The organism is Erwinia sp. JUb26 (genome assembly GCF_003751505.1).
Lineage (GTDB): Bacteria > Pseudomonadota > Gammaproteobacteria > Enterobacterales > Enterobacteriaceae > Erwinia.
The window spans coordinates 230,414-272,942 of record NZ_RJVB01000009.1; the positions used below are offsets into that span (position 1 = coordinate 230,414).

Consider the following 42,529-nt stretch of genomic DNA (forward strand, 5'->3'; position numbering starts at 1 on the left):
CCAGATCGTCCCATCCGCAGGAAAGAGCAATGTTCGGGTATTTGATGGCCAGCAGATGCAGGTTGTTCAGATCGCCGGAACTTTCTTTAATCGCCACCACGTTTTTCGATTTGCTGACTTCGGTGAAATAGGTTTCACCCATGCTGATACCCATACGACCCGGGTAGTTGTAGAGCATGATCGGCAGCTGGGCGGCTTTATCAACGGTCAGCGCGTGGTGCGCGTTTTCCAGTTCGGTCGGCAGCGCGTAAGGCGGCGAGGTCACCAGAATGGCATCGGCTTTGTGTTCGCGGGCGTGCTGCGCAAAGGCTACGGCGTCTTCCGTGCGGATAGCTCCGGTCCCCACCACCAGCGGCAGGCGGTTGCCGATCACTTTGCGGGCATGTTCCACCAGCGCCAGGCGCTCTTCGGTGGTTTGCGCGTAGTATTCGCCGGTGGAACCGCCGATGATAATGCCGTGTACGCGGGCTTCAATCAGTGACTCCAGCACGTCGGCAAAGCGAGCGAAATCAATGCTGCCGTCGGCGGCGTAAGGGGTGATTGCCGGGGTGAAGATACCATCAAATGTCAACACGTTAACCTCCAGGGGAAAATAAGAACCAAAATCACCCGCTGTGCGGCAGAAAATGGCGACGTTTGTTAACAATTTGCACAGCCCGGTTTGACAGGTCAATGAAGGAGGATTATTTGTATACCCATAAAATACAAAAAAAATTCGCATGAATGGGATATTTATACAGATTTTTATTTTTAAAGTGTTAAATATCAGTTAATTAAAACTATTTTTAACCGGGAAAAATTTTCTACATGATTTCCGATAACGATCACATTATGAGATTATTACGCTATCTGGCATATTTACAGCACCGGTCAGGAAGCATAGTTTTGATGCTGCATTTAACCAGGTATTAACAGTTGTCCCGTCCGGTTCGCTGGCGATCACAGTAAACAGAGGTAGAAGGCTATGCCCCAGAATAAAGCGACGCTCACAGGATTGATTGCCATCCTGCTTTGGAGCGCGATTGTGGGATTGATTAAGAGCGTCAGTGAAGGATTTGGGGCGATTGGCGGTGCGGCGCTGATTTATACCTGCAGCGCCGTACTGCTGCTGTTCACCATCGGCTTCCCCAACATCCGCAAGTTCCCCCGCAGCTATCTGATTATCGGCAGCGTGCTGTTCGTCTGCTACGAGCTGTGCCTGTCGCTGTCGCTGGGATTCACCCATTCCGGCCGCCAGGCGATTGAAGTCGGTATGGTGAATTATCTGTGGCCCAGTATGACCATTGTTCTATCGGTTATTGTTAACCGGCAGAAAACCAGCCTGTTAATTATTCCTGGGGTTATTATTTCGGTGATGGGAATTTGCCGGGTACTGGGTGGCGATAGTGGTTTCTCGCTCAGCGAAATGGCCAGTAATATAATGGATAACCCGCTGAGCTACGGTCTGGCCTTTAGCGGCGCGATTATCTGGGCCATCTATTGTGTGGTCACCAAAAGAATTGCTCAGGGCAGCAATGGCATTACGCTGTTCTTTATTTTGACCGCGCTAACGCTGTGGGTAAAATTCCTGCTGTCACCGCAGCCCGAGTTTGTTTTATCGACTAAAGTCTGGATTAATCTTGCGCTGGCGGCGATGGCGATGGGCTTCGGTTACGCGGCCTGGAACGTCGGTATCCTGCACGGAAACGTGACCATTCTGGCGGCGGCATCCTACTTTATTCCGATTATCTCCGCGATCCTTGCCGCCTTTATGCTCGATTCGCAGCTGTCGGTTTCCTTCTGGCAGGGCACCGCAATGGTCAGCCTCGGTTCTCTTGCCTGCTGGTGGGCAACGCGCACGGTGGCTGAAAAAAAGCTCTCCTGTAAGGCCTCGTAGCTTTTTCATGGGAGGAGTACGCTCCTCCCGAAATCCCAATCCCATAGTCACTGAATTTTAAAACAATATCGCCCTGTTCTATCGTCTTTAACCGGAGAGGATTTCACTATTTAATAAAACCGTCACTAAATTTTCACCTGCTGAATAAATTAATGAAAACAACCTGCTCCGGATAACATTCTGGCGAATTTATCTGGTTTAAAATAATCCCGTTAATGCTGTGATTAAAAGTAATAAACCCCGTGACCGTAATAAGCATCCCTCGCATTCATGTTTATTACAGTCATTATGTTGTGCTTTTTATTCAACGGTATCGGAGAAAAAACAGGAGTTACCATGTCTGCTCATATTTCTGTTGAAGACGTGCCGCTGAGCCGCTTCCACCGATTACTTACCGTCCGCTCCGGCGGCGGATCCTTTGTCGATGGCTACGTGCTGAGTATCATCGGCATCGCCATGACCAAAGTTTCACCGGCGCTGGGGCTCAACGCCTTCTGGGAAGGGCTGATTGCCGCATCGGCGCTGATCGGCATCTTCTTTGGCGGCTTTTTAGGCGGTGTACTGACCGATCGCCTCGGCAGACGCCTGATCTATTTCGTTGGCCCGACGCTGTTTATTCTCTGCTCGCTGGCTCAGTTCTGGGTGCAGAGCGGCGAAATGCTGTTTATCCTGCGCCTGCTCAGCGGCGTGGCGGTGGGGATTGAATACCCGGTAGCCACCGCGTTTCTGGTCGAGTTTCTACCGAAAAAATACCGTGGCCCGTGCCTCGCCACGCTGACCATCCTGTGGTTTGCCGGTGCCGCCACCGCCTATATGACCGGCGAAGCGATTCTCTACTTCGGCGGCGCAGAAGCCTGGCGCATAACGCTGGCCAGCACCGCAGTGATTGGCGTACTGCTGTTCCTGATCCGCTTAGGCACGCCGGAATCCCCGCGCTGGCTCATCAGTAAAGGACGCCATGCCGAAGCCGAAGTCATTATTCGTCGGGTGTACGGCGACGACTTCAGCCTGAAAAACCTGCCCGCGCAGTCGGAGAATAAACACCTGTCGTTCAGAAGCCTGCTGCACTCCGGCTACGGTAAGCGCATGGCATTTATCACCATTTTCTGGACCTGCTCGGTGATCCCGGTGTTTGCCGTTTACGCCTTTGCACCAAAGGTGCTGGATGCCCTGCACCTGAGCGGCGGCTGGGCCTCTTACGGTTCGGTGGCGATTACGCTGCTGTTTGTTATCGGCTGCATTATCGCTACCCGGCTGGTCAATACCCTGGGCCGCCGCAAACTGCTGCTGCAAAGCTTCCTGTGGTCCGGCCTGGCGCTGGCGCTGCTTGGCCTGCTGCGTGACGGGCCATCGCCGGTGATCCTGCTGCTGTTCGGCACCTACGCCTTGTTTATTGGCGGCGCTCAGGTGCTGCAGCTGGTGTATCCGAATGAGATTTTCCCGACGGAGATCCGTGCCGCTGCGGTGGGTATCGGAACGTCAATGTCGCGGATTGGTGCGGCAGTCGGCACCTGGCTGATCCCGGTTTCGTTACAGTCCATCGGTATTGGGCCAACGATGTACATCGCCGCCGGGATCACCGCCGTGGGGCTAACCGTTTCCTGGTTCCTGGCTCCGGAAACCGCCTCACGCAGCCTGGAGGATGCCGCATCGCTGGACGATGAGCAGCCTGAAGCAGCCTCTGCCAGAGGCAAACTGTCAAAGAATAACGCCTGGTAAATCCAACTCGGGGCTGCATCGCGGCCCCTGCTTTCACGGTTTAATCAGCTTTTCCACTTCCCGACGGCGCTTCCTGTAAGAGCTGGGCGTTTCACCATACTGCTTGCGGAACCAGGCGATAAGATGCGAAGCATCGGCGAAGCCGGTGGCGGCAGCAATGGCATTAATGCTGTTGCTGGAGTCGGCCATCAGCTTGCGCGCCTGTTCCAGCCGCATCCGCCGCCAGTACACCGCCGCCGAATAGCTGGTGCACTTGGTAAAGATCAGATTCAGCTGGCGGAACGTGACTCCGGCAAAGGCGGCCACTTCCGCCAGCGGAACCGGCGAGTCAAGATGGTGCTTCATCAGCTCGATCACCTTGTTGACTACGTCGTTTTCATACACATCCGGCGGGTTCTGATTCTCTTTCTGCTTCGCCCGGCTGGCGGGCACCGCGGTGTCGTCCACCAGCAGGTACTTCAGCACCTTCTGCGATCGCACCAGCCCGCAGTGCTGGCGGATCAGATCCGCCGCCAGATCGATGGCCGTTCCGCCCGGGCAGGAGATAATCCCACCGTCTTTGATATAGGTTTTGTCGATCACCGGAATGGCTTTCGGGAAGCGCAGACGGAATTCATCGCGGGTGGTGAAGTGGATCGCACACTGGCGCCCGTCCAGCAGGCCGGCATTGCCCGCCACAAAGGCTCCGCTGCACAGGGTGATGATCGGAATATTGCGCGCATGGATCTCTCGCAGAGCCTGCAGCAGCCACTGCGGCGGCTGGCGAGTTTCCTCCAGCAGCCCACCCGCCACCACGAAGTAATCCCAGTTGCGGGAGAAATCCAGCGCCGCAGTGGGTGAAACGGGCAGGCCACAGCTGGCCGTGATCGGGTGGTCATCGCAGGTCATCCATTCCCAGCGGCAAAAAATCTGGCGGCTGGAGAACGACTCATCCGCCGCGAAACGCAGCGATTCCACCAGCCCCGCCACCGAAGCCAGGGTGAACTGTTTCATCAGCAGAAAGCCGATGGTCAGATCGGGCTTCGATTCACCGTTTTGTTCAGGCGCTAACTGTTGCTGCATGAGTTTCAGGGCTCCTGTAATCCGCCCAGCTTGCTTAGCAGGCGTTTCAGATCGCGAATATCCTGCTCATTCAGGCCGGAAGCGATGGTTTTTTCAGCGCTTTTCGCCTGTTCCACCATCCTCTCCAGCATATCTTCACCGTCTTCGGTCATCGAAACCAGCTTACGGCGACGGTTATCAGGATCGACCACCACGTTCACCAGCCCGCTTTTCGTCATCCGGTCAATGACATAAGTGCCTGTCGCTTTATCAAATCCGGCGCGATTTCCCAGCGTTTGCTGATCGCAGCAGGTTTCCTCCGCCAGCACCACCAGAATGGCGTACTGCACGGCGGATAAACCGGTATCAATACACTGTGCCCAGCAGGTGGTGGAATGCTGCCCGGCGCGGCGCATCAGGTGCATCAGCGAGCTGTCGCCGTGTGGCCACAGGGGAGCGGCAACAATTAAGTCAGGATTTTGTGACATGGACTGTCTTGACTCCTTAAAACGATAAACATATAGTTCGAACTCAAACTGTTTATACTCAAACTATATCCCAAAAATTGATCAAAAGGGAACCGCATGAAGCTAGTTGTCGGCATGACCGGTGCGACGGGCGCGGCGATTGGTATTCGCCTGCTTGCCGCACTCAAAGATCTGGGCGTAGAAACGCACCTGGTGATCTCGAAGTGGGCCCGCGCCACGATCCAACTGGAAACGCCCTACAGTGTACAGGACGTTATCGCTCTCGCCTCCAGGACTTACAGTGAACACGACCAGGCCGCCGCGATTTCCAGCGGATCCTTCCGTGCTGACGGCATGGTGGTGGTGCCCTGCAGCATGAAAACTCTGGCCGCCATTCGCGGTGGCTACGGCGATGGCCTGATTGCCCGCGCCGCCGATGTTACGCTGAAAGAGCAGCGAAAACTGGTACTGGTGCCACGCGAATCACCGCTGAATGTCATTCATCTGGAAAATATGCTGGCGCTGTCGCGTGCCGGCGCCATGATGCTGCCGCCCATGCCCGCCTTCTATAACAATCCGGCCAGCATTGATGACATTATCAACCATTTTGTCTCCCGCATTCTCGATCAGTTCGGTATTGATAACGATCTGACTAAACGCTGGGGCTAACGCCCGCCACCTTCCGCTACCAATCAGGAGAGCCGGTTGAAGTATTACAACGATTTAAGAAGTTTTATCGATGCGCTGGATGCCATGGGCGACATCATGCACGTAACCCGTGAGGTTGACTGCGATTTTGAGCCAAGCGCGATAACCCGTCGCAGCTACGAGATCCAGTCTCCTGCTCCGCTGTTCCATCATGTCTCGGGCGTAGAATCCGGCTTCCGCCTGTTCGGCGCACCGGCATCGCTCTCTTCACGTCGCGATATGCCTTACGCTCGCGTGGCGATGTCGCTGGGCCTCGCGCCAGAATCTACCGGTCTGGAAATCGTTGAGGCGCTGTCCGCCGCTCGCCATAAACCGGGCATTCCGCCGGTGCGCGTGGAATCGGCCGCCGCGCCCTGCCAGCAGAATATCCTGCGCGGTGAAGACGCCACTCTCGACCGCTTCCCCATTCCGTTTGCCCACGATAAAGACGGCGGCCGCTACGCCAATACCTGGGGCACGCTGATTGTGAAAACCCCGGACGGCAAATGGGTGAACTGGGCCATCGCCCGCGTGATGAAGGTTGATGGTAAAAGAATGGTTGGGCTGATCGTACCAAGCCAGCATATCGGCCAAATTTGGGCGGAGTGGGTGAAGATCGGTGAGCCGATGCCTTACGCGCTGGTCCAGGGCCCTGCCCCGGCGATCTCCTGCGTGTCCGGTATTCCGATCCCGGCACACGCCGACGAAGCGGATTATATCGGGACGCTGGCCGGTGCGCCGGTTGAAGTGGTGAAAGCGGTCAGCATCGATCTTGATGTCCCGGCCACCGCCGAGATTGTGATCGAAGGACACGTGTCGATTACCCGCGACTGCCAGGAAGGCCCGTACGGCGAGTACGGCGGCTACCTTGGCTCCGGCTCTTCCGCCCAGCCTACCTTCCATGTTGAAACCATTACCTATCGCGACGATCCGATCTGGCCGATGTCGATCACCGGGCGTCCGACCGATGAATCGCACACGCTGTGGGCGATGGGGCTGGCGGCCGATGCGCTGACTTATCTGAGAGAAGCCGGGCTGCCGGTGAAAGCGGCCTGGATCCCGGAAGACTCAACGGTTCACTGGCTGCTGATTGTCATGCCGGAAAACTGGCGTGAGCTGCTGCCGGGTATGTCCAGCGAAGCACTGTCACAGCGCATCGGCGAAGTGCTGTTTAAAACCAGCGCGATGGTGTTTATTCCGAAGGTTTACGTGGTTGATGATGACTTCGACCCGACCAATCTCCGCGAGGTGGTGTGGGTGCTCTCCACCCGCGTGCATCCGGTAGGCCGCCGCGTGGTGTTTGAGGATCAGCGCGTGATCCGCCTGCCGCAGTGCTACGAGGAAGAGGAGTACGTTGCGGGGAAAGGTGCCAAGGTGGTGTTCGATACGCTGCAAACCACCCGTCATCTGCACGCCTCGTTCGAACAGGGCTATCCGGAAGAAGTACGCCAGCGCATTCTGGATAACTGGTAAGTTTTGACGCGGATGAAGCCCGCTCCCGGCATGATTCGCCGGGAGCGGGCTTGTTAATGATTTCAGCGTGATCACGCCAATGACTGCCGATTAATTATCTGTTGCGGCGGGCTGGTTTTGCCTCTCCGGAAGACTTTTTCCGCTCAGTAACACAAATCTTTTTTGCAGCCGATCGAGTGCCATTTCAGCCTGCCTGCGCTGTAAATCCGGTGAAGCCGCTTCATACTGGCGCAGTAACTCCTCGGCGGGAGGCGTGCGGTTAAAGGCCTGAGTGATGGTAAACACCTCCGATTTCAGCTGGCTGACGGTCATATATTTACCGCGCTTTTCATCAAGCCCGTTCAGCCGCTCGGCCAGCTGCTGCAGCTTGTCCATGCCCTCGTGCCAGTTGTTCATCGCCGCCAGCGGCAGCGCATTGTTTTCCATCTGCTGCTGCCAGGCCTGCTGCATCTGCATCACATTCGGATTGCCCGGCCACAGCGCCACGGCCTGAGCAATTAACTCCCGGCCATACTGCTCCGGCCAGCCCGGCGATAGCGACATCAGCCACTTAAGCTGTTCCTGCATCTTGTCCGTGAAGATATCCGCATCGGGGTCGGACTGCCGAAGATCGCTCAGCTGCGGTTCCGACAGCCTTTCAGGTAGCGGCGTTAATGAAGCGGCCAGCTGCTGACGTGCCGCAGAAGGCCGGTTAACGCTGTGCCAGCCCCATAGCAGCACCCCGCCCACCAGCAGCGCACAGCCCATTCCGGCGACAAACGCGCGCCGCGCACTGCGTCCTGACAGGTGAACAGCAGGAAGACTGCCTGCGGGAGGAAAGCCTGAGTCGGCGGATCCTGCGGAGTTAAATACGGTTGCTCGCACCTCTGCCTGCCGCCGCAACGATCCCGGGGACTGCGCAACAGCTTCTGAAGGATCGGGATGGACAACATAAATACGCGGGCCAGATTCGGACAGCGTTTCCGCTGGCTCTGAGGCAATGGCCTGCGGGGGAAGTATCACCTCCGATTCGGCAAGCTCAGCATGTGGAGCATTCTCAAGGCGGGTAATTGCCTGCCCGACCTGCTGCTGTAATACATCCAGCCGGCTGGCCTGTTTCAATTCATGTCGCGTTAATAGTTCAATCAGTGCAGCCAGGTTTTTTTTGGTCTGGTACAGCAACGTAAGGTCATCGCGATCCGCCAGCGGCAGCGTACGAAAGGCATTCTGCAGCCGCTGATTCATGGCAGCGATAATCTCCATTCTGCTGTGCGTGCTACCGGGCCACATCACCGACCACTGATAAGTGCTCAGCGCATTAATCAGCGCCAGGCCTTCATTAATGCCTGCCAGCCCGGCAATATGCGTGCGCGCCAACAGATACCAGGCGGCGGTCTGTAGCTCAACGCCATTATTTTCAAACAGCTTCAGGCACAGGGATTCCGCATATTTCCAGTCAACATCCGGGCGGGCGGGATGAGACAATTTCATTAATTCTTCACGCAGTGCAATATAATCCGCTAATGCACGCGGGTCACCGCCGGTTCTGAGATGTTTGTCCTTTTTCACCAGTATTGTTCCATCAATTATACAGAGAAGGGGGAATTGCTCGGTCGACTAATGGCGTAATTTACCACCAATAATATAGCAATGCTCGCATTTGCTGCCATACGAAAAATAGTCTTAACTTGGAGGAACACTTTTCTAACGCCATTAGTGATAATTACGGAAATGGTATTCCGTTAGGAAATAAAACACTACATGCGTTTATATAAGCCGTCTCCCTCTTGCCAGAGATTTAAACTTTAACGTTTCAGTACCGCTTCCCTTTCCAGTTATTCCCGGCTTAATTCAAAACATCTTTGCACTGATACCTGAATATGACCCGCATGATTTTCAGTTAGCGCACATTTATCCCCCCTGCACGCCGCCCACAGAATAACAAAAATCAAAAATGCTGAGAGTGGCGAAGAATGGAGAATATCTTGCCCGATTTATACGCATTTATGAATTTTTGTGTTCGGACGGGGCGATATACTTTTTAAATCGAACACAAATGAGAGTTAATGCGATGATTTTTAAGCCAAAATTTATCAGCTTTGATTGCTACGGCACGCTTATCAATTTTGAAATGGGGCCGACGGCTAAAGGGCTTTTTACCGATCGCGTAGCGGCAACGCAGATGCCGGCCTTTCTCGACAGCTTCCGCTTTTATCGTCTCGATGAAGTGCTGGGCGACTGGAAGCCGTTTCTGCAGGTGGTGGAAAATGCGATTCAGCGGGCGTGCCGGGCACATAACGTTGAGTATCGCTCCTCCGACGCACTGGCGCTGTATAACGCGGTGAAGACCTGGCAACCCCATCCCCACGTGGTCGAAACGCTGGAGCGGGTTGCCCACCACATTCCGCTGGTGATCCTGTCGAATTCGATGGTCGATCTAATCCCGCACAGTATCGCCCACCTCAAAGCGCCCTTCCACGCCGTTTACACCGCCGAAGAAGCGCGTGCCTATAAGCCGCGCGCGCAGATCTTCGAATACATGTTTGACCGGCTGGGCTGCGGGCCCGAAGAGATGATGCACTGCTCGTCCAGCTTCCGCTATGACCTGATGACGGCCTGCGACCTCGGCTTCATGGCGAAGGCGTTTATCGATCGCGGCCATGAGCCCAGCGTTGATGGCTACGACGTCAGTCGGATCAACGACTTCCGTCAGCTTCCCGGCCTGCTGGGCCTTTGATCCTTACCGGGGTCCGCATGATGAAGAGAGGAACATGATGCTGAAGGAACACTCGACCGAGGCTGCGGCATTAAACACCGCAGCGCCCGCCGTCTCTCTTTCAGAGATCCAGTCGCGAGTCGCTGGCCTGTATGGCATTGAAGGAACGGTGCGGTTACTGGCCGCCGAGCGCGATCAGAACTGCTGTATTGAACAAGCGGACGGGCAGCGATTTGTCTTTAAGATCAGCAATCAGTCTGAATCTGCGCCGGTGGTTGATTTCCAGATTGCCGCACTGAATTACGTAGCAGAGTCCTCACCGGCGCTGCCCATCCCGCGCGTCGTGCCGACGCTGTCTGGAAAATCCTGTGAAAACGTGACGTGGCAGGACGGCTCAACTACCCTGGTGCGCATGCTGAGCTATCTGGACGGGGTGCAGATTAAGGAAACGATACGGACCTCCGCACAGCGCCGCACCATGGCAACCTGCCTGGCCCGGCTCGATCTGGCCTTACAGGGATTCTCACACCCTGCCGCCAGCCACGATCTGCTGTGGAACGTCTCGGCCGCGCATCGCCTGACCGAACAGCTGGAAAGCGTTATCGATCCCGAGCGCAGCAGGCTGGCCGGGAAATTTATGGCGCGCTTTCAGCAGCACGTTCTGCCTTATCTGCCCGCACTCAGGGCCCAGGTGATACACAACGATTTTCACCTTTACAACGTGCTGGTCGCCCCGGAGGAACAGGATCGCATTACCGGAATCATTGACTTCGGCGACCTGCTCTACGCGCCGCTGGTCGGCGAAGTGGCTACCGCCGCGGCTTTCCATATGGCGGGCTGCGCCGATCCGTTTGAGGGACCGGCCGAGTTTGTTGCGGCCTATCACCGCACGCTGGCGCTTACCGCTGCCGAACAGGAAATCGTGACCGATCTGATGGCAACCCGCCATCTTATTACCGCGCTGATTTCGGAGTGGCGCGCTGTCCGCTACCCCCACAATCGCGACTACATTCTGCGCCATAATCCCGCCGCCTGGGAAGCGCTGTCACAAATGGCAGACCTCTCCCGCAACGACGCGCGCGACAGGCTGCTGGCTGAAATTTGCAACGGGAGACATCCATGAAAAGCACCACAGACCTGAATATGGTGAACGCGTATATACCCGGCCGTGCCGACGTCGGCGCGTTGACCGCTGAAATGATCCAGCGCCGCGATGCGCTGCTGGGCCCCGCCTACCGCCTGATGTATGAGCATCCTCTACATATTGTGCGTGGTGAGGGCGCCTGGCTGATTGATGCCGATGGCCGCCGCTATCTGGACGTTTACAATAACGTCACCTCGCTGGGGCACTGCCATCCGACGGTAAGCGAGGCGATTTGCAGGCAGGTCCAGACGCTGGCGACGAATACCCGCTACCTGCACGACACGATTCTGGAGCTGGCAGAACGTTTACTGGCCACCGTGCCGGAAACCTCGCTGGCTCACCTGATGCTCACCTGCACGGGCAGCGAGGCAAACGACCTCGCATACCGTATTGCTAAGATGCGTACCGCCGGCACCGGGATTATCGTCACCGAAACGGCCTATCACGGCATCACCGATGCGGTTTCACAGTTCTCGCCGTCGCTCGGTACGTCGGTCGATTTGGGGCCGCACGTGCGTCTGGTGTCCGCACCCTGCCACTATCATGCCGACGGTGACGATCTGAACGCACGCTTTACGCAGGATGTTGAAGCCGCCATCGCCGATCTGCAACGCCACGGCATCAAGCCCGCGATGCTAATTGTTGATTCACTGTTCACCAGTGACGGCATCCTGCCCGGCCCCGCCGGTTTCCTGAAAGGGGCGGTCGAGGCAATTAAACGCGCCGGGGGCCTGTTTATAGCCGACGAGGTGCAGCCAGGATTCGGCCGGACCGGCGAATTTATGTGGGGCTTCCAGCGTCACGGAGTGATTCCGGATATTGTTACCCTGGGCAAGCCGATGGGCAACGGCCAACCGATTGCAGGCCTGCTGGCAACCGCCGATGTGCTGGAAGAGTTTGGTCAGCGCTCCCGATACTTCAATACGTTCGCGGGTAATACCGTCTCCTGCGCGGCGGCGTTAGCGGTGTTGCAAACCATCGAACGGGAAGGACTGATCGCCCACGCTGCGAAAGTGGGCAAGCTGCTGCTTGATGGCATTATCGAGCTGCAGGCGCGACACGAGGCGATTGGCGACGTACGCGGTGCCGGTCTGTTCGTCGGCGTGGAGCTGGTATCCGACCGTTCGTCGAGGACTGCGGATCGCTGGCTGACCAGCCAGGTCGTGAACCGGATGCGCCAGAAGGGGATCCTGTTGAGCGCCTGTGCAAAAGGCCACAACGTACTGAAAATCCGCCCGCCGCTGATCCTGAGCGAAGAACAGGCGGCCATGGTCATCGACGCGCTCGATCGGGCGCTCACGGAAGCGGCTGTCGCGCGCGCCGGGCAGTTAAATCCTGTGGTATAGTTTGGCTATGTCAAATTCAAAATCCCTGGACCTCGCAGACCTCAGAATACTCGAGCATCTTCAGCGCGAGGGACGCTGTTCAAACCTGGAACTGGCTGAGGCGATAAGCCTCAGTCCCAGCCCGTGTTTAACGCGCACCAAACGGCTGGAACAGAGCGGGGTTATTGTGGGCTACAGCGCTAAAATTGCGCTGGACAGGCTGGGCAGCAACGTCGTGGTATTCTCAGAAATCACGCTCAGCAGCCACTACCCCGCCGACTTCCGTAAGTTTGAGATGGGCGCGAGCAAGTATCGGGAAATCGTGGAATGTTACAACGTTAGCGGCGGCTACGATTATCTGCTGAAAATCATCGCCCCTAACGTCTCTCTGTTTCAGGATTTAATGGATCGTCTTTTAGAAGATGAAATCGGTATTGATAAATTCGCCAACCGCATTGTCCTGCGCCAGCCCTGGCAGCAGCGGGCGGAACCTCTGCTGGTGATTGCCAAAGGTCAGTCGAGTTGGAAGTGAGATCGGCACGTTTTCTCGCTATGCTGTAGCACGATTTCACCGCACAGGAGCAGAAAGCCATGGCATCACCTCGCTTGTTTATCGTTCACGGCTACACGGCCGGACCACACCATCACTGGTTTGACTGGCTGAAGAGTGAGGCCGAAGCGCTTGGGATTGCGGTCACCGTTCCGGCACTACCGGATTCGCAGCACCCCGACGATAAGGCCTGGCAGTCCGCGCTGGCCGAATGCGTTGGCGAGGTGGACGGCCAGACCTGGTTCGTTGGCCACAGCCTCGGCTGCATCACCGCTCTGCGTTATCTGAACCAGCAGCCCGCTGGGCAAAATGCCGCAGGGGTGATTATGGTGGCCGGTTTTAGCGAGAATGTCCCGCCACTGCCGGAGCTGGATACCTTTATGTCCCTGCCATTTGATGCCGACCGTATTGTGCAGCAGGTGCCGCATCGCGCGGTGATTGCTTCACTTAACGACGACATCGTGCCGCCCGCGCTGTCGCTGCGTTTTAGTCAGCAGCTGAATGCGCCGTTCTATGCCCTGCCGGATCACGGACACTTCCTTAGCCGCAACGGGATCACCGAACTGCCGCTGGCCCTGCAACTGCTGCGTCGGTACGTTACGCCTTAAAGCCAATCACATTGTCGGGATGGCGGCTGGCTGGTTTATCCCGACAGCATTAAATGAATCGGCTAAATATATTCAAATGTATTATTCAAAAACATTCCGCAACATCATCTCCCGCATTAATTAAGATTAGGACTAATCATTTATGATTATAAAACCAAAAAATAAAAATCATGCATTTTTATTTTAAAATAAAATCATAACATTATAATTAGCCGCATTTTCTGGTTTAATAAAACACGTATTAATCAACTATCATACATTTCTTTACGGAATACCCTAAAACGGAATGGAATGATGAGAAAGATTGACTGCAGGGAAGCGTATACGCTTTGCGGTGTTTTATTGTGCTCAGTGCCCGCGGTCGCGGTGCAGGCCGCAGTCCCGATTGCGGAAAAGGAAGCAGCTTCATACGATTACCACAGCGATCCGCTCGATCCCTCGGCTGCCACACTTGCAGCTAAAGAGCGCGCACCGGATCTCTTCGGTGAAACAACCGGCCCTCTGCCCTTCTTTGGGAAAGAAATTCGTCAGCGCGGCTACGATCTACCGGATCCTTATGGTATTGGCTACACCCATATGGATATCCATCAGAATATTAACGTGAAGAGTATCAATTTCTCCAATCTGAAAATTCCGAGCCTGTTCCCCGGGATGGATCCCATTCCCGTCGATAATATGTTTAATATCCTCGTCGGCCACACCCGGGAGAAAAGCAAAACCGATACGGCAAGGCTGGATACCTGGTTATTTCCGTTTATGAACGTCTACGGCATTGTCGGGCATACTAAAGGACGTTCCGTTTCCAGCGTCAGCGCCTGTGTTACAGGGGGAGAGTGTCCATCAGAGCTCAAAGACCTGGATTTTACGCTGAAGTTTAAAGGAACAACCTGGGGCGGCGGCACCACGCTGGCCTACGGCTATCACGACTGGTTCAGCACCCTGGATTTCAACTATACCGTCACCCACTTTGATGTGCTGGACGGGAGTATCTCCGCATATACCTTCACCCCGCGCGTCGGCTATCGTTTTACCGTTCCCGGCGTAGAGCGATTCTCAATCCCGGTATCCCATGCCAGCCTGTGGGTCGGCACGATGTATCAGGATGTCGATCAGGATTTCAAAGGCAATATCAGCGATCTGCATATGCCCGGCGAGCTCAGCAGCCTGGTGGACTTTGTTAACGCGGATAAGCAGGGGCGTTTCCGGGTGAAGCAGCACCTGAAATCACCGTGGAATATCCTGGTCGGCGGCCAGTATGAGCTGACCCGCAACTTTAACGTCACCTCCGAAGTGGGTTTTTCCAACCGTAACAGTTTTATGGTCGGTGGAGAGTTTCGCTTCTAAACATGCGGTTAAATATCTCCTTTCTCTGTGGCCTGCTGACCGTCTCGATGATGAGCCAGGCCACCGTTATTACCAGCCGTAACGCTATCGATCGCTTTCTGAATAAATTAGGTGCGGACGGCAAAGCCGATACGCGTAAAACGATTGACTGGGGAGTGGTTCCCGGCCCTTTCTATACGCCTGAGCTTGGCGTCGGGGTCGGCGTGGCGGCGGTCGGGCTTTATCGACCGGATGAGCATCAGCGTCATACGCCGCTCTCCTCGCTCTCTTTCACCGGGTTTGCCAGTTCAACCGGAGCATTCGGCGTCGGCTACGAAAACTACACGTTTATGGCTGACGATCGCTGGCGCTTTTATCTGTCCGGCGATCTCAGCCGGCGTCCGCTGCACTACTGGGGCGAGGGTTTTCGCGCCGGGCGGGGGCAGCGCGGCAAACAGTCCTACGACTCAGCTAAATTCAGCGGCGTGCCGCGAATACTCTACCAGTTGGCGGACCATACCTATGCCGGATTAGGCTGGTCCTTCTCCTATGAGGGAGCCTCATCCTTACAGCACAAAGCCAGCGGCAGTTTTTACCAGCAGAATGAGCCACGCCATATCTTCAGCTCGGGTGCCAGCGCGTTATTCAGCTACGATTCGCGCGATTTTGTCGCAAATCCGTCGCGAGGACAGGTACTGAATCTTTCCTGGACGCGGTATACCTCAGCGTTTGCCAGCAATAATCGCTTCGATGCTTTTGATGCGCAGTATGATTATTACCATGCCGTTAACGATACCAGCCTCGTGGCCTGGGAAGTCTACAGCCGCTTTACCAACGGGCAGGTTCCGTGGACCATGCAATCGCTGCTGGGTGACAGCCACCACCTGCGCGGCTACTACGAAGGACGATACCGTGACCGCAATATGCTGACCAGCCAGCTGGAGTGGCGCAAGAAGCTCAGCTGGCGTCACGGCGTGGTGGCATGGGTGGGCGCCGGAAATATGTCGGACAGGCCGAGTGAAATTCTTGACGGGCACTGGCTGCCGTCGGTTGGCGCCGGATATCGCTTCGAATTTAAGAAGAACATGAATATCCGCATGGATTACGGCCTTGGTCAGCATAGCTCCGGCTTTTACTTCCAGGTCGGGGAGGCGTTTTGAGATTTTGGCTGTGTCGCCTGCTGCTGCTGTTACCCGCGCTTCTCCTCGTAAACTGCCAGGCTCAACACTTTAACGCTGCCAGCCCCGCTCTGGCCGATCTCACCCTCCCGGCTGGCCAGTCACCGCAGGTATGGCCGGTGCCTCGTCCCCTGCCGCAGCCAAACGGCCTGCGCCCCTGCTGTGCCTTCGGCTATAACCTGAAGGCTAAGCTGTTCGGCATGCCGGTCCCGTGGTATCAGCTGGATAATGTGGTGGCCCCGGCGCAAACCGGGCAGCACCACTTCAACCCGCTTTTTCTGGATACGCTCAGTACGCTGATTGGACTGAACAGCGAGCATAACGGTCTGGTTTATACCCGTCGGGGCGGTTTTATCGATCTGGCACACCTGCGCGACAGCGCCGATAACACCCTGTGGCTGTTCAGCCATATCTGGTCGCGAATGGGCCAGGCAACCACGCTAAAGCTTGACGATGAACTGGGCCAGCGTGAGATACGCCTGTTCTCCTATACGCCACCCGCCAGCGCTACCGACCGCTATCGGCTGGCGGTTTATCTGGCCGCGCATCTGGCCTTTGAACTTGCCGCCTGGCATGAGGTGGCGCAGTGGTATGGATTTGAATCGGTACCCGGTTTTTCCGAAGGCGTTTCGGCCTTTTCGCCGGAGGATCTCTACTCCAATCTGCTCGGTACCCGCGTGGCAATCGACTTAATCAACGCCGGGCGTGTTGCCACCCTGCCGCACTATCAGCAGGCGATGAGTGAGGCGATCCCACAGGCACTGGCCCAGCTGCAGGCAGAATCCCCGGACGGGACGCGCTTCCACTTTGATATGCTCGATCGTCTGTGGTGGAACAGCGGCTGCCGCCTGCCGGATAAGTTCCTGCTCCGCTACCGCAATTACGACGTCAGCGAGCGGCGCTGGCCTTCGCGTCCGCCGGAAGGGGTTTCAGCGCTGCGGCTGACGCTGCCCGAGCGTTTTCAGGGCGTGGCGCTGGCCCATTTCGGCCGCCTGGAAATTTTACCCGGGCACGCTATGGCCAGCCTGCCCGTTCCGGCTTCGCGCTACGTTTTTGCCGATTTCCCCGCGTTGGCGCAGCAGGCTAAGCGTGCCGATCTACAGCATCTGGCGGGCTTACGCTATCGCTGCAACTGAGCAAAATCTCCTCTCCCCAATCCGATGAACCATAACAAAAAGTTATCTTTCCTCACCATCCTTCATTCCGTAAAGCCGGCCTTTTTCTTCAGCCCCGCTCTCTTTTTCTTGAGCCAGTGGCAGGCAAACGTTTAGCTGCTGACTTAAACAGCACAATCGGTAAAAACGGAAAGTTCCCTTACTGAATGACTATTAATGTGATATTCATCACACTTTAACTGATTTGAAATGAAACAGAATTTGACAAGTGTGAGCAATCTCTATTTCCTTAGAACCCGATAGCGGCACACTGCCGCAACATAACTGACGGGTGCTTTCGTCAACGATATCAGCGCCCGATTGTGTGCCTTTAATAACCCAACCTGACCCTCGCGCTGGCTGCTGAGGATGGTCTCTGAGCATGTGGTAATATAATGAAATATAAAATTATGATGGCTGGCGCGCTGGCAGCGTTGTCTTATACCAACGTCTCTTTCGCAGAGTCGGGCAGCCCTGAATACGTTTCCGACTGGTGGCACCAGAGCGTCAACGTTGTCGGAAGCTACCACACCCGCTTCGGACCGCAGCTGAACAACGATGTTTACCTGGAATATGAAGCCTTCGCGAAAAAAGACTGGTTTGATTTCTACGGCTACATCGATGTGCCTAAATTCTTCGGCGTGGGCAACGGCAACGATAAAGGCGCCTGGGATAACGGTTCCCCGTTCTTTATGGAAATTGAGCCGCGCTTCTCAATCGATAAGCTTACCGGCGTGAACCTGGGCTTTGGTCCATTCAAAGAGTGGTATTTCGCGAACAACTATATCTACGATATGGGCGACAACCGCGCTAACCGCCAGAACACCTGGTATATGGGTCTGGGTACCGACATCGATACGCATTCGGACGTTGGCCTGTCACTGAACGTCTACGCGAAATATCAGTGGGCGAACTACGGTGCCGCTAACGAAAACGAGTGGGATGGCTATCGCTTCAAGGTGAAATACTTTGTCCCGCTGACCAGCCTGTGGGGCGGTAACCTGAGCTATATCGGCTTCACCAACTTCGACTGGGGTTCCGATCTGGGCGACAATTCCGCCCCTGCGCGTACCAGCAACTCCATCGCATCCAGCCATATCCTGTCACTGGGTTACGATCACTGGCATTACTCGTTCGTGGCGCGTTACTTCCACAACGGCGGCCAGTGGAACGATGGCACCGAGCTGAACTTCGGCAACGGTCCGTTCCACGTCAAATCTAACGGCTTTGGCTACTATCTGGTTGTAGGTTACAACTTCTGATTGTGATCGTTACCTGCTGAATTCTGAATGCGCCTGCGGGCGCATTTTTTTTGCGCGCGGCAACAGCATCCGGCGGTAAAATCAGTCAAACATACGTTCCAGATAGCGTTCCAGCGCGGCGCGCGAGCTAAAGCCGTAAGGAATGCCATAATGATCGTTCGAATCCCCAACCAGATACATCGGGAAGCGGACATAGTGTTCACAGGTTTTAATATCTGAAGCCGGTACCGCAATGGCCTGGCTCCTCTCTTTCAGTGTCGGATGGATCACCAGCGCCGTACGACCCAATCGCGCCTCACGATTAACATAGACGTAGTCTTCACCCCGACTGTAACCGTAGCTTTTAGCGGTAACCGTATCCATCTCAAATCCCGCCTTTTCCAGTACGCGAGCTACCTCATCAGGTCGTAAATACATGCTTTTTCCTCTGTGTCTGCAAACCCCGCAACCTTACATCAGGCCACATAGTCAGTGCTTTCGGAATAATCCAAAACGCAGGTTTTCAACGTTACGGTTTTTAAGCCTGTCCTATACTTAATAGTACATTTCAAAACCAGGGAGCAAAAATGTTCAACCGGACAGCGAAAAATAACGATATTGACCTGAGCGAGGATGTCTCACTGCTGGCAGATACACTGGATGACTTGCTGAAATCCTACGGCAGTAAAGCGAAGGATGATGTGGAAGGTGCCAAAAATCGTGCAGAAACGCTGCTAAAAGAGACCCGTGCCAAACTGCAGGGCCACAATCGGGTGACTCAGGCGGCAAGGGATGCTGGCGCTCAGGTGCGCACTTACGTACGTGATAAGCCCTGGCACGGCGTAGGCATCGGTACCGCTCTCGGTATACTCATCGGCGCATTAATCACCACTAGCACAACCCGCCGTTAGTACCGTTTATTTTTTGAACAAATGCTCGCCTTCACAGTGCGGGCATTTTTTTTATTGGCACAAAACCTTGTGGCACAAGGCTTGTGAGCGGGGTGACTAAATAAATACGCTTTTCCTATATCTTGTGTGGTTGCTTTTTGGAGCCACTATATCTAGTATTCACTTCATCAAGACCACGCAACATGGTGTGGCAGTGGCGGCGCGAGTCGGGCAGTAATTACCGCGCCAGATACTCAGTTAACCAGCCCGCAAGGTGAATACGAATCATGCGCATTATTATTTACACTAAAAATAATTGTGTCCAGTGCAACGCGACAAAAAATGCGATGGATAAGAAAGGGATCGACTATCAGCTGATTAACCTTGATAGCGAACCTGCTCACGTAGAAACACTGAAATCTCTTGGATATCGTCAGGTCCCGGTCGTCATGGCCGAACAGGATCACTGGAGCGGCTTCCGCCCGGATAAGATTCAGGCCCTGAGCCATCTGGCAGCCGTACGGGGTTAAGGCGATGACTACGCTGGTCTATTTTTCCAGCCAGTCGGAAAATACCCATCGCTTCATCACCCGCTTAAACCTGCCGGCGCGACGCATTCCGCTAGACAGCGCTCAGCGCCTGCAGGTAGACCAGCCTTATATATTGATAGTGCCCAGCTACGGCGGCGGCACCAGTCATGGCGCGGTGCCTAAGCAGGTGATTCAATTTCTTAATGATACCAATAATCGTCAGCTTATCCGCGGCGTGATTGCCGCTGGAAACCGTAATTTCGGTGAGGCCTACTGCCTCGCTGGCGACATTATTGCGCGTAAATGTCAGGTGCCGTACCTCTATCGCTTTGAGCTGATGGGCACCGCCGACGATATCGCTAACGTTTACAAGGGAGTAACCGAATTTTGGCAGCGACAGACAGCACCCTCATAGAGGCCGCAGCGGCCGCCCCTGATTATCACGCGCTCAATGCGATGCTGAATCTGTATGATGCCGAAGGCAACATTCAGTTCGAAAAAGATCGCGAAGCCACGCGTCAGTATTTTATTCAGCACGTGATTCCCAATAGCGTGCAGTTCTCCTCGGTAGCCGAGCGTTTGCAGTATCTGGTCGCTGAAGGCTACTACGAAGCCGACGTGCTGAACGCCTACCCGTTCGACTTCGTCTGCGCGCTGTTCGAGCAGGCCTATTCGCGCCGCTTCCGCTTCCAGACCTTCCTGGGTGCCTGGAAGTTCTACACCAGCTACACGCTGAAAACCTTCGACGGTAAACGCTACCTTGAGGGCTTCACCGAGCGCGTTTGCATGGTGGCGCTGACCCTGGCGCAGGGTGACCAGGCGCTGGCACTGTCGCTGAGCGATGAAATTCTCGCCGGGCGCTTCCAGCCCGCCACGCCAACCTTCCTGAACTGCGGCAAACAACAGCGCGGCGAGCTGGTCTCCTGCTTCCTGCTGCGTATTGAAGACAATATGGAGTCGATTGGTCGCGCGGTAAACTCGGCGCTGCAGCTTTCCAAGCGCGGCGGCGGCGTGGCGTTCCTGCTTTCGAACCTGCGTGAATCCGGCGCGCCGATCAAGCGCATCGAAAACCAGTCCTCCGGCGTGATCCCGGTGATGAAGATGCTGGAAGATGCCTTCTCCTACGCCAATCAGCTGGGCGCTCGTCAGGGTGCCGGTGCCGTTTATCTCAACGCACACCACCCGGATATTCTGCGCTTCCTGGATACCAAGCGCGAAAACGCCGATGAAAAAATCCGTATCAAGACGCTGTCGCTCGGCGTAGTGATCCCGGATGTGACCTTCCAGCTGGCGAAAGACAATCAGCCAATGGCGCTGTTCTCCCCGTATGACGTGGAGCGTATTTACGGTCTGCCGTTTGCCGATATCAGCATCAGCGACAAGTATGACGAGATGCTGGCCGACGAGCGCATCCGCCGTACGTTTATCAATCCGCGCGAATTCTTCCAGACGCTGGCGGAAATCCAGTTTGAGTCGGGCTATCCGTACATCATGTTTGAAGATACGGTTAACCGCGCCAACCCGATCCACGGGCGGATTAACATGAGCAACCTGTGCTCGGAGATCCTGCAGGTCAATACGCCAACCGAGTACAACGACGACCTCAGCTATCGCCGCATCGGCAAAGACATCTCCTGTAACCTTGGCTCGTTGAATATTGCCCATGCGATGGATTCGGAAGATTTTGCGCGTACGATTGAAATTGCCGTGCGCGGCCTGACGGCAGTTTCCGATCAGAGCCACATTAATTCCGTGCCTTCCGTCGAGCAGGGTAACGCGCTGTCGCACGCTATCGGCCTGGGACAGATGAACCTGCACGGCTATCTGGCGCGTGAACGCATTCAGTACGGCAGTGAAGAAGGGCTGGATTTCACCAACATCTACTTCTATACCGTCACCTATCACGCACTGCGCACCTCGAACCTGCTGGCGCGCGAGCGCGGTACCACCTTCAGCGGCTTTAGCGATTCACGCTATGCCAGCGGTGAGTATTTCAACCAGTACGTCGAACAAAGCTGGCTGCCGCGCACCGCACGCGTCGCCGAACTGTTTGCCGATGCCGGAATAGAAATCCCGACCCGCGAGCAGTGGCAGACGCTGAAAGCAGCGGTGATGAAGGACGGCCTGTATAACCAGAACCTGCAGGCAATCCCACCAACCGGTTCGATCTCGTATATCAACCATGCGACATCCAGTATTCACCCCATCGTGTCGCGGATTGAGATCCGTAAAGAGGGTAAAACCGGGCGCGTATACTATCCTGCACCGTTTATGAATAACGATAATCAGGACTACTACCGCGATGCGTACGACATTGGCCCGGAAGCGATTATCGATACCTACGCCGAAGCGACGCGCCATGTCGATCAGGGCCTGTCGCTGACCCTGTTCTTCCGCGATACCGCGACAACTCGCGATATCAACAAAGCGCAGATTTACGCGTGGAAGAAAGGCATCAAGACGCTTTACTACATCCGTCTGCGTCAGATGGCGCTGCAGGGAACCGAAGTCGAAGGCTGCGTTTCCTGCTCGCTGTAACAGCACATTGAACCTCGGGCCGGATGCTTCCGGCCCGTCTACTTTTTATTCGCGACCGGCCGGTGCCGGAATCGGAACTCAAGATATCATTATGAAACTGAAGAAAGTTCACGCTATTAACTGGAATAAAATCGAAGACGAAAAGGATTTGGAAGTGTGGAACCGCCTGACCAGCAACTTCTGGCTGCCGGAAAAGGTTCCGTTGTCGAACGATATTCCGGCGTGGAACGGGCTCAATGCCGATGAACAGCAGCTGACGATCCGCGTATTCACCGGCCTGACGCTGCTGGATACCATTCAGAACACCCTGGGCGCACCGGCGCTGATGGCCGACGCGCTGACGCCGCATGAAGAAGCGGTGATGTCGAACATCAGCTTTATGGAAGCGGTGCATGCCCGCTCATACAGCTCGATCTTCTCAACGCTGTGCCACACCAGCGATGTGGATGCCGCCTACGCCTGGAGCGAAGAGAACGAGCCGCTGCAGCGCAAGGCCGACATCATCCTGCAGCACTATTATGAAAACGACCCGCTGAAAAAGAAAATTGCCAGCGTGTTCCTGGAATCATTCCTGTTTTACTCCGGTTTTTATCTGCCGATGTACTGGTCCAGCCGCGGCAAGCTGACCAACACCGCCGACCTTATCCGCCTGATTATTAAAGATGAAGCGGTACACGGTTATTACATCGGCTATAAGTACCAGAAAGCGCTGGAAACTCAGAGCGCCGAGCGTAAAGAAGATCTGCAGCAGTTCGCCGTTGGGCTGCTGCTGGAGCTGTATGAGAACGAAGTCGAGTATACCGATGCGCTTTACCAGGGCGTGGGCTGGCAGGAAGATGTGAAAAAATTCCTGCACTACAATGCCAACAAGGCGCTGATGAACCTGGGCTATGAGGCGCTGTTCCCGGCTGAAATGACCGACGTGAACCCGGCGATCCTTTCCGCGCTGTCACCGAACGCCGATGAAAACCATGACTTCTTCTCCGGTTCCGGTTCATCCTACGTGATGGGTAAAGCGGTCGATACCGAAGACGAAGACTGGGATTTTTAATCGCTTCATCGGGGGATCCTTGCAGGGCCCCCGCTTATAATAGTCCCCCACGAAATTAGTAATTAAAATCAGCCAATCGGCTGATTTTTTGCTTCCAATAATCGGCTCTCAGCCCTGCCTGATTATCCTTATATTTGCCCTATGAGGGTTCATATTTCCGCAACACAGGGATATTTCTTAGATAAATATTGTTTTTTTTCACCCATGCTCAATGCCGCGCAATCCCTTACCAGCACTGACATTCTGTAACACTGGCATCTCTCCTGGCATTTTCAAATGCCGCCGCAAGGGTTGCCTCTCAGTCTCAGTGTGCTACGGTATATATCGCTAATAACTAAACTGAAAGAAGAACCTCTATAAGAAAATTAATCAACCAGGAATTCATTAATGCATGGCAATTAAATTAGAAGTTAAGAATTTATATAAAGTATTTGGGGAACACCCCGAGCGGGCATTTAAGTATATTGATAAAGGGCTCAGCAAAGAGGCGATACTGGAAAAAACAGGACTGTCTCTTGGCGTTAAGGACGCCAGTCTGGCCATTGAAGAAGGCGAGATCTTCGTCATCATGGGGCTCTCCGGTTCCGGTAAGTCCACCATGGTTCGCCTTCTCAATCGTCTGATTGAACCCACCCGTGGCCAGGTGATTATTGACGGTGAAGATATTGCCAAAATATCTGACAGTGAATTACGCCAGGTACGCAGAAATAAGATCAGCATGGTATTCCAGTCATTCGCATTGATGCCGCATATGACGGTATTAAATAATACCGCCTTCGGTATGGAATTAGCGGGAACGCCGCTACAGGAACGACAGGAAAAAGCGCTGGAAGCGCTGCGCCAGGTTGGTCTTGAAAATTATGCCCATTCTTATCCTGACGAACTTTCCGGCGGCATGCGTCAGCGTGTGGGATTAGCCCGCGCACTGGCGATTAATCCGGATATATTATTGATGGATGAAGCCTTCTCCGCACTCGATCCTCTGATCCGTACCGAAATGCAGGATGAGCTGGTAAAACTGCAATCGCGGCATCAGCGGACCATTGTATTTATCTCTCACGATCTGGATGAAGCCATGCGTATTGGCGACCGTATTGCGATTATGCAAGGCGGTGAAGTGGTGCAGGTGGGTACACCGGATGAAATCCTCAATAACCCGGCCAATGACTATGTCCGCACCTTCTTCCGCGGCGTAGATATCAGCCAGGTATTCAGCGCGAAGGATATTGCCCGCCGCAGCGCCGCAGCACTGATTCGTCAGGCTCCGGGCTTTGGCCCACGCTCGGCGATAAAGCTGCTGCAGGACAACGACCGCGAATACGGCTACGTGCTGGCGAAAGAAAAATTCGTCGGCGTGGTTTCCACCGATTCCCTGAAAGCGGCACTGGCCGCCGGAGAGGGGCTGAATCATGCGCTTCTGGAAAATCCTGCCCCCGTGCCGGGCGATACGTCGTTGAGCGATCTGCTGTCCCATGTGGCGCAGGCTCCCTGCGCGGTTCCCGTTACCGGCGAACAGGGTCAATACATCGGTATTATTTCCAAAGGCATGTTACTGCAGGCATTAGATCGTGATGGAGGCCAACCATGAGCAAACAAACCAGCAATCCGTGGGATACCTCCACCAGCGCCGCTGACGGCGGCCAGACAGCAGCACCCGCCGACGGTGGTGCATCTTCCAACACCGCGACAACACCGTCTGACGGCGGCGCAGCCTCCGCCAGTAGCGATCCCTGGGGCAGCAGCGCATCGGCACCCGCCGATGGCGGCGCGGCTTCAGCCCCGACTGACGGCGGAGCCACCACCGGCGGTGACGCCTGGGGTACACCCGACGGCGGTCACGCAGCGGCCAGCGGCGGCAGCGACTGGCTGAACAGCGCTCCGGCCCCGCAGGTGGAACACTTCAATATTCTCGACCCGTTTCACAAAACGCTGATCCCGCTGGACAGCTGGGTGACTTCCGGGATCGACTGGGTGGTCTCTCATTTCCGTCCGCTGTTCCAGGGGATCCGCCTGCCGGTGGACTATATTCTCAGCGGCTTTCAGCAGCTGCTGACCGGAATGCCCGCGCCGGTAGCTATCGTGCTGTTTGCGCTTATTGCCTGGCAGATGTCAGGGCTGGGAATGGGGATCGCCACGCTGGTCTCGCTGGTCGCCATCGGTGCCATCGGTGCCTGGTCGCAGGCGATGGTCACCCTGGCGCTGGTGCTGACCGCCCTGCTGTTCTGTATCGTCATCGGATTGCCTTTAGGCATCTGGCTGGCGCGCAGCGAGCGAGCGGCAAAAATTATCCGCCCGCTGCTGGATGCCATGCAGACCACTCCCGCGTTCGTTTATCTGGTGCCGATTGTCATGCTGTTTGGTATCGGTAACGTGCCGGGCGTAGTGGTGACGATTATCTTCGCTCTGCCGCCGATTGTTCGTCTGACTATTCTCGGCATCAAGCAGGTGCCCGCCGATCTGATCGAGGCGTCGGAATCGTTCGGTGCCAGTCCGCGCCAGATGCTGTTCAAGGTACAGCTGCCGCTGGCGATGCCGACCATTATGGCCGGGGTGAACCAGACGCTGATGCTGGCCCTGTCGATGGTGGTTATCGCGTCAATGATTGCCGTTGGTGGTCTGGGCCAGATGGTTCTGCGCGGCATTGGCCGACTCGATATGGGTCTGGCTACCGTGGGCGGCGTCGGCATCGTGATTCTGGCGATTATCCTCGACCGTCTGACCCAGTCGCTGGGCCGTGACGTTCGCAGCCGCGGTAACCGTCGCTGGTACGCCACCGGGCCACTGGGTCTGCTGACCCGTCCGTTTATTAAATAAGCTTTCGGCGGTGCGAAATCGTGCCGCCGCTCACCTCCACACAATTAATGACAACCAGGAGCTACTATGCGCAAGACCGCACTGCTGGCCGCCGCGTTAACCACGCTGGCCGCCGCTCAGGTTTCCGCCGCCGATCTGCCGGGTAAAGGCATCACCGTTAAGCCGGTTCAGAGCACCATCAGTGAAGAGACCTTCCAGACGCAGCTGGTTAGCCGCGCGCTGGAAAAACTGGGCTACACCGTCGATAGCACCAGCGAAGTAGATTACAACGTTGGCTATACCTCGATTGCTTCCGGCGATGCCACCTTCACCGCCGTTAACTGGCAGCCGCTGCACGATGATATGTATAAAGCCGCGGGCGGCGACGCAAAATTCTACCGTGAAGGCACCTATGTTCAGGGCGCGGCGCAGGGCTATCTGATCGATAAGAAAACCGCAGAGAAGTATCACATTACCCGCATCGATCAGCTGAAAGATCCCAAGCTGGCGAAGCTGTTTGATACCAACGGCGACGGCAAAGCGGATCTGACCGGCTGTACGCCAGGCTGGGGCTGTGAGGCGGTGATTAACCATCAGATTAAGGCCTTCGATCTCAGCAACAGCGTTGAGCACAACCAGGGCAACTATTCGGCGATGATCGCCGACACCATTACCCGCTTTAAAGAGGGTAAACCGATCCTGTATTACACCTGGACACCTTACTGGGTCAGTGATGTGCTGGTGCCGGGACGCGATGTGGTGTGGCTGCAGGTGCCGTTCTCTTCCATGCCGGGCGAGCAGAAAGATGTGGACACCAAGCTGCCAAACGGCGCGAACTACGGCTTCCCGGTGAACACCATGCACATTGTGGCCAACAAAGCCTGGGCGGAGAAAAACCCTGCCGCGGCGAAACTGTTCTCGGAAATGAAGCTGCCGATTGCGGATATCAATGCGCAGAACTCACGCATGCACAGCGGTCAGGCTTCGGAAGCGGACATCAACGCGCACGTTGATGGCTGGATCAAAGCGCACCAGGCGCTGTTTGACGGCTGGGTGAAGGACGCGCTGGCCGCGGCAAAATAAAAACGCATTAGCCGCTCAACTCATTTCGGCAACGCGTGTTCAAGGGCCGGTCATCGACGATGACCGGCCCCGCGCAAACTGGTTTGTCCTGTTAATTATTCTGTGAGTGAAATAGTTTTTTAGGTTACTATTAGCCTATGAGATATTTCTTACTCCTGTTTTGGCTGCCATGAAATCCCCCCATACCGGACTGAATCCCGCACTGGTTGCGCTGATGTCTGTCGCTACCGGTTTATCCGTTGCCTGTAATTATTACGTTCAGCCGCTGCTGGCGACCATCGCCCAGGCATTCGATCTCTCCTTCCATCAGGCCGGTTTTATTGTCACCACCGCTCAGCTTGGCTACGCCGCCGGACTGCTGCTGCTGGTGCCGCTGGGCGATATGCTGGAGCGCCGGGGATTAATTGTGACCATGAGCCTGCTGGCGGCGGGTGGGATGGTAATTACCGCGCTCTCCCCAACGCTGCCGCTGATGCTGCTGGGCACGGTACTCACCGGGCTGTTTTCCGTGGTGGCACAAATTCTCGTGCCGCTGGCCGCCACGCTGGCCGCGCCGGAAAAGCGGGGCCGGGTTGTCGGCACGGTGATGAGCGGGCTGTTGCTGGGGATCCTGTTGGCACGCACCGTCGCGGGCGGGCTGGCACAGCTGGGCGGCTGGCGCACCGTGTACTGGGTCGCCAGCGTACTAATGGTCTGTATGTCTCTGGCTCTGTGGCGCTATCTGCCGCGCTATAAGCAATCGGTTTCGCTGAACTACGGCCAGCTGCTGAGGTCGATTTTCTCGCTGTTTGCCCAGCACCCTATATTACGCACCCGCGCGATTACCGGCTGCCTGATTTTTGCCAACTTCAGCGTGCTGTGGACCTCGATGGCATTTCTGCTCTCTTCACCCGAGTGGGGCTACTCTGAGGGCGAAATCGGTCTGCTGGGTCTGGTGGGAGCTGCGGGCGCACTGGCCGCGCGCCAGGCGGGAGCGCTGGCCGATAAAGGCAAAGCCCGACTAACCACCAGCGTGGGGCTGGTGCTCCTGCTGCTGTCGTGGGGGATAACGGCAGTTGGTGCTCACTCACTTATTGCGCTGGTGATCGGGATTCTGCTGCTCGACCTCGCGGTACAGGGCGTGCATATCACCAACCAGAGCGTGATCTATCGCCATATGCCCGAGGCGCGTAATCGCCTCACTTCAGGTTACATGACCAGCTATTTTATCGGCGGGGCGGCGGGCTCTCTGCTTTCCGCCTCCGCCTATCAGATGGCGGGCTGGTATGGTGTTTGCGCCTGCGGCGCTCTGTTAACCGTCGTTAATCTATTCAACTGGTGGCGAAATGCCAGGCACGAGGCTGCCCCGGGCTGATTTTTCGATTTAAAAATGAAGTTTTTTCAGGTACGACCGCCTGTTAACAGATTTCACACTCTGGTAATGTTAAGCGCAATTTATTCAAGCTGGTTATTTTTTCACATGCAATTATTCAGCACCACAAGCGATACGGGCTATGACAGCTGAACAAGATTATCTTTCGGACAATACCGGTCTTCCGCCTTCAAGCTGGCGCGAAGGGGTAACCGACAGTCTGCCAATCGTTATTGGCTACGTGCCGGTGGCCTTTGCCTTTGGCCTGAATGCGACGAAACTGGGTTTCACTCCGTTAGAAGCCATCTTCTTTTCCTGCATTATTTATGCCGGCGCCAGCCAGTTTGTGATTACCGCGCTGCTGAGCGCGGGGGCGTCCCTGTGGATCGCGGCACTGACGGTGATGGCCATGGATGTGCGACACGTTCTCTACGGCCCTTCCCTGCGTCAGCGCATTAGCCAGAAGCTCAATCCGCGGAAAACGCCTTTCTGGGCCTTTGGCCTGACCGATGAAGTGTTCGCCGCGGCAACCGCAAAGCTTTACCGTGACCAACGAGGATGGAGCGAAAACTGGATGCTGGGCATCGCCTTCTGCTCCTGGCTGTCCTGGGTGGCCGGTACGGTGGCGGGAGCGTGGTCCGGTAACGGCCTGCTGGATGATTACCCGGCGGTTGAAGGCGCACTGACCTTTATGCTGCCCGCGCTGTTCCTGAGCTTTCTGCTGGCCTCGTTCCAGCGCCGTCAGAGCTTCACGGTTATCGCCGCGCTGGCCGGGGCACTGGCCGGCATGATGCTGTTCTCTATTCCCGTTGCCATTCTCAGCGGGATTGTTACCGGCTGTCTGGCAGGACTGTTACCGCCGCCGGGCGGCAGGGAGAACCGGTGAGTTCGCAAATTCTTATTCTCGGCGTCCTGGTCGGCCTGGTGAACTTCCTGTTTCGCTACCTGCCGCTGCGCCTGCACGGCAGGAAAAATGCCACCAGCATCAAGCGCGGCGTGACCGGTCTGCTGTTAGACAGTATCGGCATCGCCTCTATTTGTGCCCTGCTGGTTGTCTCCAGCCTGCCCGACATTTTGCGGCATCCTGACCGATTGATACCCACACTGCTCGGCTTTGCCGTGCTGTGTATGACGTTCTATTTTTCGCGCAGCATTGTTTTATCAACGCTGCTCAGCGCCCTGGGTTATGGAGTGACCTGGAAATTACTGATGATGAGTTCGGCTTTGTGAACAGCCACCAACCGGGGAAGTGTTCTTTCCCAATTGCCATCATCGTTACGACACCAGTTTCAATTAATGAGGTCCCTTTATAATGGAAAGTTCGTTTTCCCCCATTGAACAGATGCTTAATTTTCGAGCAAATCGTCAGAAAGATTTCCCGTTACAGGAGATCGTGCTGACCCGTTTGTGTATGCATATGCAGAGCAAATTACTGGAAAATCGCAACAAGATGCTGAAGGCTCAAGGAATTAACGAGACGCTGTTCATGGCATTGATCACGCTGGATGCGCAGGAAGATCACAGCATTCAACCTTCTGAGCTGAGTTCAGCTCTCGGGTCTTCCCGCACTAACGCCACACGTATTGCCGACGAACTGGAAAAACGGGGATGGATAGAGCGCCGCGAGAGCGATAACGATCGCCGCTGCCTGCACCTGCATCTGACGCCTAAAGGCAATGATTTCCTGCGCCAGCTGCTGCCACCCCAGCATCAGAGTCTGCAGTTGCTGTGGTCTTCGCTCAATGATTCCGAAAAATCCCAGCTGGACGGCATTATTCGCAAATTGCTGAATCGTTTAGATAAAATGGATGAAGAGCAGGTTATCGCGTCACTTTCTCGTTGATTGAAGCACTAATAGCATATTGTGCGACACACCCGTTTCTGGGAATCGTTACTTTAAGCATCCAAAAATAAACTCATGCCAGCGCTAACCCCGCTGGCATTTTAGACTCAGGCTGTTGCTGACAGGATGTCCGGCGAACCTGAATGGCAAGAGAACGTGGAGAAAAACATGAGTGCAAACGCGGTCACGCAGGATCCGCAGCAGCCGAAAAATAAAAAAAAGACGCGCAAAGGCGCGCTGATTTTTCTGGCTGTGCTGTTTGTTATTATCGGGGTGGCTTATCTGACTTACTGGTTCCTGGTGTTACGTCACTATCAGGAAACGGATGATGCCTATGTTGCCGGTAATCAGACCCAGGTTATGGCGCAGGTTTCCGGTAGCGTCAATAAAGTGTGGTTTGATGACACCGATTATGTGAAAAAAGGCGATGTGCTGATCACCCTCGATCGGACCGATGCCGAGCAGGCGTTTGAGAAAGCGCAAACGGCCCTCGCGACCAGCGTACGGCAGACGCATCAGTTAATTATCAATGGCAAGCAGTATCAGGCCACCATCGCGCTGCAAAAAACCGCACTGGTGCAGGCGCAGGCGGATTTGAAACGCCGCGAGCCGCTGGGTGCCGCCAATCTGATTGGTCGTGAAGATCTGCAGCACGCTCGTGACGCCGTCGCTACCGCTCAGGCCCAGCTTGACGTGGCCACCCAGCAGTACAATGCCAATCAGGCGATGATTCTGGATACTTCGCTGGAAAATCAGCCTGCCGTTAAGCAGAGCGCGGCCGAACTGCGCGATGCCTGGCTGGCCCTGCAGCGTACCACCGTAATCAGCCCGATCAACGGCTATGTTTCACGCCGCAGCGTGCAGGTCGGTTCTCAGATCACCAGTTCCACGCCGCTGCTGGCCGTGGTGCCTGCCGATAATCTGTGGGTAGACGCTAACTTCAAAGAGACTCAGCTGGAAGGCGTACGTATTGGCCAGTCGGCCACCGTGGTCAGCGATATCTACGGTGATGACGTGGTCTATCACGGCAAGGTCGTCGGTCTGGATATGGGTACCGGCAGCGTGTTCTCATTGCTGCCCGCGCAGAATGCTACCGGTAACTGGATCAAAGTGGTTCAGCGCCTGCCGGTCCGTATCGAGCTGGATGCGCAGGAAGTGGCGAAACATCCGCTGCGTATCGGTCTGTCCACGCTGGTTAAAATCGACACCAGTAATCGCGACGGTGCGGTTCTGGCCACCAGCGTGCGCAGTAAACCTGCTTACGAAAGTGATGCGCTGGCGCTGGATTTGGCCCCGGCTAACGCCCTGATTGCCGATATCATCCGCGCGAATGCTAACTAAGCCAGCGGGAGGTTGTGATGGCACAAAAACCGCTTGAGGGCGCGCCACTGGTCCTGATGACCATTGCGCTGTCGCTGGCTACGTTTATGCAGGTGCTGGATTCCACTATTGCCAACGTGGCGATCCCGACCATTGCCGGTAACCTGGGAGCGTCAAACTCCCAGGGAACGTGGGTTATCACGTCGTTTGGCGTGGCCAACGCCATTTCGATTCCGATTACCGGCTGGCTGGCAAAGCGCATCGGTGAAGTGAAGCTGTTCCTGTGGTCGACGGTGGCGTTTGCTATCGCCTCGTGGCTGTGCGGCATGTCGGAAAGCCTGAGCATGCTGATCTTCTTCCGCGTGATTCAGGGGATCGTCGCCGGTCCGCTTATCCCGCTGTCGCAGAGTCTGCTGCTCAGCAACTATCCCCCGGCGAAGCGCAGCATTGCGCTGTCGCTATGGGCGATGACGGTGATCGTCGCGCCGATCTGCGGCCCGATACTGGGCGGCTGGATCAGTGATAACTACCACTGGGGCTGGATCTTCTTTATCAACGTGCCGATTGGCGTTGCGGTGGTGGTGCTGACGCTGCAAACGCTGCGCAATCGCGAGACGCCAACGGTAATCCGGCCGATTGATACCGTGGGTTTGGTGCTGCTGGTTGTCGGCGTGGGCTGCCTGCAGGTTATGCTGGATCGGGGTAAGGAACTCGACTGGTTCAGTTCACCGGAGATCATAACGCTAACGGTGGTCGCCGTGGTCGCGATCGTGGTGCTGCTGGTCTGGGAACTGACCGACGACCACCCAATTGTCGATCTGTCGCTGTTCAAGTCGCGCAATTTCACCATTGGGTGCCTGTCGATCAGCCTGGCCTATATGCTCTATTTTGGCTCGATCGTACTGCTGCCGCAGCTGCTACAGGAGGTATATGGCTACACTGCCACCTGGGCAGGGCTGGCGTCGGCTCCGGTGGGGATTATCCCGGTGATCCTGTCGCCAATTATCGGCCGCTTCGCGCACAAGCTGGATATGCGACGGCTGGTAACCTTCAGCTTTATCGTGTACGCGATCTGTTTCTACTGGCGCGCGTATACCTTTGAGCCGGGGATGGACTTTGCCGCATCCGCGTGGCCGCAGTTTATTCAGGGCTTCGCCGTAGCCTGCTTCTTTATGCCGCTTACCACCATTACCCTCTCCGGCCTGCCGCCGGAACGGCTGGCGGCGGCATCAAGTCTGTCGAACTTCACCCGAACGCTGGCGGGTTCCATCGGCACCTCGATCACCACCACCATGTGGACCGATCGTGAGTCGCTGCACCATGCGCATCTGACCGAGTCCGTGACACCCTACAGCGCCAATTCTCAGGAGATGTACAGCAAGCTGGAGCAACTGGGGATGACGCACGATCAGGCCTCGGCGTACCTGGCGCAGCAGATCACTAACCAGGGACTGATTATCTCCGCCAATGAGATCTTCTGGGCCTCGGCGGGAGTGTTCCTGATCCTGCTGGTGCTGGTGTGGTTTGCCCGCCCTCCGTTTGGTGCCGGAGGCGGTGGCGGCGGCGCGCATTAAAAAAGGCGGCCGGTAAACCGGCCGCCTCTGCGGAACTGTTAAGGGGCGGCGAAAAGCCGCCCTTATTTTATTCCGATTATGCGTTGTTCTGACGCCACCATTCGGCGAGCAGAATACCGGTTGCCACGGAAACGTTCAGACTTTCCACATTGCCCGTACCGCCGATCGACACGCTGAGATCGCCCTGCTCCAGAGTGCTCTCTGACAGACCGTCACGCTCCTGACCAAGAACCAGAACCATTTTCGCCGGCAGTTCAGCCTGCGACAGCGGTGTACCTTTATGGCTGGAGGTGGTTACGATGGTGTAACCCGCTTTACGGAAAGCATTCAGGCCGGCAGCGAAGCTCTCGCCGCTAATCGCCTGCACGTGTTCCGCGCCGCCTTCAGCGGTACGCACTGCGGCACCGGATTCCAGCAGGGAAGCATCATCCACCAGCAGACCTTTCGCGCCAAAGTGCGCACAGCTGCGCATAATGCCGCCAAGGTTGTGCGGGTTGCCGATATCTTCCAGCGCCAGTACACAGTCTTTCTCATCGGCTTTCGCCAGCCATTCGCCAACCGGCATGCCGACGCGCTTCTTAATCAGGAAGCAAACGCCGCCGTGGTGCTCGGTGCCGGAGGCTTTTTGCAGCTCGGCTTCATCAACGGTGTGATAAGCCTTGCGATTTGCCGCCATCCACTTTAATGCATCGCGGAAGCGTGGCGTAACGCTCTGCACAAACCAGGCGCGTACGATACATTCCGGACGGCTCTGGAACAGCGCCTGACAGGCGTTTTCGCCATACACGCGGGTCTCTTCCATACGCTGACGGCGCAGCTGTTCCGGATCGATAAAGCTTTTACCGCTGATACCGCCGTGATCCGGTTTATCCGTTTCAGGGGTGGTATTTGGCGCGCGGGAAACGGTGCGCCACGGAGAGTCAGAACGCCCTTCGCCGCGATCGCGCCCGCCGCGTGGCTTACTGTCAGCATTACGAGATGGACGGCGCGTGTCGTCCTGGCGAGGGCCTTTGCCGGTGCGAGGATTGTATCCACCCTTGCTACCGCTACCTTCTTCTTCACCGCGGACATACATCACTTTGACCTTGCCGCTCTTACCTTTAAATTCGTCGTTCATTTTTCCTCCACCTGGGCTGAGCGCGAAGCGCGCAGATTACCTGATGTGGCAACAGTTAGCTATCAACTTCCAATAAAAGCCTCTTATCAGCCGATAACTCGTCTGATGCGGTGCATTTGCTGCCTAAAGCGTATGAGACATTACCTATTATATCCATTGAACAAATCATTTTGTTGCGGAGATTATCGCCACGCATAATGACCGGACTATAACGATCAATGAGGTAAGTGAACGCTTACCCTATCGCCGATCTGCGAGGTAAATGATGAATACAGTTTGTGTATCCTGCCAGGCCACCAACCGCGTGCCTGAAGAACGTATTACCGATGGCGCGAAATGCGGCCGTTGCGGCAATCAGCTGTTCGACGGCCAGGTGATTAATGCGACCGCCGAGACGCTGGACAAATACCTGCAGGACGATCTGCCGGTGGTGATTGATTTCTGGGCACCGTGGTGCGGCCCGTGCGTGAACTTCGCGCCGGTTTATGAATCCGTGGCGCAGGAGCGCAGCGGTAAAGTGCGCTTCCTGAAAGTGAATACCGAGGCCGAGCAGCAGCTCAGCGCCCGCTTCAGGATCCGCAGCATTCCGACCATCATGGTGTTTAAGCAGGGCCAGATGGCGGATATGCTCAGCGGCGCGATGCCGAAAGCCCCGTTCGACCAGTGGCTGGATGAAAATATCTGACCGGCCGTTAATACCCTTTTAAGAAAGGCGCCAGCGCGGCTTAAGCGCCACCCGCCGAAATCGCCTAATCAAGGCCGGGCATGCCCGGCCTGAATCCGTTAGAATAGCGTTTTTTGCTGATGATCCCCGATGACCGAAAACGCCGTCCTTCGCCTGCGCGCCGCGCGACTTGCCCGCGCCACCCGCCCGTTCCTTGCCCGCGGTAACCGCATTCAACGCTGCCAGCGCTGCCTGCTGCCGCAGAAGAACTGCCTGTGCGCCACGCTGTCGCCGCAGCAGGCCCGCAGCCGTTTCTGTCTGGTGATGTTTGACAGCGAACCGATGAAGCCGAGCAACACCGGGCGGCTTATTGCCGATATCCTGCCGGATACCGAGGCGTTTGGCTGGTCGCGCACGGAGCCGGATCCCGAGCTGCTACTGGCGGTACAAAATCCCGACTATCAGCCGATGGTGGTTTTCCCAGAGTCCTACGCCGATGCCGATCGCCCGGTGCTGAATTCCCCGCCGCTCAGCGGCAAGCCCCCGCTGTTTATTATGCTGGACGGTACCTGGACCGAAGCGCGGAAAATGTTTCGTAAAAGTCCGTGGCTTGACGGCCTGCCGGTGATGTCGCTGGCCCTGACTCGCCCCTCGAACTATCAGCTGCGCGAGGCGCACGGCGAGGGCCAGCACTGTACGGCAGAAGTCGCCGCAGAACTGCTGCTGCAGGCCGGAGATACCGCCGCCGGGGAGGCGCTGTTCCGCCACTTCGACCTGTTTCGCCAGCGTTACATGGCCGGGAAACCGCATCATCCGCTGTATCAGGCTTCCGTTCGGCATGACGATGACGAACCCTAAACTCTGCCCACGATCAATTAACTGACACGCAGCGCAGCATCTTCCCACCGCCCGGAGTAGAATCAAAATACGTTACTGCAGGGTAGCGGATAACTTTTCGAAGGGAGCGGAGATGAGCCAACGCGGTTTAGAAGCACTGTTGCGACCGAAATCGATCGCCGTGATCGGTGCCTCCACCCGGCCCGAGCGTGCCGGATATCTGATGATGCGCAACCTGCTGGCGGGCGGGTTCAGCGGACCGGTACTGCCGGTGACGCCAAAATATCAGGCGGTTTGCGGCGTTCTGGCCTGGCCGGATATTGCCAGCCTGCCGCTTTCCCCGGATCTGGCCATTATCTGTACGCACGCCCGACGTAATCTGGAGCTGCTGACCGCACTCGGCGAACGCGGCTGTAAAGCCTGCATTATTCTCTCCGCCCCCGCCAGCCAGCTGGCCGAACTGGAAGCCTGCGCCAGCCGCTGGCAAATCCGGCTGCTCGGCCCGAACAGTCTTGGGCTGCTGGCTCCCTGGCAGGGGCTGAATGCCAGCTTCTCGCCGGTGCCGATCCTCAAAGGCAAACTGGCGTTTATCTCGCAGTCGGCGGCGGTGTCAAACACCATTCTTGACTGGGCGCAGCAGCGCCAGCTCGGCTTTTCCTGGTTTATCGCGCTGGGTGACAGCCTGGATATTGATGCTGACGATCTGCTCGACTTTTTGGCGCGCGATGGCAAGACGAGCGCGATCCTGCTTTATCTGGAGCATCTCAGCGACGCCAGGCGCTTTGTTTCTGCCGCCCGCAGCGCATCGCGCAATAAACCGATTCTGGTGATCAAAAGCGGCCGCAGTCCGCATGCCCACCAGTTGCTGAAGTCTCACGGCGGGATGGATGCCGCCTGGGATGCCGCTATTCAGCGCGCCGGTCTGCTGCGGGTGCAGGATACCCACGAACTGTTTTCGGCGGTGGAAACGCTCAGCCATATGCGCCCGCTGCGCGGCGAGCGCCTGATGATTATCAGCAACGGCGGCGCCCCTTCTGCACTGGCACTGGACGAGCTTTACGACCGAAACGGCAAGCTGGCAACGCTAAGTGAGTCTTTACTTACTGAACTTGGCGAGCGCCTGCCGGAAGGCATTACGCCGGGTAATCCGCTGGACTTAAAGGATGACGCCACGCCGGAGCGCTACCTGCAGGCGCTGTCGCTGCTGCTCGACAGCCACGATGTTGATGCACTGCTGATCATCCATGCGCCCAGCGCCGTTGCCCCGCCAACCCTGACCGCTCAGCGCGTGATTGAGCTGGTGAAACAGCATCCGCGCGGCAGACAGGTCACACTGCTGACCAACTGGTGCGGCGAGCACTCTTCGCAGGAAGCCCGCCGGCTGTTCAACGATGCAGGGATCCCCACCTACCGCACACCGGAGGGCACGGTCACGGCGTTTATGCATATGGTTGAGTACCGCCGCAACCAGAAGCAGCTGCGCGAAACCCCGGCTCTGCCCGCCAACCTGACCGCCAATACCGGCGATGCCCATTTACTGATCGAGCAGGCCCTGGAAAACGGTGCCACTACGCTGGACACGCACGAGGTTCAGCCCATCCTGCAGGCCTACGGCCTGAACACGCTGCCCACCTGGATTGCCGGGGACAGCAGCGAAGCCGTGCAAATCGCCACGCAGATTGGCTATCCGGTGGCGCTGAAGCTGCGCTCGCCGGATATCCGCCATAAATCTGACGTTCAGGGGGTGATGCTCTATCTGCGCACCGCCAGTGAGGTGCAGCAGGCGGCGGATGCGATTATCGATCGCGTCAGGCTGACTTCGCCGCAGGCACGCATCCACGGCCTGCTGGTGCAGGGAATGGCAAACCGCGCCGGAGCGCAGGAACTGCGGGTGGTAGTTGAGCAGGATCCACTTTTCGGCCCGGTGATTATGCTGGGAGAAGGCGGCATTACCTGGCAGGGCGACCGTCAGGCGGTGGTGGCGCTGCCGCCGCTGAATATGACGCTGGCCCGCTATCTGGTGATTCAGGCGATTAAAAGCGGCAAAATTCGCGGGCGCAGCGCGCTGCATCCGCTCGATGTTGTTGGCCTGAGCCAGGTGCTGGTACAGGTGTCAAACCTGATTGTCGACTGCCCGCAGATTGTCCGGCTGGATATCCATCCCCTACTCGCCACCGGCACCGAGTTTACGCTGCTGGACGTGACGCTACAGCTGGCAGAATTCAACGGCGATGCGGAAGATCGTTTGACTATCCGCCCCTATCCGCACGCGCTGGAGGAGACTATCTTCCTAAAGAATGGCCAGGAGTGCCTCTTCAGGCCCATTCTGCCGGAAGATGAACCTCTGCTGCAGCAGTTTATCGCGCAGGTCACCAAAGAAGATCTCTACTATCGCTACTTCAGCGAGATCAACGAGTTCACCCATGACGATTTGGCTAACATGACGCAAATCGACTACGATCGGGAAATGGCGATCGTTGCCGTCCGCCAGCATAACGGGCTGGATGAGATTATCGGCGTGACCCGCGCCATTTCGGATGCGGATAATATCGACGCGGAGTTTTCCGTGCTGGTGCGCTCCGATCTAAAGGGGCTGGGGCTCGGCCGCCGCCTGCTGGAGAAGATGATCGTCTACACTCGCGATCACGGCCTGCAGCAGCTGAATGGGATTACGATGCCGCGTAATCAGGGCATGCTGGCGCTGGCACGCAAGCTGGGGTTTGCCGTAGACGTACAGCTGGAAGACGACATTGTTGGCCTGTCGCTGTCACTGCTGGCGCAGGAAGGTTGCAAGGAAAAGTAAATCTAACGCCTTTCATACAAACTAATGGTATTATTCTCGGTTAGGGTCATGATTTTACGGATAAAGGCCATTCTATGAACAGAGAAGAAACGCACTGTGATGTTGTCAAATTTTAAACGCAATAAACACCAACAGCACCTTGCGCAACTGCCTAAACTCTCTCAGTCAGTTGCTGATTTCACGACGCTGTATTCCCCTGCGGATTTTCGCCAGACGCTGCTGGAAAAAATCGCCGCGGCGACACAGCGTATCTGCATCGTGGCCCTGTATCTGGAAAATGATGAAGGCGGCCAGGCGATCCTTTCAGCGCTTTACGCGGCGAAACGCCTGCGCCCCACGCTGGATATCTGCGTGCTGGTTGACTGGCATCGCGCTCAGCGTGGCCGAATCGGTGCCGCAGCCTCGGCAACCAATGCCGACTGGTACTGTGAAATGGCCAGCCAGAACCAGGATATCGCGATCCCGGTTTACGGTATTCCGGTTAACACCCGCGAAGCGCTGGGCGTGCTGCACCTGAAAGGTTCGATTATTGATGATACGGTGCTGTATACCGGTGCCAGCTTCAATGATGTTTATCTGCATCAGCGTGACAGATATCGCTATGACCGCTATCAGCTCATCACCAACCGTGAGCTGGCCGATACGATGTTCAGGTGGATCGATAAAAACCTGATCCAGGCCGAAGCGGTCCATCGCCTCGATCGTCATCAGCGTCCTAAAAGCCCGGAAATTAAAAATGAAACCCGCCAGTTCCGTCAGGATCTGCGCGGCTTTGATTATCAGTTCACCGGCAATGCCAACAATGAACAGCTGGCGGTCACGCCGCTGGTCGGGTTAGGCAAGCGCAGCCTGCTGAATAAAACTATCTATCATCTGATGCCCTGCGCCGAGCGCAAGCTGACGATCTGTACCCCCTATTTCAACCTGCCCGCAATCCTGGTGCGTAATATCATTTGGCTGCTGCGCCGGGGTAAAGAGGTTGAGATTATCATTGGCGATAAGACGGCGAATGATTTTTATATCCCGGAAGATCAACCGTTTAAAATCATCGGTGCGCTTCCTTACCTGTATGAAATCAACCTGCGCCGTTTCCTCAGCCGCCTGCAATATTACATTGATGTCGGGCAGCTGACGGTGCGCTTGTGGAAAGACGGCGAAAACAGTTATCACCTGAAAGGACTGTGGGTGGATGATGAATGGATTATGGTCACCGGTAATAACCTGAACCCTCGCGCCTGGCGTCTCGATCTGGAAAATGCGATCCTGATCCACGATCCGCTTCAGCAGTTGAGTGAACAGCGCGATCGCGAGCTGGGTCTGATTCGTCAGCACACCACCGTGGTCCAGAACTTCCGCGATCTTGAAAGCATCGCCGATTATCCGGTTAAGGTCCGTAAGCTGATTCGTCGCCTGCGGCGTATCCGTATTGACCGGCTGATTAGCCGCATTCTGTAGTGACCAAAGCCGTTCCACAGCCTCGTTTTTAACGGGGCTTTTTTATATCGGAGGCAGCAGTGCGCAGATTTGTTCCGCTGGTTTTGCTTTGCTGTAGCGGCTGCAGCCATATGGCCCAGGATCAATGGACCGGGCGCGATAAGGCTCAGCACTTTATCTCTTCTGCCTTTCTGGCGGCGGCAGGCAATGCGTACGGGGAACGGCAGAACTGGAGTGATGGCCGCAGTGCCAGCTTTGGCCTGACGTTTGCTATTTCTCTCGGTGCGGCAAAGGAGTTGTACGACAGCCGGGAAGGCGGCAGCGGATGGAGCTGGAAGGATTTTACCTGGGATTTAGCCGGTGCTGCCACCGGCTATACGTTGTGGAACCTCGGTCACTAATTACAGCTTAAGGCCTTTCCCACGTTTATGTAGCATCAGCGAGACAAGGAAAGTCACCGCGCCCATCAGGGAAACGTACCAGAAGAACGCGGTTTCACTGCCCGCCGCCTTCAGCGATAAGGCAACGTATTCCGCCGATCCCCCGAACAGCGCATTGGCCACCGCATAGGACAGGCCAACCCCCAGCGCCCTGACCTGCGGCGGAAACATCTCAGCCTTCAGGATGCCGCTAATCGAGGTGTAGAAGCTGGTAATCACCAGCGCCAGCATCACAAGGACAAAGGCGATGATCGGATCGTGTACGCTTTGCAGCAGCGTCAGGATCGGCACCGTACACACCGCAGCCAGCCCGCCAAAGATCAACATTGAGCTTCTTCGCCCAATTTTGTCTGACAATCCACCGATGATCGGCTGCAGCAGCATGAAGATAAACAGCGCGGCCGTCATCAGGCCGCTGGCCGTTTTATGATCCATGCCAGACGTGTTGACCAGATATTTCTGCATGTAGGTGGTGAAGGTATAAAAGCTCAGAGATCCGCCGGCGGTAAAGCCGAGAACCATCAGGAAAGCACGACGGTGCTTCCATAAACCGATCAGCGATCCAGCATCCTTACTCTCGCGTGAGGCGCTGTCTGAAGTTTCATTCAGTGAACGCCGCAGATACAGCGCAACGATAGCCAGGGCTGCACCCACCGCAAACGGGATGCGCCATCCCCAGCTGCGCAGGTCTTCATCAGAAAGAATTTGCTGGAGCACTACCACCGTCAGCAATGCCAGTAGCTGGCCGCCAATTAACGTAACATATTGAAAGGAAGCATAAAAACCCTTACGCCCTTCTGCAGCCACTTCACTCATATAGGTTGCGCTGGTGCCGTATTCCCCACCCACTGATAGTCCCTGGAACAGGCGCGCCAGCAGCAGCAGCGCCGGAGCCCAGACGCCAATGGTGTCATAGCCCGGCAGACAGGCAATAACCAGCGAACCGAAACACATCATGCAGACGGAAATCAGCATTGAGGTTTTACGTCCGTGCTTATCTCCAATGTAACCAAACAGCCAGCCGCCAATCGGACGCATCAGGAATCCTGCTGCGAAAATACCGGCCGTCTGTAACAGTTGGGTAGTTGGATTTCCCGAGGGAAAGAAGATATGAGCAAAATAAAGCGAGCAGAATGAGTAAACGTAAAAATCGAACCATTCAACCAGATTGCCTGACGATGCGCCAACAATCGCCCAGATTCGTTGCCGTGCAGTCAGCGTGCTTACCTGCTGCTTTTCGGTGATAGAGTCCATTGATAATCCTCGTGAGTTTTTCCTCGCCAGCTTTAGTGCCAAAGAAAATGATTGTAGTGATGATGTTGTGTTTATAACATTATGATTTATATGGCATACAGCCTTTTATACTCATGCCGATTATGACATATGCAGAGAAAATTATTCGGACATCTAACACGGTGGATTTAGCGATTTTAACTATTCTGCGGCGCAAAACGGGTAGCTCGCAACGTCTTGTCCGGTGTAATTAACGCAGGATCATTGGACGATCGCCGTCGCCAGCGACGTTAAAATTGAGCTGGATATAGTCTTGGATTTAAATAACGTCGGAGAGGTTGCTGATTTTATTGAAATCTGGATGTCAGCGCAGAGAAAGCAGAATACGGGACTGTAAAATGGCTACTTCAGGGGAATTTTAAACTGTGCAAACGCAAAAAGGCCATCCGTGAGGATGGCCTTCTGCTTTATCTGATGCCTGGCACTTCCCTACAATACTCGTATCATCCTGATACTCGCCCCTTCGGGGCCGCCGCAGGCGGCGTTC

At 55.9% G+C, this 42,529-nt stretch carries 39 protein-coding genes (1 of these 39 only partly in view); 32 read left to right on the plus strand and 7 right to left on the minus strand.

Translation table 11 applies throughout. From position 1 onward, the window contains the following. A protein-coding gene (locus EC836_RS21450) for a dihydrodipicolinate synthase family protein (RefSeq protein WP_199735260.1) crosses the window boundary here: on the minus strand, nucleotides 1–574 show its 5' portion. Its footprint begins 326 nt before the window's first position; the window shows 574 of its 900 coding nt (coding positions 1–574); it begins with the start codon at nucleotides 572–574; its stop codon lies off the left edge, out of view. A 390-nt stretch (nucleotides 575–964) separates the two neighbouring features. Here EC836_RS21450 and yddG point away from each other — a divergent pair, with 390 nt between their 5' ends. After that, nucleotides 965–1,876, plus strand: a complete 912-nt coding sequence (gene yddG / locus EC836_RS21455) for an aromatic amino acid DMT transporter YddG (protein WP_123336910.1) — start codon at nucleotides 965–967, stop codon at nucleotides 1,874–1,876. Nucleotides 1,877–2,212: 336 nt separating this feature from the next. Further along, nucleotides 2,213–3,595, plus strand: coding sequence for an MFS transporter (locus EC836_RS21460; protein WP_123336912.1), 1,383 nt, complete (start codon nucleotides 2,213–2,215; stop codon nucleotides 3,593–3,595). Between the two features lie 33 nt (nucleotides 3,596–3,628). On the opposite strand, the gene EC836_RS21465 is transcribed toward EC836_RS21460, so the two are convergent. Continuing rightward, nucleotides 3,629–4,657: a GlxA family transcriptional regulator gene (locus tag EC836_RS21465; RefSeq protein ID WP_123336914.1), complete on the minus strand. Its 1,029-nt coding sequence runs from the start codon at nucleotides 4,655–4,657 to the stop codon at nucleotides 3,629–3,631. Nucleotides 4,658–4,662: 5 nt separating this feature from the next. Beyond that, entirely contained in the window at nucleotides 4,663–5,124 is a 462-nt protein-coding gene (locus EC836_RS21470) for a MarR family winged helix-turn-helix transcriptional regulator (RefSeq protein ID WP_123336915.1), read from the minus strand. 96 nt (nucleotides 5,125–5,220) lie between these two features. Between EC836_RS21470 and EC836_RS21475 the strand changes: the two genes are divergently transcribed. Continuing rightward, nucleotides 5,221–5,772: a UbiX family flavin prenyltransferase gene (locus EC836_RS21475; RefSeq protein WP_123336918.1), complete on the plus strand. Its 552-nt coding sequence runs from the start codon at nucleotides 5,221–5,223 to the stop codon at nucleotides 5,770–5,772. A 36-nt stretch (nucleotides 5,773–5,808) separates the two neighbouring features. Continuing rightward, entirely contained in the window at nucleotides 5,809–7,263 is a 1,455-nt protein-coding gene (locus EC836_RS21480; protein ID WP_123336920.1) for a UbiD family decarboxylase, read from the plus strand. Nucleotides 7,264–7,353: 90 nt separating this feature from the next. Here the strand turns inward: EC836_RS21480 and EC836_RS21485 are convergent, their stop codons facing one another. Next, on the minus strand, nucleotides 7,354–8,811 hold the full coding sequence (locus tag EC836_RS21485; RefSeq protein WP_255416857.1) for a VasL domain-containing protein: 1,458 nt from the start codon (nucleotides 8,809–8,811) through the stop codon (nucleotides 7,354–7,356). Between the two features lie 502 nt (nucleotides 8,812–9,313). On the opposite strand from EC836_RS21485, the gene EC836_RS21490 reads away from it, so the two are divergent. The 9 genes from EC836_RS21490 (at nucleotide 9,314) to EC836_RS21530 (ending at nucleotide 18,502) form a co-directional block, all read left to right on the plus strand. Further along, a complete protein-coding gene (locus tag EC836_RS21490) occupies nucleotides 9,314–9,979 on the plus strand; it encodes a haloacid dehalogenase type II (RefSeq protein ID WP_123336922.1) in 666 nt (221 codons plus the stop codon). After that, nucleotides 9,918–11,081: a phosphotransferase gene (locus EC836_RS21495; RefSeq protein WP_233599387.1), complete on the plus strand. Its 1,164-nt coding sequence runs from the start codon at nucleotides 9,918–9,920 to the stop codon at nucleotides 11,079–11,081. The genes EC836_RS21490 and EC836_RS21495 overlap by 62 nt, the downstream gene beginning before the upstream one ends. Next, nucleotides 11,078–12,448 (plus strand): aspartate aminotransferase family protein, encoded by a 1,371-nt coding sequence (locus EC836_RS21500; protein ID WP_123336924.1) that lies wholly within the window; start codon nucleotides 11,078–11,080, stop codon nucleotides 12,446–12,448. Before EC836_RS21495 ends, EC836_RS21500 begins: the two co-directional genes overlap by 4 nt. Nucleotides 12,449–12,455: 7 nt before the next feature. Further along, complete coding sequence (locus EC836_RS21505; protein WP_123336926.1) at nucleotides 12,456–12,959, plus strand: Lrp/AsnC family transcriptional regulator; 504 nt, start codon at nucleotides 12,456–12,458, stop codon at nucleotides 12,957–12,959. Nucleotides 12,960–13,018: 59 nt separating this feature from the next. Then, complete coding sequence (locus EC836_RS21510) at nucleotides 13,019–13,585, plus strand: alpha/beta hydrolase (protein WP_123336928.1); 567 nt, start codon at nucleotides 13,019–13,021, stop codon at nucleotides 13,583–13,585. 294 nt (nucleotides 13,586–13,879) lie between these two features. Beyond that, nucleotides 13,880–14,929: a hypothetical protein gene (locus tag EC836_RS21515; protein ID WP_123336930.1), complete on the plus strand. Its 1,050-nt coding sequence runs from the start codon at nucleotides 13,880–13,882 to the stop codon at nucleotides 14,927–14,929. A 2-nt stretch (nucleotides 14,930–14,931) separates the two neighbouring features. After that, nucleotides 14,932–16,068, plus strand: coding sequence for a BamA/TamA family outer membrane protein (locus EC836_RS21520; protein WP_123336932.1), 1,137 nt, complete (start codon nucleotides 14,932–14,934; stop codon nucleotides 16,066–16,068). Continuing rightward, nucleotides 16,065–17,222, plus strand: coding sequence for a DUF4056 domain-containing protein (locus EC836_RS21525; RefSeq protein ID WP_233599388.1), 1,158 nt, complete (start codon nucleotides 16,065–16,067; stop codon nucleotides 17,220–17,222). The genes EC836_RS21520 and EC836_RS21525 overlap by 4 nt, the downstream gene beginning before the upstream one ends. Before the next feature lie 413 nt (nucleotides 17,223–17,635). After that, on the plus strand, nucleotides 17,636–18,502 hold the full coding sequence (locus EC836_RS21530; protein WP_123336934.1) for a nucleoside-specific channel-forming protein Tsx: 867 nt from the start codon (nucleotides 17,636–17,638) through the stop codon (nucleotides 18,500–18,502). Nucleotides 18,503–18,583: 81 nt separating this feature from the next. Here EC836_RS21530 and EC836_RS21535 read toward each other — a convergent pair whose 3' ends face one another. Then, a complete protein-coding gene (locus tag EC836_RS21535; RefSeq protein ID WP_123336936.1) occupies nucleotides 18,584–18,919 on the minus strand; it encodes a DUF2002 family protein in 336 nt (111 codons plus the stop codon). Nucleotides 18,920–19,068: 149 nt separating this feature from the next. On the opposite strand from EC836_RS21535, the gene EC836_RS21540 reads away from it, so the two are divergent. From EC836_RS21540 to emrB, 14 genes are all read left to right on the plus strand, one after another. Next, a complete protein-coding gene (locus EC836_RS21540) occupies nucleotides 19,069–19,392 on the plus strand; it encodes a DUF883 family protein (RefSeq protein WP_123336938.1) in 324 nt (107 codons plus the stop codon). Between the two features lie 266 nt (nucleotides 19,393–19,658). Beyond that, on the plus strand, nucleotides 19,659–19,901 hold the full coding sequence (gene nrdH / locus EC836_RS21545; RefSeq protein ID WP_105593143.1) for a glutaredoxin-like protein NrdH: 243 nt from the start codon (nucleotides 19,659–19,661) through the stop codon (nucleotides 19,899–19,901). Between the two features lie 4 nt (nucleotides 19,902–19,905). Further along, nucleotides 19,906–20,316 (plus strand): class Ib ribonucleoside-diphosphate reductase assembly flavoprotein NrdI, encoded by a 411-nt coding sequence (gene nrdI, locus EC836_RS21550; RefSeq protein ID WP_105593142.1) that lies wholly within the window; start codon nucleotides 19,906–19,908, stop codon nucleotides 20,314–20,316. Further along, on the plus strand, nucleotides 20,313–22,439 hold the full coding sequence (gene nrdE / locus EC836_RS21555; protein WP_255416858.1) for a class 1b ribonucleoside-diphosphate reductase subunit alpha: 2,127 nt from the start codon (nucleotides 20,313–20,315) through the stop codon (nucleotides 22,437–22,439). Before nrdI ends, nrdE begins: the two co-directional genes overlap by 4 nt. Nucleotides 22,440–22,530: 91 nt before the next feature. Continuing rightward, entirely contained in the window at nucleotides 22,531–23,490 is a 960-nt protein-coding gene (gene nrdF, locus EC836_RS21560) for a class 1b ribonucleoside-diphosphate reductase subunit beta (protein ID WP_123336942.1), read from the plus strand. Nucleotides 23,491–23,881: 391 nt separating this feature from the next. Further along, on the plus strand, nucleotides 23,882–25,078 hold the full coding sequence (gene proV, locus EC836_RS21565) for a glycine betaine/L-proline ABC transporter ATP-binding protein ProV (protein WP_123336944.1): 1,197 nt from the start codon (nucleotides 23,882–23,884) through the stop codon (nucleotides 25,076–25,078). Further along, nucleotides 25,075–26,304 carry a glycine betaine/L-proline ABC transporter permease ProW gene (proW, locus tag EC836_RS21570; RefSeq protein ID WP_123336946.1) on the plus strand — a complete coding sequence of 410 codons (1,230 nt, stop codon included), beginning with the start codon at nucleotides 25,075–25,077 and terminating at the stop codon, nucleotides 26,302–26,304. Before proV ends, proW begins: the two co-directional genes overlap by 4 nt. Nucleotides 26,305–26,370: 66 nt before the next feature. Beyond that, complete coding sequence (gene proX / locus EC836_RS21575) at nucleotides 26,371–27,366, plus strand: glycine betaine/L-proline ABC transporter substrate-binding protein ProX (RefSeq protein WP_123336948.1); 996 nt, start codon at nucleotides 26,371–26,373, stop codon at nucleotides 27,364–27,366. Between the two features lie 169 nt (nucleotides 27,367–27,535). Further along, the gene (locus EC836_RS21580) at nucleotides 27,536–28,720 is read left to right on the plus strand and encodes an MFS transporter (protein WP_123336950.1); all 1,185 of its coding nucleotides are present in this window, start codon (nucleotides 27,536–27,538) and stop codon (nucleotides 28,718–28,720) included. Nucleotides 28,721–28,859: 139 nt separating this feature from the next. After that, on the plus strand, nucleotides 28,860–29,603 hold the full coding sequence (locus tag EC836_RS21585) for an AzlC family ABC transporter permease (RefSeq protein ID WP_123336952.1): 744 nt from the start codon (nucleotides 28,860–28,862) through the stop codon (nucleotides 29,601–29,603). Beyond that, on the plus strand, nucleotides 29,600–29,947 hold the full coding sequence (gene ygaH, locus EC836_RS21590; RefSeq protein ID WP_123336954.1) for an L-valine transporter subunit YgaH: 348 nt from the start codon (nucleotides 29,600–29,602) through the stop codon (nucleotides 29,945–29,947). Before EC836_RS21585 ends, ygaH begins: the two co-directional genes overlap by 4 nt. A gap of 82 nt (nucleotides 29,948–30,029) precedes the next feature. After that, nucleotides 30,030–30,560 (plus strand): transcriptional repressor MprA, encoded by a 531-nt coding sequence (mprA, locus tag EC836_RS21595; RefSeq protein WP_123336956.1) that lies wholly within the window; start codon nucleotides 30,030–30,032, stop codon nucleotides 30,558–30,560. A 168-nt stretch (nucleotides 30,561–30,728) separates the two neighbouring features. Further along, entirely contained in the window at nucleotides 30,729–31,901 is a 1,173-nt protein-coding gene (emrA, locus tag EC836_RS21600; RefSeq protein WP_105593346.1) for a multidrug efflux MFS transporter periplasmic adaptor subunit EmrA, read from the plus strand. 14 nt (nucleotides 31,902–31,915) lie between these two features. Then, the gene (gene emrB, locus EC836_RS21605) at nucleotides 31,916–33,454 is read left to right on the plus strand and encodes a multidrug efflux MFS transporter permease subunit EmrB (RefSeq protein WP_158612808.1); all 1,539 of its coding nucleotides are present in this window, start codon (nucleotides 31,916–31,918) and stop codon (nucleotides 33,452–33,454) included. Nucleotides 33,455–33,530: 76 nt separating this feature from the next. On the opposite strand, the gene EC836_RS21610 is transcribed toward emrB, so the two are convergent. After that, nucleotides 33,531–34,571 carry a tRNA/rRNA methyltransferase gene (locus EC836_RS21610; protein WP_123336960.1) on the minus strand — a complete coding sequence of 347 codons (1,041 nt, stop codon included), beginning with the start codon at nucleotides 34,569–34,571 and terminating at the stop codon, nucleotides 33,531–33,533. Between the two features lie 265 nt (nucleotides 34,572–34,836). Here EC836_RS21610 and trxC point away from each other — a divergent pair, with 265 nt between their 5' ends. From trxC to EC836_RS21635, 5 genes are all read left to right on the plus strand, one after another. Beyond that, nucleotides 34,837–35,256 (plus strand): thioredoxin TrxC, encoded by a 420-nt coding sequence (gene trxC / locus EC836_RS21615; RefSeq protein ID WP_123336993.1) that lies wholly within the window; start codon nucleotides 34,837–34,839, stop codon nucleotides 35,254–35,256. Between the two features lie 129 nt (nucleotides 35,257–35,385). After that, nucleotides 35,386–36,093 (plus strand): tRNA-uridine aminocarboxypropyltransferase, encoded by a 708-nt coding sequence (locus EC836_RS21620; protein WP_123336962.1) that lies wholly within the window; start codon nucleotides 35,386–35,388, stop codon nucleotides 36,091–36,093. Between the two features lie 112 nt (nucleotides 36,094–36,205). Further along, nucleotides 36,206–38,875, plus strand: coding sequence for a bifunctional acetate--CoA ligase family protein/GNAT family N-acetyltransferase (locus EC836_RS21625; protein ID WP_123336964.1), 2,670 nt, complete (start codon nucleotides 36,206–36,208; stop codon nucleotides 38,873–38,875). 99 nt (nucleotides 38,876–38,974) lie between these two features. Continuing rightward, nucleotides 38,975–40,330, plus strand: coding sequence for a CDP-diacylglycerol--serine O-phosphatidyltransferase (gene pssA / locus EC836_RS21630; protein WP_123336966.1), 1,356 nt, complete (start codon nucleotides 38,975–38,977; stop codon nucleotides 40,328–40,330). Nucleotides 40,331–40,389: 59 nt separating this feature from the next. Continuing rightward, nucleotides 40,390–40,710 (plus strand): YfiM family lipoprotein, encoded by a 321-nt coding sequence (locus tag EC836_RS21635; protein WP_123336968.1) that lies wholly within the window; start codon nucleotides 40,390–40,392, stop codon nucleotides 40,708–40,710. Here EC836_RS21635 and EC836_RS21640 read toward each other — a convergent pair whose 3' ends face one another. Further along, on the minus strand, nucleotides 40,711–42,003 hold the full coding sequence (locus EC836_RS21640; RefSeq protein WP_123336970.1) for an MFS family transporter: 1,293 nt from the start codon (nucleotides 42,001–42,003) through the stop codon (nucleotides 40,711–40,713). Nucleotides 42,004–42,529 lie beyond the last annotated feature (526 nt).

What these genes read in the sequence shown, in the direction of transcription:
- yddG (WP_123336910.1), top strand. Translation starts at nt 965, where the DNA reads ATGCCCCAGAATAAAGCGACGCTCACAGGATTGATTGCCATCCTGCTT.
- EC836_RS21460 (WP_123336912.1), top strand. Translation starts at nt 2,213, where the DNA reads ATGTCTGCTCATATTTCTGTTGAAGACGTGCCGCTGAGCCGCTTCCAC.
- EC836_RS21465 (WP_123336914.1), bottom strand. Translation starts at nt 4,657, where the DNA reads ATGCAGCAACAGTTAGCGCCTGAACAAAACGGTGAATCGAAGCCCGAT.
- EC836_RS21470 (WP_123336915.1), bottom strand. Translation starts at nt 5,124, where the DNA reads ATGTCACAAAATCCTGACTTAATTGTTGCCGCTCCCCTGTGGCCACAC.
- EC836_RS21475 (WP_123336918.1), top strand. Translation starts at nt 5,221, where the DNA reads ATGAAGCTAGTTGTCGGCATGACCGGTGCGACGGGCGCGGCGATTGGT.
- EC836_RS21490 (WP_123336922.1), top strand. Translation starts at nt 9,314, where the DNA reads ATGATTTTTAAGCCAAAATTTATCAGCTTTGATTGCTACGGCACGCTT.
- EC836_RS21495 (WP_233599387.1), top strand. Translation starts at nt 9,918, where the DNA reads ATGGCTACGACGTCAGTCGGATCAACGACTTCCGTCAGCTTCCCGGCC.
- EC836_RS21500 (WP_123336924.1), top strand. Translation starts at nt 11,078, where the DNA reads ATGAAAAGCACCACAGACCTGAATATGGTGAACGCGTATATACCCGGC.
- EC836_RS21505 (WP_123336926.1), top strand. Translation starts at nt 12,456, where the DNA reads ATGTCAAATTCAAAATCCCTGGACCTCGCAGACCTCAGAATACTCGAG.
- EC836_RS21510 (WP_123336928.1), top strand. Translation starts at nt 13,019, where the DNA reads ATGGCATCACCTCGCTTGTTTATCGTTCACGGCTACACGGCCGGACCA.
- EC836_RS21515 (WP_123336930.1), top strand. Translation starts at nt 13,880, where the DNA reads ATGAGAAAGATTGACTGCAGGGAAGCGTATACGCTTTGCGGTGTTTTA.
- EC836_RS21520 (WP_123336932.1), top strand. Translation starts at nt 14,932, where the DNA reads ATGCGGTTAAATATCTCCTTTCTCTGTGGCCTGCTGACCGTCTCGATG.
- EC836_RS21530 (WP_123336934.1), top strand. Translation starts at nt 17,636, where the DNA reads ATGAAATATAAAATTATGATGGCTGGCGCGCTGGCAGCGTTGTCTTAT.
- EC836_RS21535 (WP_123336936.1), bottom strand. Translation starts at nt 18,919, where the DNA reads ATGTATTTACGACCTGATGAGGTAGCTCGCGTACTGGAAAAGGCGGGA.
- EC836_RS21540 (WP_123336938.1), top strand. Translation starts at nt 19,069, where the DNA reads ATGTTCAACCGGACAGCGAAAAATAACGATATTGACCTGAGCGAGGAT.
- nrdH (WP_105593143.1), top strand. Translation starts at nt 19,659, where the DNA reads ATGCGCATTATTATTTACACTAAAAATAATTGTGTCCAGTGCAACGCG.
- nrdI (WP_105593142.1), top strand. Translation starts at nt 19,906, where the DNA reads ATGACTACGCTGGTCTATTTTTCCAGCCAGTCGGAAAATACCCATCGC.
- nrdF (WP_123336942.1), top strand. Translation starts at nt 22,531, where the DNA reads ATGAAACTGAAGAAAGTTCACGCTATTAACTGGAATAAAATCGAAGAC.
- proV (WP_123336944.1), top strand. Translation starts at nt 23,882, where the DNA reads ATGGCAATTAAATTAGAAGTTAAGAATTTATATAAAGTATTTGGGGAA.
- proW (WP_123336946.1), top strand. Translation starts at nt 25,075, where the DNA reads ATGAGCAAACAAACCAGCAATCCGTGGGATACCTCCACCAGCGCCGCT.
- proX (WP_123336948.1), top strand. Translation starts at nt 26,371, where the DNA reads ATGCGCAAGACCGCACTGCTGGCCGCCGCGTTAACCACGCTGGCCGCC.
- EC836_RS21580 (WP_123336950.1), top strand. Translation starts at nt 27,536, where the DNA reads ATGAAATCCCCCCATACCGGACTGAATCCCGCACTGGTTGCGCTGATG.
- EC836_RS21585 (WP_123336952.1), top strand. Translation starts at nt 28,860, where the DNA reads ATGACAGCTGAACAAGATTATCTTTCGGACAATACCGGTCTTCCGCCT.
- mprA (WP_123336956.1), top strand. Translation starts at nt 30,030, where the DNA reads ATGGAAAGTTCGTTTTCCCCCATTGAACAGATGCTTAATTTTCGAGCA.
- emrA (WP_105593346.1), top strand. Translation starts at nt 30,729, where the DNA reads ATGAGTGCAAACGCGGTCACGCAGGATCCGCAGCAGCCGAAAAATAAA.
- EC836_RS21610 (WP_123336960.1), bottom strand. Translation starts at nt 34,571, where the DNA reads ATGAACGACGAATTTAAAGGTAAGAGCGGCAAGGTCAAAGTGATGTAT.
- trxC (WP_123336993.1), top strand. Translation starts at nt 34,837, where the DNA reads ATGAATACAGTTTGTGTATCCTGCCAGGCCACCAACCGCGTGCCTGAA.
- EC836_RS21620 (WP_123336962.1), top strand. Translation starts at nt 35,386, where the DNA reads ATGACCGAAAACGCCGTCCTTCGCCTGCGCGCCGCGCGACTTGCCCGC.
- EC836_RS21625 (WP_123336964.1), top strand. Translation starts at nt 36,206, where the DNA reads ATGAGCCAACGCGGTTTAGAAGCACTGTTGCGACCGAAATCGATCGCC.
- pssA (WP_123336966.1), top strand. Translation starts at nt 38,975, where the DNA reads ATGTTGTCAAATTTTAAACGCAATAAACACCAACAGCACCTTGCGCAA.
- EC836_RS21640 (WP_123336970.1), bottom strand. Translation starts at nt 42,003, where the DNA reads ATGGACTCTATCACCGAAAAGCAGCAGGTAAGCACGCTGACTGCACGG.